Source organism: Lachnoanaerobaculum sp. (assembly GCF_057250505.1).
The window spans coordinates 1-47,823 of record NZ_DBHIEQ010000004.1 but is presented as its reverse complement, the minus strand read 5'-3'; the positions used below and the strand labels follow the sequence as shown (position 1 = coordinate 47,823).

At 36.4% G+C, this 47,823-nt stretch carries 48 protein-coding genes, 1 tRNA gene and 2 pseudogenes; 45 read left to right on the top strand and 6 right to left on the bottom strand.

The features are described 5' to 3' along the window. Positions 1–627 (top strand): hypothetical protein (locus ACO6FI_RS02910; protein ID WP_485456030.1); only part of this gene is annotated, 627 nt, incomplete at its 5' end. Between the two features lie 62 nt (positions 628–689). On the opposite strand, the gene ACO6FI_RS02905 is transcribed toward ACO6FI_RS02910, so the two are convergent. Together ACO6FI_RS02905 and ACO6FI_RS02900 are read right to left on the bottom strand one after the other, a co-directional pair. After that, on the bottom strand, positions 690–3,455 hold the full coding sequence (locus tag ACO6FI_RS02905; protein WP_485456029.1) for an AAA family ATPase: 2,766 nt from the start codon (positions 3,453–3,455) through the stop codon (positions 690–692). A 1-nt stretch (position 3,456) separates the two neighbouring features. Continuing rightward, positions 3,457–4,587, bottom strand: a complete 1,131-nt coding sequence (locus ACO6FI_RS02900) for an exonuclease SbcCD subunit D (RefSeq protein WP_485456028.1) — start codon at positions 4,585–4,587, stop codon at positions 3,457–3,459. A 173-nt stretch (positions 4,588–4,760) separates the two neighbouring features. On the opposite strand from ACO6FI_RS02900, the gene ACO6FI_RS02895 reads away from it, so the two are divergent. The 22 genes and pseudogenes from ACO6FI_RS02895 to ACO6FI_RS02790 all read left to right on the top strand — a co-directional run bounded on the left by ACO6FI_RS02895 (position 4,761) and on the right by ACO6FI_RS02790 (position 23,263). Beyond that, positions 4,761–5,147, top strand: coding sequence for an SdpI family protein (locus ACO6FI_RS02895; protein WP_124951151.1), 387 nt, complete (start codon positions 4,761–4,763; stop codon positions 5,145–5,147). 2 nt (positions 5,148–5,149) lie between these two features. Then, complete coding sequence (locus ACO6FI_RS02890; protein WP_485456027.1) at positions 5,150–5,644, top strand: NUDIX hydrolase; 495 nt, start codon at positions 5,150–5,152, stop codon at positions 5,642–5,644. A gap of 32 nt (positions 5,645–5,676) precedes the next feature. After that, positions 5,677–6,546, top strand: a complete 870-nt coding sequence (locus tag ACO6FI_RS02885) for a DMT family transporter (protein WP_485456026.1) — start codon at positions 5,677–5,679, stop codon at positions 6,544–6,546. A 1-nt stretch (position 6,547) separates the two neighbouring features. Further along, entirely contained in the window at positions 6,548–7,003 is a 456-nt protein-coding gene (locus tag ACO6FI_RS02880; RefSeq protein ID WP_485456025.1) for a DIP1984 family protein, read from the top strand. A 173-nt stretch (positions 7,004–7,176) separates the two neighbouring features. Next, positions 7,177–8,070 carry a tRNA modification radical SAM protein MnmL/YtqA gene (gene mnmL / locus ACO6FI_RS02875; RefSeq protein ID WP_485456024.1) on the top strand — a complete coding sequence of 298 codons (894 nt, stop codon included), beginning with the start codon at positions 7,177–7,179 and terminating at the stop codon, positions 8,068–8,070. A gap of 60 nt (positions 8,071–8,130) precedes the next feature. After that, entirely contained in the window at positions 8,131–10,332 is a 2,202-nt protein-coding gene (locus ACO6FI_RS02870; RefSeq protein WP_485456023.1) for an ATP-dependent helicase, read from the top strand. Positions 10,333–10,408: 76 nt separating this feature from the next. Then, positions 10,409–10,675 (top strand): DUF4366 domain-containing protein, encoded by a 267-nt coding sequence (locus ACO6FI_RS02865; RefSeq protein ID WP_040458151.1) that lies wholly within the window; start codon positions 10,409–10,411, stop codon positions 10,673–10,675. A 79-nt stretch (positions 10,676–10,754) separates the two neighbouring features. Next, positions 10,755–12,467, top strand: a complete 1,713-nt coding sequence (gene rlmD / locus ACO6FI_RS02860) for a 23S rRNA (uracil(1939)-C(5))-methyltransferase RlmD (RefSeq protein ID WP_485456022.1) — start codon at positions 10,755–10,757, stop codon at positions 12,465–12,467. 111 nt (positions 12,468–12,578) lie between these two features. Next, positions 12,579–13,019, top strand: coding sequence for a hypothetical protein (locus tag ACO6FI_RS02855; RefSeq protein WP_485456021.1), 441 nt, complete (start codon positions 12,579–12,581; stop codon positions 13,017–13,019). 1 nt (position 13,020) lies between these two features. Beyond that, the gene (locus tag ACO6FI_RS02850; RefSeq protein WP_485456020.1) at positions 13,021–13,602 is read left to right on the top strand and encodes a GNAT family N-acetyltransferase; all 582 of its coding nucleotides are present in this window, start codon (positions 13,021–13,023) and stop codon (positions 13,600–13,602) included. Continuing rightward, positions 13,599–14,393, top strand: a complete 795-nt coding sequence (locus ACO6FI_RS02845) for a GNAT family N-acetyltransferase (RefSeq protein WP_485456019.1) — start codon at positions 13,599–13,601, stop codon at positions 14,391–14,393. Before ACO6FI_RS02850 ends, ACO6FI_RS02845 begins: the two co-directional genes overlap by 4 nt. Next, positions 14,390–14,893, top strand: coding sequence for a GNAT family N-acetyltransferase (locus ACO6FI_RS02840; RefSeq protein WP_485456018.1), 504 nt, complete (start codon positions 14,390–14,392; stop codon positions 14,891–14,893). The genes ACO6FI_RS02845 and ACO6FI_RS02840 overlap by 4 nt, the downstream gene beginning before the upstream one ends. A gap of 406 nt (positions 14,894–15,299) precedes the next feature. Then, the gene (locus ACO6FI_RS02835; protein WP_485456017.1) at positions 15,300–15,581 is read left to right on the top strand and encodes an ArsR/SmtB family transcription factor; all 282 of its coding nucleotides are present in this window, start codon (positions 15,300–15,302) and stop codon (positions 15,579–15,581) included. A 98-nt stretch (positions 15,582–15,679) separates the two neighbouring features. Then, positions 15,680–16,102: an arsenite efflux transporter metallochaperone ArsD gene (arsD, locus tag ACO6FI_RS02830; protein WP_060930430.1), complete on the top strand. Its 423-nt coding sequence runs from the start codon at positions 15,680–15,682 to the stop codon at positions 16,100–16,102. Positions 16,103–16,111: 9 nt separating this feature from the next. Continuing rightward, complete coding sequence (gene arsA / locus ACO6FI_RS02825; RefSeq protein WP_485456016.1) at positions 16,112–17,842, top strand: arsenical pump-driving ATPase; 1,731 nt, start codon at positions 16,112–16,114, stop codon at positions 17,840–17,842. A 91-nt stretch (positions 17,843–17,933) separates the two neighbouring features. Beyond that, positions 17,934–18,974, top strand: coding sequence for an ACR3 family arsenite efflux transporter (gene arsB, locus ACO6FI_RS02820; protein ID WP_485456015.1), 1,041 nt, complete (start codon positions 17,934–17,936; stop codon positions 18,972–18,974). A 248-nt stretch (positions 18,975–19,222) separates the two neighbouring features. Then, positions 19,223–19,519 (top strand): annotated as a pseudogene (locus tag ACO6FI_RS02815) (hypothetical protein); the annotation flags it as partial. Next, positions 19,507–20,157 carry a hypothetical protein gene (locus tag ACO6FI_RS02810; RefSeq protein WP_485456014.1) on the top strand — a complete coding sequence of 217 codons (651 nt, stop codon included), beginning with the start codon at positions 19,507–19,509 and terminating at the stop codon, positions 20,155–20,157. The pseudogene ACO6FI_RS02815 and the gene ACO6FI_RS02810, both read left to right, overlap by 13 nt. A gap of 154 nt (positions 20,158–20,311) precedes the next feature. After that, positions 20,312–20,878, top strand: coding sequence for an SMI1/KNR4 family protein (locus ACO6FI_RS02805; RefSeq protein WP_485456013.1), 567 nt, complete (start codon positions 20,312–20,314; stop codon positions 20,876–20,878). A 65-nt stretch (positions 20,879–20,943) separates the two neighbouring features. After that, positions 20,944–21,267, top strand: coding sequence for a hypothetical protein (locus ACO6FI_RS02800; RefSeq protein WP_004613237.1), 324 nt, complete (start codon positions 20,944–20,946; stop codon positions 21,265–21,267). A 242-nt stretch (positions 21,268–21,509) separates the two neighbouring features. Next, positions 21,510–22,394 carry an acetamidase/formamidase family protein gene (locus ACO6FI_RS02795; protein WP_485456012.1) on the top strand — a complete coding sequence of 295 codons (885 nt, stop codon included), beginning with the start codon at positions 21,510–21,512 and terminating at the stop codon, positions 22,392–22,394. Between the two features lie 53 nt (positions 22,395–22,447). After that, entirely contained in the window at positions 22,448–23,263 is an 816-nt protein-coding gene (locus ACO6FI_RS02790; RefSeq protein WP_485456011.1) for a hypothetical protein, read from the top strand. Positions 23,264–23,305: 42 nt separating this feature from the next. On the opposite strand, the gene ACO6FI_RS02785 is transcribed toward ACO6FI_RS02790, so the two are convergent. Next, positions 23,306–24,001 (bottom strand): L,D-transpeptidase family protein, encoded by a 696-nt coding sequence (locus ACO6FI_RS02785; RefSeq protein WP_485456010.1) that lies wholly within the window; start codon positions 23,999–24,001, stop codon positions 23,306–23,308. A 168-nt stretch (positions 24,002–24,169) separates the two neighbouring features. On the opposite strand from ACO6FI_RS02785, the gene ACO6FI_RS02780 reads away from it, so the two are divergent. The 9 genes from ACO6FI_RS02780 (at position 24,170) to ACO6FI_RS02740 (ending at position 31,206) form a co-directional block, all read left to right on the top strand. After that, entirely contained in the window at positions 24,170–25,588 is a 1,419-nt protein-coding gene (locus tag ACO6FI_RS02780) for an alanine/glycine:cation symporter family protein (protein ID WP_485456009.1), read from the top strand. Positions 25,589–25,683: 95 nt separating this feature from the next. Next, positions 25,684–25,755, top strand: a tRNA-Arg gene (locus ACO6FI_RS02775). Positions 25,756–26,025: 270 nt separating this feature from the next. Then, a complete protein-coding gene (locus ACO6FI_RS02770) occupies positions 26,026–26,442 on the top strand; it encodes a YjdF family protein (RefSeq protein WP_485456008.1) in 417 nt (138 codons plus the stop codon). Positions 26,443–26,482: 40 nt separating this feature from the next. Next, positions 26,483–27,208: an NAD-dependent protein deacylase gene (locus tag ACO6FI_RS02765; RefSeq protein WP_485456007.1), complete on the top strand. Its 726-nt coding sequence runs from the start codon at positions 26,483–26,485 to the stop codon at positions 27,206–27,208. Between the two features lie 19 nt (positions 27,209–27,227). Further along, positions 27,228–28,217 (top strand): helix-turn-helix transcriptional regulator, encoded by a 990-nt coding sequence (locus ACO6FI_RS02760; RefSeq protein ID WP_485456006.1) that lies wholly within the window; start codon positions 27,228–27,230, stop codon positions 28,215–28,217. A 76-nt stretch (positions 28,218–28,293) separates the two neighbouring features. Further along, positions 28,294–28,608: an HIRAN domain-containing protein gene (locus tag ACO6FI_RS02755; protein ID WP_485456005.1), complete on the top strand. Its 315-nt coding sequence runs from the start codon at positions 28,294–28,296 to the stop codon at positions 28,606–28,608. A gap of 41 nt (positions 28,609–28,649) precedes the next feature. Beyond that, positions 28,650–28,868: a YccF domain-containing protein gene (locus tag ACO6FI_RS02750; RefSeq protein WP_485456004.1), complete on the top strand. Its 219-nt coding sequence runs from the start codon at positions 28,650–28,652 to the stop codon at positions 28,866–28,868. A gap of 135 nt (positions 28,869–29,003) precedes the next feature. Further along, the gene (locus ACO6FI_RS02745; protein ID WP_060930447.1) at positions 29,004–29,585 is read left to right on the top strand and encodes a TerD family protein; all 582 of its coding nucleotides are present in this window, start codon (positions 29,004–29,006) and stop codon (positions 29,583–29,585) included. A gap of 142 nt (positions 29,586–29,727) precedes the next feature. Next, positions 29,728–31,206 (top strand): DUF438 domain-containing protein, encoded by a 1,479-nt coding sequence (locus tag ACO6FI_RS02740; protein WP_485456003.1) that lies wholly within the window; start codon positions 29,728–29,730, stop codon positions 31,204–31,206. 36 nt (positions 31,207–31,242) lie between these two features. Here ACO6FI_RS02740 and ACO6FI_RS02735 read toward each other — a convergent pair whose 3' ends face one another. Continuing rightward, complete coding sequence (locus ACO6FI_RS02735; RefSeq protein ID WP_485456002.1) at positions 31,243–31,815, bottom strand: TetR/AcrR family transcriptional regulator; 573 nt, start codon at positions 31,813–31,815, stop codon at positions 31,243–31,245. A gap of 167 nt (positions 31,816–31,982) precedes the next feature. Here ACO6FI_RS02735 and ACO6FI_RS02730 point away from each other — a divergent pair, with 167 nt between their 5' ends. From ACO6FI_RS02730 to ACO6FI_RS02670, 13 genes and pseudogenes are all read left to right on the top strand, one after another. After that, entirely contained in the window at positions 31,983–34,145 is a 2,163-nt protein-coding gene (locus ACO6FI_RS02730; RefSeq protein ID WP_485456001.1) for a hypothetical protein, read from the top strand. A gap of 151 nt (positions 34,146–34,296) precedes the next feature. After that, positions 34,297–36,630, top strand: coding sequence for a hypothetical protein (locus ACO6FI_RS02725; RefSeq protein ID WP_485456000.1), 2,334 nt, complete (start codon positions 34,297–34,299; stop codon positions 36,628–36,630). 111 nt (positions 36,631–36,741) lie between these two features. Further along, positions 36,742–38,034, top strand: coding sequence for a UDP-N-acetylglucosamine 1-carboxyvinyltransferase (locus ACO6FI_RS02720; protein WP_060930452.1), 1,293 nt, complete (start codon positions 36,742–36,744; stop codon positions 38,032–38,034). Positions 38,035–38,212: 178 nt separating this feature from the next. Then, positions 38,213–38,362, top strand: a pseudogene (locus ACO6FI_RS02715) (transposase); the annotation flags it as partial. Between the two features lie 317 nt (positions 38,363–38,679). Further along, a complete protein-coding gene (locus ACO6FI_RS02710; RefSeq protein ID WP_485455999.1) occupies positions 38,680–40,233 on the top strand; it encodes a hypothetical protein in 1,554 nt (517 codons plus the stop codon). Positions 40,234–40,600: 367 nt separating this feature from the next. Beyond that, positions 40,601–41,092, top strand: coding sequence for a hypothetical protein (locus ACO6FI_RS02705; RefSeq protein ID WP_485455998.1), 492 nt, complete (start codon positions 40,601–40,603; stop codon positions 41,090–41,092). Between the two features lie 50 nt (positions 41,093–41,142). Continuing rightward, positions 41,143–41,343: a hypothetical protein gene (locus tag ACO6FI_RS02700; protein WP_485455997.1), complete on the top strand. Its 201-nt coding sequence runs from the start codon at positions 41,143–41,145 to the stop codon at positions 41,341–41,343. Between the two features lie 60 nt (positions 41,344–41,403). Further along, complete coding sequence (locus ACO6FI_RS02695; protein WP_485455996.1) at positions 41,404–42,168, top strand: NPCBM/NEW2 domain-containing protein; 765 nt, start codon at positions 41,404–41,406, stop codon at positions 42,166–42,168. A 253-nt stretch (positions 42,169–42,421) separates the two neighbouring features. Next, positions 42,422–43,120, top strand: a complete 699-nt coding sequence (locus tag ACO6FI_RS02690; protein WP_485455995.1) for a lantibiotic protection ABC transporter ATP-binding subunit — start codon at positions 42,422–42,424, stop codon at positions 43,118–43,120. After that, on the top strand, positions 43,117–43,875 hold the full coding sequence (locus ACO6FI_RS02685; RefSeq protein WP_485455994.1) for a lantibiotic immunity ABC transporter MutE/EpiE family permease subunit: 759 nt from the start codon (positions 43,117–43,119) through the stop codon (positions 43,873–43,875). Before ACO6FI_RS02690 ends, ACO6FI_RS02685 begins: the two co-directional genes overlap by 4 nt. Then, the gene (locus ACO6FI_RS02680) at positions 43,872–44,666 is read left to right on the top strand and encodes a lantibiotic immunity ABC transporter MutG family permease subunit (RefSeq protein ID WP_485455993.1); all 795 of its coding nucleotides are present in this window, start codon (positions 43,872–43,874) and stop codon (positions 44,664–44,666) included. The genes ACO6FI_RS02685 and ACO6FI_RS02680 overlap by 4 nt, the downstream gene beginning before the upstream one ends. A gap of 31 nt (positions 44,667–44,697) precedes the next feature. Then, a complete protein-coding gene (locus ACO6FI_RS02675) occupies positions 44,698–45,390 on the top strand; it encodes a response regulator transcription factor (RefSeq protein ID WP_485455992.1) in 693 nt (230 codons plus the stop codon). Next, complete coding sequence (locus tag ACO6FI_RS02670) at positions 45,387–46,829, top strand: sensor histidine kinase (protein WP_485455991.1); 1,443 nt, start codon at positions 45,387–45,389, stop codon at positions 46,827–46,829. The genes ACO6FI_RS02675 and ACO6FI_RS02670 overlap by 4 nt, the downstream gene beginning before the upstream one ends. A gap of 53 nt (positions 46,830–46,882) precedes the next feature. On the opposite strand, the gene ACO6FI_RS02665 is transcribed toward ACO6FI_RS02670, so the two are convergent. Beyond that, a complete protein-coding gene (locus tag ACO6FI_RS02665; protein WP_485455990.1) occupies positions 46,883–47,296 on the bottom strand; it encodes a helix-turn-helix transcriptional regulator in 414 nt (137 codons plus the stop codon). Further along, positions 47,229–47,522, bottom strand: coding sequence for a DUF6444 domain-containing protein (locus ACO6FI_RS02660; RefSeq protein WP_485455989.1), 294 nt, complete (start codon positions 47,520–47,522; stop codon positions 47,229–47,231). The genes ACO6FI_RS02665 and ACO6FI_RS02660 overlap by 68 nt, the downstream gene beginning before the upstream one ends. Positions 47,523–47,823: the final 301 nt, after the last annotated feature.

Genomic DNA, 47,823 nt, shown 5'->3' with positions numbered 1-47,823 from the left:
GCTTCAAAAGTAATTACCGTGGATGAAAATGATTTCATTAACCTTGATACTGAAAATGATCCGAAGCGAAACGAAGACGGAAAAATCGATATGAACGGACTGTTGCTCTTAAAACCTGAAGCTAAAGAAAGACTTTCTTCAGGTGCAGGAGGCAGAGCCTTTGGGGAAGAGGATAAATTATCAAACGATGGTGGACAGGATAATAATTCAGGTAAAAATTCTTATCCTGAAGTATTGCCTCAAACTGAAGTATCCGATAATAAGAATAAGTCGGAATCAGATGATAGTAGAGTCGTTATACCAAAGAACTCAAACAGCAAGGTGAAAAAGAGCAGATCGAGTTCATCAAGTAGCTCTTTTAAGGGCTCTAAGAAAGTATTTCATAATACTTTTACAGGATGGAAAACGGAAACCGTAAACGGTCACAATGTTTGGAAATATGTGGAAAACGGAAAGAATGTAACATCTCAGTGGGCATACATATTTAATCCTTATACAAATAGGAACGCATGGTTTAAGTTTGATAAAGACGGAGTTATGGAGACAGGATGGATTCATGAAAACGGAATAGACTATTACCTTAGTGAGATTTCAGACGGATCTTTGGGAGAGTGGATTAAAAAATAGTATATAAAGCTTTAAATTTTAAAAGGGCTGTAGTAATCGAAAATGACTGCTACAGCCTTTGTTTATGCTATTATTTCAGCCCTGCTTCCACCGGTCTTGTCCTTTTTAACAATAATTTGTTTGTCGATTTTTTGCTTGAGTTCACCCACATGGGAGATGATTCCGATAAGCTTATTGCTGCTTGCAAGTGAAGCAAGGGCATTCATTGCCTGAGCGAGCGAGTCTTCATCAAGTGAGCCGAATCCCTCATCGATAAACATGGTATCAAGCTGAATACCTCCGGCAGAGGATTGAATCTCATCGGAGAGTCCAAGCGCCAGAGCCAAAGAAGCTTTAAATGATTCACCGCCTGAGAGCGATTTTACACTTCTGGTAGTGCCGTTGTAGTGGTCTATTACATCAAGGTCAAGGCCGCTTTGCCCCATCTTACTTGCAGCTTCCTTTCTTCTTACAAGGTCGTACTGGCCGCCTGTCATTATCACAAGTCTTGCATTCGCTCTTGAGATAATTCTGTCAAAATAATGCATCTGGATATAGGTTTCAAGCATTATCTTGTCCTTTCCTGTAATGTTGCCGTTGGCCGTATCGGACAGAGACTTCACAATTGTATATTGTTTTTCAGCCTCTATAAGTTCATCAGATTTCAACTTGATATTTTTATAATTAGACTGATTGTTTACTATTCGACTGTGAATCTCTTCCTTGTATGCTCTAAGTCTGCGTATATTGCCTTCAAGCTCATTTAATTTGATTTTTTCATTGTCAAGGTTAATTTCTTCCTTACCCTCAAGTTGCTTTGAAACCTCTGCCTTGGTGGCGGTGGCTGAAGCAAGTTTTTCTTTACATTCATTAAGCCTTTTAGTGGCAAGCTCTATAGCTTTTTGAATCTGTAAAACGGTATCATTGTTACTTTTTATCTTGGCATCCGCCTCAAGCTTTGAGGGGAAAAGCAGCTTACCCTTTAAACTTTTAATTCTTTCTTCAATTGCTTTGTTCTCAGAGGTATAAGTGGTAACAGTATTTGATATGGTATTGATACTGTCTTGAAGTTCTTCAAGTCGCTTTGTTGACTGTGGCAAAATCTTTTCTATACTGTCTTTTCTTGAAATATTTTTGCTTAACTGCGCAATCTCACTGTTAATGCTCTTTATTTTGGCTTGAAGTTCACTGATATTTTCTTTTGCAATATCTGTGGCGCTGTTCATATTGATATCACCGAGCAGCTCCTTTATAGATGTGAGAGTGGCTTCCATCTTTTCATTTATAGCACCATTTAGTTTGCCGGCTACCTGACTTGCCATTTCCACTTCTTTATTAGCGGCTGAAAGCCTGTTTTGTAAAGCATCAAGCTCCTCTTTTGTAGGAACATCTACAGGTTTTGAGGCTTTTTTAGGATGTGATAGCGATCCGCATACGGGACATGGCATATTGTCTTCTAAGCTTTCCGCCAAAATACCTGCCTGTGCGTCAAGATACAGTTTGTGCCTCTCTTTGTAGGAAGCATCTAAGCTATCGACATTTGCCTGCTTTTCTTTGTAAATTTGTACAGCCTTTTTATACTCTTCATGATTTTTCTTTAAAGCTTCCATACTCTGAAGTAATTGTTGAAGTTTTGAAAGCCTGTCATTAAGACTGAGTATATTATTTTCAAGTATTATTTTTTGTTCGCCGCATTTTTCCAATGTCTTTGCCTCGGCAGATAAGCTTTCAATCTGTGACTTTAAGGTATCTATATCTGTCTTTGCCTTATTCAGAGTCAGATTATTTTTTTCTATAAGAGAAATATTTTTAGCCAAGGCTGCCTGTTTTTGACTCAGCTCGTCATACTCAGGTAACTGTGCCGATATGGTAGCGGAATCCTTTGTAAGTTTTTCAATTTCAACGGATCTTTTATTCTCTTCATCCAAAGCGGCGGCAAGTGTGATTTTTTCACTTGAAAGCTTTTCAAGCAGTGCTTGGGTTTGTTCAAGTAAAAGCTTTGCTCTTGATATACTTTCACCCTGTTGTATATTAAGCTTAATCGTATCGGCTTGTTTTTCAATATTTGAAATTTCAGAAGCTGTTTTTTCTTCGGATTGTGAGTCTTCAGCCAGCAGCTTTTCAAGTAATGATATACATTCATCTATAGGTAACTCATTATTTTTGGCTTTTGAAACCTGTACACAATGTAGTGAAGATTCGTCACAATTTATACCTGCAATATATTGTGTTATGCTTTGCCTTATCTGTAAGCAGTTGTTATCAAGAGATGAGGACTCCTGCTTTAACTTGTTTTGAAGATCCGAATACAGCTTGGTCTTGAAAATATGTCTGAATATTTCTATTCTATCCTTTGTGGGAGCAAGTAAAAGTTTTAAGAAATCACCCTGTGCAATCATTGCAATCTGACAGAACTGATTTTTATCAATTCCCATTATGTTTTTTATGGCTGTATCCACTTCTTTGGTCTTTGTAAGCACCTTTCCGTCAGGAAGAGTAAGCTCTACACCGGCTGTTTGTTTGGTGACACCGGATCCTCTTTGTGAAGCCCTTTCGTATTCGGGGTTTCTTTTGACGGTATATTCATTATCCTTATATTTGAAAGTGAGTTTTACAAAGGTAGGTGTTTCAAGGTCTGCATATTTTGAACGAAACATTGAAACTTCTCTGTTATTACCGCTCGGGTCACCGTACAGAGCATAGGTAATTGCATCAAATATGGTTGTTTTACCGGCTCCCGTATCACCTGTTATAAGGTAAAGTCCGCCTGTGCCGAGCTTGTCAAAGTCAAAATCCGTCTTGCCTGCGTAAGGACCGAAGGCTGAAAGTGTAAGTTTTAACGGTCTCATATTATTTCCATACTCCTTCTATAATATTTTCAAGGAAAACTCTCTGAGCATCACTTAAATGATTGCCGTTTTGAATTTCATAGAATGTATCAAAAAGTTCAAGCGGTGACATGGAGTCTACAGCATTTATAAGATTGATTTCGGAACTTTTTCTCGTCCTTTGATTGTCATAGTCAAGCTTCATAATGTTTTTATATATTACACGAAGTTTGGTTATAACATCAGGTATATCCTCCTCATCTGTCAATGCGATATGCGCATAGTCGGTTGGAAGAGTAGTGTTTTCATAGAAGCTTTTAAGCATCAGTTCATTGTAGCTTCCTTTTATCTCCACCATATCTCTAAGCGGTGTAAGAGGAATAAAGTCAAGCTTTATATCACCTTTTTCTTTTATATCAATAACTGTTATACTCTTTGTATCCTTTGACTCCGAAAAGGAGTACTTAAGAGGAGTGCCGCAGTATCTGATATATTCACTGCCGCAACTTTGGGAACGATGAATATGACCGAGTGCAACATAATCAAAGTCTTTAAAAATATCTGCATCCACATTGTCACTGCCGCCTACAGAAACATCCTCAGACTCCGTACGTGAAGAGCCTGTAACAAACTGATGTGTTATAAGTATATTTCTTTTAGTACTGTCAATATTCATATCTGTGATAACGGCATTCAGGGCATCCGTATATGTGGAAATAGAAGCATCAGGGAAAAATCTTCTTACATGAACAGGTTTGATAAAGGGTAACATATAAAAATTGATATCACCGCATTCATCATCTACAGATATCGGAAGAATTTTACCGTTATATACAGGTGAGAGATATATACCGCTTTTATCAAATAATCTGGAACCGAAGGCAATACGCTCCGCGGAGTCGTGATTGCCGCTGATTATAAATACATATAGATTTCTTTTTGACAGCTTATATAAGAAATCGTCAAAAAGCTCTACCGCTTCAGCAGGCGGAATAGGTTTGTCATATATATCCCCTGCGAGTATGATAACTTTCGGTTTTTGCTCATCTATGATATTTATTATTTCGTTGAGAATGTAGGTTTGATCTTCAATCATGGAAAATTCATTCACACGCTTCCCAAGATGAAGGTCTGACAGATGCATTATTTTCATAAATTTGCCCTTTCATTGTAAAAATCACGATTACTAACTTGTTTGTCCAAATTTTCTATTGAAAAATAAAAAGATTGGCACTTTAAGTCTAAAAGTATATATGCTAATATTATAGCATAACTGTGATTGTTAGTAAAAATTTTTGACAAACATCAAAACAGACTGGGGGCTTTATGAAGACTTGGATTTTTATGTTGTTGGTTGATTTGCTTATACCTGCCGTAATGGTATTTTTCGGACTTAGATTTGAAAAGAAAACACCGAAACCTGCAAGGAGTATGTTTTCGTTCGGTTATAGAACCGTAATGTCTATGAAGAGCAAGGAGACATGGGATTTTGCACATAAGACTGTAGGTAAGTTGTATGTTATTATGGGAATAATATTGGCGGTGTTGAGCATTGTTGTATTACTGTTTACAATAGGTAAAGACAAAGATACAATCGGATTTACAGGAATGATTATATGCTATGTTCAGATAGTGGGAATGCTTTTGCCATGTATACCTACTGAGCTGGCACTTAGAAGAAATTTTGATAAAAACGGAAAGAGAAAGAACTGATAATGAAAGAAGCCGCACTTTGCACACTGTGCTATATTGAAAGAGATGATAAATACTTGATGCTACATAGAGTGAGCAAGAAAAATGATATAAATAAAGATAAGTGGATCGGTGTCGGAGGTCATTTTAAAGATTTGGAAAGTCCTGAGGATTGTCTTATCAGAGAGGTAAGAGAAGAGACGGGATATGAGCTTTGTGACTTTGATTTTAGAGGAATTGTAACATTCGTGTGCGGAAAGTCCGGAGCGGAAGTAGTGGAATATATGCACCTTTATATCGGCAGGAATGTTGTCGGAGAGCCTATTGAATGTGATGAAGGTAAGCTTGTCTGGGTAGATAAAAAGGAAGTGTTTAATCTCAATCTGTGGGAGGGAGACAGAATCTTCCTAAGATTACTTAATGAGAGCAAGGACTTTTTCTCATTGAAGCTTGTATATGATGAGAATGAGCAACTTAAAAGCGCTGTATTAAACGGGAAGGCGATGAATATAGAGTAGTTTTGTATGTGTTTTAGAAGTAGGGGGAGTTTATGGAAAAGAAATTTCGTATAAGAGGCGAGATATATTTATTGTTGTCCGGATTTTTCTTCGGACTGCAGCCCTTTTTTGCAAAGATAATATATGCTCATGGTGGAGATGCATACAGTCTGCTGGTACTTAGGTTTTTTGTAAGCGGAATTGTATTTGCCATAATTTCTATGCTTATCGGTACAGGTATGAAACTTAGCAAGGATGAGTTTTTTTCCGTGCTGATTTTGTCCGTCCCTGAGACCGTTATGTGTATATTGCTGTTTGTATCATACGGCTATATATCGTCAGGACTTGCGTCTACACTGCATTTTTCATATCCGGCGGCGGTTATATTGCTTGAATTATTGATTTTTAGGAAGAAAATAAGTAAAATCAAGCTGTTATGTCTGATATTTTGCGCTATAGGTATAGGAGTATTTTATCAGCCTGACGGAAATATAAATATTCTCGGTATGGTGTTGGCGCTTGCCTCAGGTGTGGGGTATGCAATATATATTATAGTGCTGACTCATGGAAAATCTTCAAGAATACCTGTAGTTAAGATGTCTGCATGGCTTTCTTTTTTGGTAGCCGTAGAGATAGCTATTATAATGGTCGTTTTAGGCAAGGTAAGATTTGAGATGGATACTACGGCTGTTGCAATAAGTGTTTTTATGGCTGCTGTGATTTCAACATCGGCACTTTGTGCTTTTCAGGTAGGTGCGCCTATGTGCGGAGCGCAGACTGCAGCTCTGCTCAGTACAATTGAGCCGGTGAGCAGTATTTTACTTGGAGTAATATTCCTTGGCGAGAATATGAATATAAGGATTTTTATAGGTATATGCTTTATACTTTTATCAATAGTTATTCAAATAAAGGAGAAAAAATAATATGAGATTAGCGGTTGCATTACAGGAGAGAGCGGACCTGAATATTAAAATAGACGATTTAAAAGACAGACTTGAAAGAAATGTTCTGGTTCAGGAAGGCGAAGAGCCGACAGAAGAGCCTATGGTTTTGAAAAAAGAGCTGGATTCCTGTATTGAAAGATTGTCATATCTGATAGCGGCTATCAATAAAACAAATTGTGAGACATTTATTGACGGAAAGTCTGTTACTCAACTTCTCGCAAGAAAGGATGCTCTTTCAGTAAAGGTAAGTGCGTATAGAGATACCGTATATACAGGAAACAGTAATACTAACAGGGCGAGAGGTACCGAGATAAAGATAATGCCTGCAATAGATGTAAAGGCTTGGCAAAAAGAGACGGATCTTATTTCAAAAGAAATAAGACTTATAGATAATAAAATTCAGGAAACCAACTGGACTACTGAACTTATAGAATAATATTTTTTAGACGGTAGCATATTCAGGGCGAGTAAAAACTGCACTTTGCACACATATCGACCTTGGGCAAGTCAAATATCATGGTTATGCCCCGACAGTGTACAAATGTATTATTATAGATAACCGTTATTACCGATTACTGACTGTTTGTGTGAGGGAGGGAAGAGGGATTTATGAGAAGATTATCGGATTATTGTAAAGAAAAATTTGGAACAAAAGTGTACAGATTGGCACTGAGCAGCGGAGCCACCTGTCCCAACCGTGACGGAAAGGTTGGGGTGGGTGGCTGTAGTTTTTGCTCTGAAAAGGGGTCGGGTGAGTTTGCCATAGATGTTATGGATTTGGACTTGCAGATAGATAGAGCCAAGGCACTTATATCAAAAAAGTTTCCAAACTCGATAAATGCAGCCGACAGAAGGTATATCGCATATTTTCAATCATTTTCAAATACTTACGGTGACACAAAAAGACTCATCGGTTTGTTTGAATGTGTAATAAATAAGGATGAGGTGGTGGCACTTTCTGTTGCTACAAGACCTGATTGCTTCAGTGAAGATATGTTAAATTCTCTTGAGAGATTGAATAAAATCAAACCTGTTTGGATTGAACTGGGGCTACAGACAATAAATGAAAATACGGCAAGGGCTTTTAACAGAGGTTATACACTTGATGTATTTGAAAAGACATATAGCGAGCTGAAGAAAAGAAATTTTGAAGTTATTGTACATATGATTTTGGGGTTGCCCGGTGAGAGTGAAGAGGATATGTATGCAACGGTTAAGTATTTAAGTAAAAAGAATATAGACGGCATTAAAATACACGGACTTCATATTTTAAAAGGGACAAGACTTGCAAGCGAGTATGAAAAGCATCCCTTTAAGATAATGAGCCTTGAGGAGTATACAAGGGTTCTTATAAATTGCCTGAAGCTCTTACCTAAAAATACAGTTGTTCACAGAATGACAGGCGACGGAGATAAAAGAGTTTTGATTGAGCCGCAGTGGAGTGCGGATAAGAAAAGGGTGCTTAATTATATCAATAAGAAGATAAAAGAAGAACTTCTATAAGGCTTGCAAGAACATATGTTTTGGTCTACAATGAAGTAAAGAAAAGTTTTTAGAGGTACTATGTCTACTATATATGATAAATTAAATGATAAACAAAAGCAGGCTGTTTTTACTACAGAAGGACCGCTTTTGCTTTTGGCAGGTGCGGGTTCAGGTAAAACAGGTGTACTTATGCATAGAATTGCATATTTGATAAATGACAAGCATATAGATCCGTACAATATAATGGCGATAACCTTCACCAATAAGGCCGCCAAGGAGATGAAGGAGAGAATAACCAATCTCATCGGAGAAGACGGAAACTTTGTCTGGGTTATGACTTTTCACTCAAGCTGTGTAAGATTCCTTAGAAGATTTATAGATAAGATAGGGTTTGATAACAACTTCACTATATATGACAGTGACGATCAAAGAACTCTTATGAAAAAAATCTTTAAAGAAAATGATATCAACTCAAGAGTTTATAAGGAAAGAGCTGTACTGAATGCCATATCAAATTGTAAAAATGAGCTGATTTCACCGGTTGAGTATATGAAGTCAGCTACAGACAGCTATGAAAAAGGTGTGGCAAGGCTTTATGAGATATATCAAAGCACTTTAAAAAAGAATAATGCACTGGATTTTGACGATCTTATTTGTAGGAGTGTGGAGCTTTTCGAGAACTGTCCCGATGTACTTGATTATTATCAAAACAGATTCAGATATATTATGGTAGATGAGTATCAGGATACCAATACGGCGCAGTTCAGGCTTATATACCTTTTGGCACAGAAATACAAAAATATCTGTGTGGTAGGTGATGACGACCAGAGTATTTATAAGTTCAGAGGTGCAAATATTGAGAATATCCTAAGTTTTGAAGACAAGTTTGAGGGTGTGAAGGTTATTAAGCTTGAACAAAATTACAGATCCACAGGCAATATTTTGGATGCGGCAAATGCCGTTATAAAAAATAACAGAGGCAGAAAGGATAAGAGTCTTTGGACAGAGGGAGAGACAGGCGCAAATATAGAACTGCAACAGTTTGCAAATGCCAATGCCGAAGCGGATTTTATAATAAAGGATATAAGAGCCAAGGCAAATGACAATTTCAAAGATTTTGCGGTACTTTACAGGACCAATGCACAGTCCAGACTTTTGGAGGAGAGATGCGTTGCACTCGGAGTGCCTTATCAGCTTGTAGGGGGTGTAAACTTCTACCAAAGAAAAGAGATAAAGGATGTGCTTGCCTACCTTAAGACGATTGCAAACGGAAGCGACGATATTGCACTGCTTAGAATAATAAATGTGCCCAAGAGGGGAATAGGTGCGACCACCATTTCAAAGGTGGTTGATTATGCCAATGAAAACGGTATCAGTCTGTATGACGCTATGACTATCTGTGAAAATATCGGAATAGGTAAGTCGGCGGATAAAATCAAGAGCTTTATTGCAATGATTGAAGAATTCAGAGATAAGGTGGCTCAAAAGGCAAATATTGCAAATATGATTGAAGAACTCTTGGATAAAACAGGTTATATACAGAGTCTGTATGATGAGGGTGAAATCGAAGGAGAGAGCAGAAAAGAAAATATAGAAGAGCTTGTAAACAAGTCGGTTGACTATGAGGACGGTGAGCTTTCACTTTTCCTTGAAGAGGTATCTTTGGTGGCGGATATTGACAGAATGGATGAAAATGCCGACAGAATCACTCTTATGACTTTACACGGTGCAAAAGGACTTGAGTTTGATACTGTATACCTTGCAGGCATGGAAGAGGGGCTTTTTCCAAGTGCTATGAGTTCAAACTCAAGAGAGGACTTGGAGGAGGAGAGAAGACTTGCCTATGTAGGTATTACAAGGGCTAAGAAAAACTTGATTTTAACCTCAGCAAAGCAAAGAATGATAAACGGTGAGACAAGGTACTCTCTGCTTTCAAGATTTGTAAGTGAAATTCCAAGGGATTTACTTAATAAGCACGTGCTTGACAGTGAAAAAAAGTATACACAGAAAACTTATTCTTACGATGAAGCTCTGCCTTGGGAGAATAAGTCTAAACCTGATAATGTCAAAAACACTTTGAATTTCGGAAAGCAGTTTAAGGTGGAAAGACCTAAAAGCCTTGATTATAAGGTGGGAGATACTGTAAAGCATATAAAGTTCGGTATCGGTAAGGTGCTTGAAATAGTGGACGGAGAAAAGGACTTTGAAGTAAAGGTGAATTTTGAAAAATTCGGCATAAAAAAGATGTATGCGGGATTTGCCAAGTTGGCAAAAGTATGATAAAATTCTTTAATTGAGTGGTTAAGCTTTATGGCTGACTTGATAGTAAAATATATCTTTAAAGAGAGGTATGGTTATGGATAAATTTAATGATTTGAGTTCCAAGATGGAAGAATTGGTTAATGCTTCAAGACTTAATAGGCTGTTGACTAAGAAGGAAGAAGACGAGAAGAAGAAAAATACCATTATATGGGTTTTGGCTATTATCGGTGCTATTGCCGCTGTAGCAGGTATTGCATTTGCAGTATATAAGTTCTTCACACCGGATTATCTTGAAGATTTCGAAGATGACTTCGATGATGATTTTGACTATGACTTTGATGATGACGAAAAAGAAGATTAATTTTTAAATGTAGATGGCGACCTTTTGGTCGCCATATTTTGTAAGAGGATAAATATTTGTAATATCTTGTGAGGTGATGATGAAAAAAGGTGATATCTTAAGTGGACAGATTGTGGAAAGTAATTTTCCCGACAGTGCATATGCAGACTGTGAAGGCGAAAAAGTGCTTATAAAAAAGGGTATCCTGGGTCAGACCGTAGAGTTTGCAGTTACAAAAAAGAGAAAGGGAAAGCTTGAGGGCAGAGTCTTAAATGTGGTGGAAAAGTCTTGGCTTGAAGACAATGAAAACCCTTGTATACATTATGAAACTTGTGGCGGCTGTACATATCAGACATTAAGCTATGAAAATCAGCTTAAATTAAAGGATGAACAGCTGAGAGCACTTATGGAAGGTGCTACAGACAATGATTTTTTGTGGGAGGGAGTTATTCCGTCACCGAAGTATCTTGCATACAGAAATAAAATGGAGTTTTCATTCGGTGATGAGAAAAAAGACGGAGACCTTGCACTTGGAATGCACAAGAAAGGCAGCCACTATGATATAGTAAATGTGTTCGGATGTAAGATAGTGGACAGTGATTTTACAAAGTTGCTTGAGCTTACATTAAACTTTTTTAAAGAGAGAAATATATCTTATTTTCACAAAAATACTCATACAGGTTTTTTAAGACATTTACTTGTGAGAAGAAGTGAGTACAATAGTGAAATACTTATTTCGCTTGTTACTACAAGCAGCTTCGGCTTTGTTGAGGATCCTAATGTGTGTAAAGAAGCATCAGTACTTGGTGATGCCGAGATTGCGCTGATAAGAGAGTGGGCGGATTATATAAAGAGTGAGTGCGACAAGGGAATTTTAAATGGCAGTATCGGGGGTATTTTGCATACAAAGAATGATTCATATGCCGATGCCGTGTTAAATCAAGGTACAACTTTGCTTTACGGTAAGGACTATATTACAGAGAGGTTAAACGGACTTGACTTTAAGATAACTCCGTTCTCATTCTTCCAGACCAATTCCAAGGGTGCGGAAGTTTTATACAATGTTGCAGGAGGGTATCTTGGAGATACTGAAGGAAAGTCCGTATTTGATCTTTATTCAGGCACAGGAACCATTGCGCAGCTTTTGGCACCGAAGTCCGAAAAAGTCTACGGTGTTGAAATCGTTGAAGAGGCTGTAGAAGCCGCTATAGAAAATGCAAAGAAAAACGGCCTTGACAACTGTGAGTTTATAGCCGGTGATGTATTAAAGGTGGTGGATACCTTGGGTTTTAATCCGGATATTATAATACTCGATCCTCCAAGAGACGGAATACATCCGAAAGCATTGCCGAAGATACTCGAATTCGGTGCAAAGAAAATAGTGTACATATCCTGTAAGCCTACGTCATTTGTGCGAGACCTTAAGGTAATGGAAGCCGCAGGCTACAGAATGGAAAAATGTGTGGGAGTAGACATGTTCCCAAACACAGTTAATTGTGAGACTGTATGTCTTTTGTCCAAACTTTCTGAGGCAAAGAATCATATCAGTGTGAAGGTCGATATGGATGAGATGGATGTGACGGCAGCGGAAAGCAAGGCTACTTACCACGAGATTCAGGATTGGGTGCAGGAAAAGTACGGATTTCATGTTAGTCATTTGAATATTGCAAAGACCAAGCGGAAATGCGGGATTATAGAGCGGCAGAATTATAACCTGCCGAAGAGTGAGGAAAGCCGGTCGCCAGAAACGCCTGAGGAAAAGGAGGAAGCAATTATCGAGGCATTTAAGGCGTTTCAGATGATTAAACCGTGATATGTTGCCGGAACAATATGTCTTAGGAGAAGAAGTCCATATTTTCGAGCAAAAGATGCGGAGGATAGAAAAATGATAGATTTACAGACCGTTCAGGCTAAGGATCGAGACTTGCTTTGGAACATTAATCAGAAATATCTGTATGAGATGACATTGTATTATGATGATCCTATGGATGAAAACGGCAATTATCATTATGGTCATTTTGATGACTATTTTTTAGACCCGAGGCGGGCGGCGTATTTCATATACAATGATAATGTGCTGGTAGGGTTTTCGATGCTTTGCCCGTATTCAAATATAGGCCGGAATCCGGATTATACAATGGCAGAGTTTACGATATTCCCATCATTCCGGAGGAAACATTTTGCCTATGATGCAGCGAAAATGATTCTGGTAAGACATCCGGGGGAATGGGAGATTAAGTATAACGAGAAAAATAGCGGTGCGAAAAAGCTATGGAATATCGTGGCAGCACCATTCAAACCGGAAGTCCATCATCTGAATGAAGAAGAAACGGTGCTTTCGTTTAATGTCGTGGAGGTAGAATAATATGATATTACGGGAAGAAAAATACGAATTGGATGGAAAAGAAATATTGCTTCGCAGCGCAAACGAAAATGCTGATGATGCCAATATGCTGATCGACTATCTGAAAACTGTTACCGGAGAAACGAGATTTTTGATGTGTGAGTCGGATGAGGTTAAGTACACTACTGAAGGGGAGCTTAGTTTCATCAAGGAACACAATGAATCAGAAAATGGCTTGTTGATACTCGCGTTTGTAGATGGAGAGTATGCGGGAAACTGTTCCTTTGAAGGGAAAACAAGCAGCCGTAGAGCAAAACACCGTGCCGGGATAGGGATTGCATTATTTCAGAAATACACAGGCTTTGGATTGGGAAGACTGTTGTTGGAAATCTTACTCCGAAAAATAAAGGAGCAGGGGTATGGACAGGCTGAGTTGACTGTGGTAGAAGGAAATGACAGAGCTTATCATCTTTATGAAAGCCTGGGATTCAAAGAGTGCGGTCGTGTACCGAATGCAAATAAATATGATGATGGGACTTATAGCGATGACATACTTATGGTTCTATCTTTAAGGGATGAAGGACGAAACGAGAATTTGGCATGAAAACCATTGATTTTTATGCCAGCGATGACCAAAATCACTGGCTTTCCGAAATAAATAAGAGTGACTGGAGAGCAGGTAAATATCTGTATGAACTGCTTCGTGATCAGAAACTGAAGGAGCTGTGCGGTGAATCGACCAAAGCGCTCCTTCTTATTGATGGCGACAAATTGATTTCCTTCTGTACATACGCTGAACAGGATGATGTACGGGAGCCGTCACTGACACCTTGGGTCGGTTTTGTGTATACTTTTCCAGAGTATAGAGGAAAACGACGTGTTGGGAAATTGCTGGAATATGTTTATATGCTTGCAAAGAATGATAGACATAAGCATATCTACATCTCTACGGGCGAAACAGGGCTCTATGAGAAGTACGGATATCAATTCTGGAAGATCATGAAGGATGCCCACGGAGAAGATAGTCGTGTGTATAAAACGGATATTGTCTCAATGGATTACAGTGATGTACTTGGAACCACAGTGAGCGGAACGATTGACAGGCTACTGGGAAGTGCACATCCAAGACATCCGGAGATGATATATCCCATCAATTATGGCTATGTTGATGGAGTATTTGCCGAGGATGGGGCTGAGCAGGATGTGTATGTATTTGGGACGGATCAGCCACTGGAATCATATACTGGTAAGGTCATTGCTGTATATCATCGCCTGAATGATAACGAAGATAAGTGGATCGTTAGCTTAAGCGGAGAAACGATTCAGACAGAGGATATTCTGGAGGCCATCAGTTTTCAGGAACAGTATTTTATGGGAGAATTATACACACTATGATCGATATTTCTAAGCTTAGCAAGAGGTATTCGGTCCGCATTTTGGAAGAAGCGGATATAGAGATGCTTGTTGAGATTTGCAAGCAGAATACAGTTTTTTATGAGTATACCGAAGCACGACCAACCAAGGAGAATATTCTTGATGATATGAAGGCAACTCCGCCGGGAATAGATATGCAAGATAAATACTATTTTGGATTTTTTGATGGCCGGGAACTGGTAGCTATTATGGATCTGATAGATGGGTACCCTAAAGCGGAGATTGCGTATATTGGCTTTTTTATGATGAATCCGCAGTATCAGGTGAAGCAGATAGGAACTGCTATTATTGATGAGGTTATAGATTACTTACTAAGCACAGGAAAAACATCAGTTCGGCTTGCGATAGATAAAGGGAACCCGCAGTCCACGCATTTCTGGAAGAAGAATGGTTTTGATGTTCTCTCTGAAGCTGATGTGAATGGGTGGACAAAATGGGTCGCGGAAAGGAAACTGCCCTGACGAAGAGAGCACAGAATGTCGAGCCTTAATCCGTGCGGCTGATATACTGACAGTACAGTGAGCGAAGGGAGTGAGCAAGATGCAAGGCTAGATTGAAGGATTTCAGGAGGCGGTTGTTATGCTGTCACGACCGTAAGGGAAGTGAGAGCATTACAAACCACCCATGCAATAGCCGTCCGTGATTGTCAAGTGCAAAGCACGCAGACAGAACGGAAACGGCGAACTGCGGAGGCGGCAGCTTTGAGTAAGCCGTATTTTTTGTGAGAAAAATCAACTAAGTAGATACAAGTCAAAGATACCAAGATTATCCGGAAACATTTTTGATATCTCAGATAATAAGACTTGTCAAGGAGAACAATTAGTGATATGATCAACATATCAAAAAAAAATGATGTGAGGGGCTTTCATGAAGAGAGATTTAGTGAAAACTGCAAAGATATTTAAAGCCTTTTCAGTAGCGATTCGCCTAGAGATATTGGATTTATTGAAAAATGGGGAACTGTGTGCCTGTGTTTTACTGGAAAAACTGGATTTAACGCAATCGGGCTTGTCATACCATATGAAAATATTGATAGAGTCAGGAATTGTTACAGCAAGAGAAGAAGGCAAGTGGGTTCACTACACTATATCTGAACAAGGAAGACAAAAAATAATACAGATGTTTTTAGAATCTACTGCAAGAAATTAGTTACCCTTAAGGGTAACTAAAAAAATACTCTTCATATCAAAAAAACTTGATGTATCAATGAAATCTAATTTAACCAATTAAAGAAAGGGTGTAAAAAAATGAAAAGAATGTCAATTTATGAACCGGCCATGTGTTGTGATACAGGTGTTTGCGGAGTTAATGTGGATCCTGAACTCGTACGTATTTCAACAGTGATTAACAACTTGAAGAAAAATGGTATCACTATTGAAAGATACAATTTATCAAGTAAGCCAATGGCATTTGTCAATAATAACAAGGTAAAAGAGGCTTTGGATAAAAATGGAACCGATAGTCTTCCATTAATTCTTGTGGATGAGGATATAGTCATAGAGGGCAGATATCCAAAGAATGAAGAAATAATGGAACTTTTACAAATCTCTAAAGATTATCTTGAAAGTAGTAAGCAAAATGGCTGTTGTTCTTCAGGTGATGATTCTTGCTGTAGTGAAGATGAAGAACCGGATCAAGGGTGTTGTGGAAATAACAGCTCTTGTTGCTAAGGGGGAATTATGAAGGAATTTAATCTTGCGGATATTAAATTAACCAAGTATCTATTTTTCACAGGCAAGGGAGGTGTAGGTAAAACATCTACAGCTTGTGCAACAGCAGTGGCTTTAGCAGATGAAGGAAAGAAAGTGCTGCTGATTAGTACAGATCCTGCTTCAAATCTTCAAGATGTTTTTGAAACAGAATTAGACGGTAAAGCAAAGCCAATTAAAGGAGTAGATAATTTAGAAGTAATCAATCTGGATCCATTGGAAGCGGCACATAACTATAAAGAAAGTGTTGTAGCACCTTTTAGAGGTAAATTGCCTGATTCTGTTATTGAGAGTATGGAAGAACAGCTATCCGGATCTTGTACAGTAGAGATTGCTGCCTTTAATGAGTTTTCTAATTTCATTACAAATTCTAAGCTTAATACAGACTATAGCCATATTATATTTGATACAGCACCTACAGGTCATACCCTTAGAATGTTACAGCTTCCTTCTGCTTGGACTGATTTTATCAGTGAAAGTACCCATGGAGCATCCTGTTTAGGACAGCTTTCAGGATTAGAGTCTAAAAAAGAAACCTATAAAAAGGCAGTTGAAAATTTATCAGATAAGAGTTTAACAACTCTGGTATTAGTTACAAGGCCTGATAAAACACCACTTAATGAGGTAGCCAGAGCATCAAAGGAGCTATCTGAGATTGGAATAAAAAATCAAATATTAGTGATTAATGGTATCTTAGAAAATTATGATGATGACTTATCTGAAAGTATATTTAACAAACAAAAGTTAGCCCTTGAAAATATGCCGGATATCTTAACGGAGTTTGATACCTATACAATTGCTTTGAGATCATACAACATTACCGGAATCGACTCTATAAGGAATTTACTTAAGAAAGATCAAATAAATGAACAAAAAGTGGAAGTAGAAGGCAAAATCTTTAACTTAGATGATGTTGTTAGTGATCTTGTAAAAAATAATAGAAAAGTAATTTTTACTATGGGCAAGGGCGGTGTAGGAAAGACTACGATTGCATCTTCCGTTGCCCTCAAGCTAAGCAAACTTGGTAAAAAGGTACATCTGGCTACAACAGATCCCGCTGACCATATCAAATTTATGCTAGATAGTTCAAGTGGAATATCTATGAGTCATATTGATGAAAAAGAAGAATTAAAAAAATATCAAGATGAAATACTTGAAAATGCAAGAAAAACAATGAGCGAGGATGATGTAGCTTACATTGAGGAAGATTTAAGATCACCATGTACACAAGAAATAGCTGTATTTAGAGCTTTTGCAGAGCTCGTGGAAAAAGCAGACGATGAAATAGTGGTGATTGATACTGCTCCTACAGGTCATACCTTGTTGTTGTTAGACTCAACTTTAAGTTATCATCAAGAAGTTCAAAGAACACAAGGACAGATACCTGAATCTGTAAAAAACTTGTTACCCAGATTAAGGGGAGAGGAAACAGAAGTATTAATCGTTAGCTTGGCGGAGGCTACCCCGTTTTATGAGGCATCTCGATTAGAAGAAGATCTAACAAGGGCATCCATTCATACCAATTGGTGGATTGTTAATTCTTCCTTGTATAAAGCAAATCCCGGTAACAAGATGTTATCTGCTAAAGCAAATGAAGAAGTGAAATGGATTAACAAAATTTTAGATCATACCTCAGGAAAACTAGCCATCATTGAATGGACAAAAGAAGACCTTTGTGGTGATAAACTTTATCAGATATAAGAAGAAAAAATGATGAAGAGTTTATACAAAGCATTAAGGAGATGAAAAGTAAGGTTCATAAAATAATTGAGAATGTTGAGGCGATTTAGAAATGAAGAAAACAAATGGAATTGGTTTTTTTGAAAAAAACCTGACTTTTTGGGTATTGATTTGTATGGTAATAGGCATATTTATTGGGAAATATTTTCCTTCTATTCCGGAATGGTTAGGAAAATTTGAGTTCTATAACGTGTCTATTCCAACAACAATTTTACTTTGGATAATGATTTATCCAATGATGTTGAAAATTGATTTTAAGAGTATCAAAGATATAGGCAAAAATCCTAAAGGTCTATTTATTACATGGTTTGTGAATTGGATCATTAAGCCACTCAGCATGTATTTAATCTCTTCCTTATTTTTCATTATTATTTATAAGGGATTTATAAATAAGGAATTGGCATCAGAATATTTAGCCGGGGCGGTTTTACTCGGAGCTGCACCATGTACCGCAATGGTATTTGTATGGAGCAAGTTAACAAGAGGTGATAGTGCTTATACCTTAGTACAGGTAGCTAGTAACGACTTAATTATTTTGATTGCATATATACCGATTGTGAGCTTCTTATTAAAGGTTGGAAATATAAATATTCCATGGGGAACACTTTTATTGTCCATTGTATTATTTATTGTTGTTCCTCTTGTTTTAAGCATGGTAACTAGAAGTATAATCATTAAAAATAAAGGGGAGGACTACCTAAATAAAACCTTTATCCCTGCATTTGATAAATATACTATGATGGGATTATTGTTGACGTTGATTATAATATTTTCATTTCAAGGACAGAAGATATTGGATCAGCCACTAAATATTATCCTTATTGCAATTCCTTTGATCATTCAAACTTTGTTTATATTTGCAATAACATTTTTCATGGCATATTTAGCAAAGCTGCCATTTTCAATTGCAGCTCCCTGTGGTATGATTGGTGCATCTAACTTTTTTGAGCTGTCCGTTGCAGTTTCTATATCTTTATTTGGGTTATTATCAGGAGCAACGCTAACAACCGTAGTAGGTGTTCTGGTTGAGGTTCCTGTTATGTTAGCCTTGGTAAAGTTTGCCAATTCTATGGAAAATAAATTTAATCGTTGAATAGGACCTGAATCATAAACGTCATAGTCTACACATATTTCTCATGATTGGGCAGGGCACTATAGGTAAATCTGTTCCAAGACAGAAGAGAGATAAGTTAGAAGTTGTAGATAAGTTAGAAGTTGTAGATAAGTATAAGTATCGAGTTTTATTTTTGGGGAAAATGTGGAGGTAGGGTATAAATGGATAATGGATGGCTAAACCGGTCACAATTTTTGTTGGAGAGAACGGATTTGGAAAATCTACACTTAAAGGTTGTGGATACATTAGGTTTTAATCCTGATATTATAATACTCGATCCGCCAAGAGACGGAATACATCCTAAAGCACTGCCAAAGATACTTGAATCCGGTGCAGAGAAAATAGTGTACATATCCTGTAAGCCTACGTCATTTGTGCGAGACCTTAAGGTAATGGAAGCCGCAGGCTACAGAATGGAAAAATGCGTGGGAGTAGATATGTTCCCAAACACAGTTAACTGTGAGGCGGTTGTTATGCTGGACCGTAAGGAAGCGAGAATGGAGGAGATAATATGTCAAGAATAGTTAACGTTATGCGTAAATGTTCGGTTTGTGGTACAGTAAGTGAATATATGGCTTTGGCAAGTACCAATAATCTTGGTGGTGGACCTGATCTGGATTTGAGGCCTGCTGAAATGATGCGAAGCACTATGAATGTGTGGTTGCAGAGATGCCCTGGATGTGGATATGTTTCAGAAGATGTTTCAAATTTAAGCAGAGTGGATAGAGAATGGCTTAATTCTGATAAATATTGTAATTGTGAAGGAATACCATTTGTATCTGATCTCTCAAAAGAGTTTTATAAATATTACTTAATAAACATGTTTGATAATAATATAGAAGATGCATTTTTTGCAGTACTACATGCCGCATGGTCATGTGATGATGATGCAGATATAGTAAATGCAAAGCATTGTAGAGAGCTTGCTATAGAACTTGCAACAAGGTTGTTAGATAAAGGATACGAAAACGAAGACAGCCTGAAATTGACAAGAGCAGACTTAATGAGGAGAGCCGGTCAATTTGAAAAAATGATCAGTATGTATGAAACGGTAGAATTTGATGAAGAACTTTTGAATCAAATATTGAAATTCGAGATTGAAAAGGCTAGTAAGAAAGATAGCTCATGTTATCGTGTTGAAGATGTAGTAGGAAACTGTTAAGTAGAGTGTAGTTTCAATTTTTATGCAATGAGATAATGTAAAATAGTGAAAAAATAGTGTAAATTTAGTGGAAAAAGAGCTGTATAAATATTTGAATTATTTGAGGGGAAAATATATTGAGTTTATAGTCTAAACAGGATATAGGGTATCATATATGAAACTATTAACAATTGATGAGATAATATCTTCGATTCTTGATGAAACCAATGGACTTGATGAAGAGATAACTGACGGAATGATTCTCAAAGAAGAGAATATTCCATATTCAAGTCTTGATAAAGTAAAACAATTGTTGAAAATAGAATATTTAGATCAGGTATTCTCGGATTATATTTTAAAATATAACTGGGGTAATGTCGGTTTTTTAAGTTATCAATTTGGCAACAATGATGAGATTGGACTTGATTGGTTAATAAATAGAAATCTTGAATACAGTGATTATCATATTCTACAAAAAGAAGGAATTATTATTATTGCAAACGGAGATCCATATACTATTTTACTTGAATACAGCTCAGGAAAGATATATGCCTTTACAAGTGATATGAGTTATGAAGAAAAAATACAGATTGCTTTGAACTTTGAAGAACTGGTGAGAGCCATGGGAACAGGACAGTATGCACTTTGGAAGAATAATGAAAAAGAGTTCACTGAACTGATGAGTAGTATGGTGGAAGAAGATGGACTTGTGTTTTGGAAAGATTACGTGGGATTGTATTAGATAAATGCATAAACTGGAATTTATCAGAAAATGAGGAATAGTTGAAATGGAGGCGATATAATAACATGAAGATTGAAGGGAACCAGAAAGAACTGGATGCAATGGTAGAATTTCATAAGGGAAACCGTGTCGAGGGGCTGAGACTGCAAGAAGAATTTGCAGCGGAATTTCGTAAGGAGTATAAAGACAAAGATCACTGTCCTTGCCTGAAAGCCTGTCGTTATCACGGAAACTGTAAGGAATGTGTAGCAATCCACAGAGCGCATCAGGAACATGTTCCTAATTGTATGCGACCATTGATTAATAAAAAATTGAAATTGATGTCAGAATTAACAGAGCATACCTTGGCAAATGAAATAGAAGCTCCACATGAGATTTTAAGAAAATAGAATTTATATTATTGCGTAAAAATATAGGGATGTTTATGGTGAATATCCAAATATAGAAAGTCTACTAAAAGAGCTTAATATTTTAGTCAGTACATAAAGATATAGAGCATAATCAACTATACTTAAGTAAGAACTATATTTATTATAGAATTATGAAAAGATGGAAATATTACTAAAACAGGTTTTGCAGAAAGGAGAAGATTCACTATTCTGTAAAGGAGAATATAGGATCGAATTTTAATATGAAAATAATCGAAAACAATATGGTTTTTGCATTTGACGGAAAAAATAAATGTGTAGCGGAAGTTGAGGACGGTGAAACTCTGATTTTCCGTACACATGATTGCTTTGATAACCAGCTAAGTGAAGAAGGTTCATCAATCGGTAACCTGAATTGGGATTGTATCAATCCGGCTACAGGACCTGTTTATGTAAAAAATGCTCTTGCAGGGGATGTGCTTAAAGTTGAAATACTTGACATTAGACTCGAAAACCAAGGTGTGATGTGTGCGCTGCCTGATAACGGTGTATTGGGTTCTTTGGTAAAAGAAGAGTCTGTAAAGCGCTTGAAGGTGGAAGATAACAAGGTTTACTTTAATGAAAATATTGTATTTGATGTAAATCCTATGATAGGTGTAATAGGTGTAGCACCAAGGAGCGGAGCTATAAATTGCGGTACACCGGGAAATCATGGTGGAAATATGGATAATAAGAGGATTGCAAAAGGCGCGACTCTTTATTTCCCTGTATTTCATGACGGTGCAATATTTTCTTTAGGTGATGTACATGCGGCTATGGGAGACGGTGAAGTAATGGTCAGCGGTGTGGAAATTTCAGCTGATGTAACAGTGAGGCTCTCTGTAATAAAGGGTGTAAGTATTGAGACACCGATGCTTGAAAACGATGATATCTGCGGTGTGATCTATTCTCACGAAGAGATTGAAAAAGCTGTATTTCATGCGGTAAGAATCACAAATGAGATAATGCAAAAGAAACTTGGACTCTCATTTAATGATGCAGGTATGTTAATCAGTGCTGTCGGAGACTTGAGATTTTGTCAGGTGGTGGACCCTGAACGTACTGTTATGATGTGCATACCGAAAACTATATTAAGCAAGTTGTTTTAGATAAATATTATAAGAACTGCGGTTATCGCTTTAGACGGTTTGTGAGGAAAACTATGGCAATAGATGGGGTAAAGATAATAGACAGTGACGATGCCTATGATATTTATAATGATATTGTGGAGCGCTATAAAGACGGCACAGATGTAGATATTATCAAAAAAGATTGGCTGAATGAGGAGAGCAATTTTTGTACCGACGAGCTATATACGGAAATATATTGGACAAGCTTTGCCTATGCACTTTGGAAGATAGGAAGTACGGATGAGAATATAAAAAATAAAGCCTTAAAGATTATATCAAAGGGTGCAAGCGAGCTTTGGAACGAAATAGATGAAAAGGCTATGAAAAAAAGACAAAAAGCACTTGATAAGCTGGCTGACCAACTGCAAAGTGAGAATCAAAGGCCTGTTAAAAAATATAAGCCTGTAAAAGTAAGGAAGCCTTATTTTGAGCTTGGAGATGTTATATCAATAAGATTCGAGAATGAGTATGGAATGTGTTTTGTCTCAGACCTGGATGTAAGACCTCGAAAGATAGAATATCATTTTGCCTGTACAAGAAACTTACAAAAGTGTGAGCCTACAATGGATGATTTTTTAAACAGCCAAATCGCTTATAAAAAAATGAATGCCGAGATTGCACTTGAAACAGACAGATGGTTTAATCATAAGGATTTGGGCGAATTATTACCTCATTTAAAGAAAATCGGGAATGTAAAATTAAAGCCGTATGTTTTGGGTGTTTTGGCACCTGCAGGCACTCTGGAAGATTTCTTTGATGATATTACCACTGATCCGAGTATTTGGTGTTTTAGAATAATGGATACCAAGGAGCTTATAGAAGATGATATGTTATCAGGCCATGAATAATATCTTACAATAAAAAACGTACCTATTCGGTACGTCTTTTTATTAGTAGCTTGAAAGCTTATCTACATTTTGTATTATCACTATCTTTGTATTGGCATCTACGCCGTTTACAAGTTTTTTCATATAATCTTCAGGGATTCTGATACAACCTGCCGATGATGTATCATTGTCTGTCTTTGTACAGTGGATAAAGATAGCTGAGCCCTTACCCGGTACGGCTTCAGTGTTATAGTTCAGTGCCAAAGCGTAGTTGTAGAAAGGATAAGCCGCCTTAAGGTCCTCAGCTGAAGCCCAGTCTTTCTTTACCTTTGATGTATTTACCCAAGTGTTATAGTAGGCGCTGTTTGAGTCGTCTACCCAGTAGTCACCGTCGCCAATCTTTCTGTATTCAAGCAGGCTTCCCGGATTGTCCTTAAGTCCGAAGGCGAACATAGCGTTGAATACACCTTCAGGAGTCTTTTTATCTCCCTCACTCTTTTGGGTAGATATACCGTTGGTACCGGCGATGCCGTTGACATACCAGTTCTTTGTCCATTTTCCGTCGCTTGACTTTGTATAGTCGTTTACGGTTACCTTATTCTTATTGTTCTTATATCCGACAATAAGTATGATGTGATTTGCAGTTTTTGATACAGAAAGCTTTTCCACAGGTAAGGCGGCATAGGCACTTACACTTGTGCTTGCAAGCAGTGTGGACATCACAACAAATGCCGCACATATTTTTTTGATAAGTCTCATATTATTCCATTCTTTCTTAAAATTTAGTCTAATTATAATTTTATAATGCTTAAAGCGGCTTAGTCAACCGAAAAAGAAAAAATTAATATTTGTTTCAAAGAATGTAAAAAACAGATGCATATTTTACTGTATTGTGTTAACATACTAAAGTATAAGGAGAGGTAATATATGTTAAATACTATAACTGACTTTTTGGGAAAGGTTGACAATTTCGTTTGGGGCTTGCCGCTTATCATTTTGATTTTGGCAACAGGACTGTTTTTGACTGTAAGACTTAGAGGCTTGCAAATAAGAAGATTTCCTCTTGCAATCAGATATATGTTTTCTTCAGACGAGGAAGACGGAAGCGGTGAAGTATCAAGTTTTGCGGCGCTTTGTACGGCACTTTCGGCTACGATAGGAACCGGAAATATTGTAGGTGTCGCAACGGCAATAGTTTCAGGCGGTCCCGGAGCATTATTTTGGATGTGGATGGCTGCCATTGTAGGAACCGCAACAAAGTATGCGGAATGTCTGCTTGCGGTAAAGTACAGAGTTGTAGAAAAGGACGGACATATAATAGGCGGACCTTTTTACTATATTGAGAACGGAATGGGAAAGCAGTTTAGATGGCTTGCAAAGATTTTTGCTGTTTTCGGTATAATGGTCGGACTCTTCGGTATAGGTACTTTTACACAGATAAACGGTATTACAAGTGCTGTAGGCAATTTTTTTGATGCTGACAGTGTACATTATGTAAATCTGTTCGGAAGAGATTATTCTATTACAATTGTTATCTCAGGTATTATACTTACCGTATTTGTGGCACTTGTTTTGATCGGCGGATTAAAAAGGATATCAAATGTAGCGCAGGTTGTAGTTCCTTTTATGGCAATTGTATATGTTTTGGTGGTCCTTATTATACTTGGATTAAACATTACAAAGATACCTGCCGCATTGGTAGAGATAGTGGAGGGAGCATTCGGACTGAGAGCCTTTGGAGGAGGTATGTTCGGAGCCATGATTGTTGCTATGCAAAAGGGAATTGCAAGAGGTATTTTCTCAAATGAAGCCGGACTTGGAAGTGCGCCGATTGCAGCGGCTGCGGCACAGTCTAAGGAAGAAGTTCGTCAAGGGCTTATATCAATGCTTGGAACTTTTATAGATACTATTATTATATGTACAATGACAGGTCTTTCCATAGTTATCACAGGTGCATGGAATATGGGACTTGAAGGTGTAGCTGTCACTACAAAGGCATTTCAGATGGGATTGCCTTTCCCCGACAAAGTGGCGGCTTTTATACTTATGATATGTTTGGTGTTCTTTGCTTTTACCACTATTTTGGGTTGGGATTATTATTCAGAGAAATGTCTTGAATATATAATAGGAAATAAGCCTAAGGCAATTACCGCATACAGATGGATTTATATTGCCTGTATTTTTATCGGACCTTATATGACCGTTCAGGCGGTTTGGACTATAGCCGATATATGTAACGGACTTATGGCAATACCTAACCTTACAGCTTTGATTGCACTAAGCGGGGTAGTGGTCAGTGAGACGAATTCCTTCTTTGAAAGAGGTGTACATAAGCAACTTAAATAATTTTTAGCGGCGGCTAAAGGCTGCCGCAGGAAAAACAGCTTGAAAGAAGTGTATATTTGTTGTATACTTTTTACGTTGTGGAAATTCAAATAGCAGTTCTCTTAGTTAAATGGATATAACGATAGCCTCCTAAGCTGTAATTGTGGGTTCGATTCCCGCAGGGAACATTTTTGGCGGTAATGACTTGTGATAAATGCTTGTCATTATCGTTTTTGTTGTATATAAAAGTTTGATTTTTATTGAATAACTATTTATTATATGAGAGAATAATAGCGAACAGTCAAGTTTAATCTTGATTATAAAAGCAAAGATAAAAACGCAATGTACATTTATTGTGCTATAGCCGGTAGGTAGCCCGGCAGTCCTATAATTATATAGGGTAAGTAACCTGCCCCTCCGGGTTGTCCGTTCTTTGTAAAGAAATTGGAGGGATGGCGATGAATGATATAAATGTCAAATTAACTGTATTTTTTGAAAATCCGTTTTGGGTAGGTGTGTTTGAGCATGTTGAAAACAACTTTCTTGTTGTATCAAAAGTAACTTTCGGTGCAGAGCCTAAGGGCTATGAGGTATTAGACTACATAATAAAAAATTACTATAGTTTGGTATTCAGCCCTGCCGTTCACACAAAGATAAAGAAAAACAAAACAAATCCGAAGAAAGCTCAACGTGATGTAAGAAAGCAGATGCAAGTATCCGGTATAGGAACAAAGTCACAGCTTGCATTAAAATCGCAACATGAACAAAATAAGAAGGAAAGTAAGGTAAGAAGGCGAGAAGAAAAAGAGGCGGATGTGCTTAAGAGATTTTTATTAAAACAGTATAAGAAAAGAAAAAAACATAAGGGACATTAATATTAAGTACAAGTATTTGTAGGTGAAAGCGGGTGTTTATATGTATGAAGATGAGAAGACAAAGCTTCAAAAAATTATTGATGACAGTAACAATATAGTGTTTTTCGGTGGGGCAGGTGTGTCTACCGAAAGCGGTATTCCGGACTTTAGAAGTGCGGACGGACTCTACCATCAAAAGTATAAGTACTCTCCGGAACAGGTGGTAAGTCACAGCTTCTTTATGAAATATCCTGAAGTTTTTTATGAGTTTTATAAGGATAAAATGATGTGCCTTGATGCAAAGCCTAACGCCGCACATAATAAACTCGCGGAGCTTGAACATGCCGGAAAACTTAAGGCTGTGGTGACACAAAATATTGACGGATTACATCAGGCTGCAGGAAGCAAGATTGTGTATGAACTGCATGGAAGTATACATAGAAACTACTGTATGAAATGCGGCAAATTCTATGATGCAAAATATGTAAAGGATTCAAAGGGAATACCTTATTGCAACTGTGGCGGTATGATAAAGCCTGATGTGGTACTGTATGAAGAAGGACTTGACGGGAATGTAATAAACTCTGCGATAAGAGCTATAGCATCGACAGATACACTAATTATAGGAGGAACATCTTTGGTTGTATATCCGGCGGCAGGCTTCATTGACTATTTCAGAGGAAAACATCTTGTAGTAATCAATAAGTCGGATACCGCAAAGGCTGTGAATGCCGAGCTTTATGTGAATGCTCCTATCGGAGAGATAATGAGCGGGATAGAAGTATAATAAAGATAAAGGAGTCCTTATGGCAAGGGGGAGCAATCAAAAGTTCAAATTTACATACCTTATGAAGATAATGGCTGAAAAGACTGATGACGAGCACAGTCTGACTATGGCGCAGATACTTGATGAACTTGGCAGATATGGTGTAAGTGCCGAGAGAAAGAGTATCTATGAAGACTTTAAGGATATGGGTGAATTCGGCATTGAAATATTAAAAGAACAAAAAGGCAGAGAGACTTTTTACCATATAGCAGGCAGAGAGTTTGAGCTGGCGGAGGTCAAGCTTTTAATAGATGCTGTGCAGTCTGCCAAGTTTATTACACAAAAGAAGTCAAAGATACTTATTGCAAAGGTGAAAAACTTTGTCAGTGAGCATCAGGCAAAGCAGTTGCAGAGACAGATTTTTATAAATGACCGTGTAAAGACTATGAATGAGAGTGTATATTACAATGTGGACGATATACACACCGCAATCAATAAAAACAAAAAGATTAAATTCAAGTACTATAAATGGGATATTGATAAAAAACTGGTTGCAAGGCATGGCGGCAGTTTTTTTACAGTCAGTCCTTGGGCATTGCTTTGGGATGATGAGAACTACTATATGGTTGCCTTTGACGACTGGGACCGGAAAATAAAGCATTATCGTGTGGACAAGATGATGAACATTTGTATATGTGAAGAGGAAAGAGCCGGCAAAGAAGAGTTCAAAAACTTTGATATGGCAAAGTACTCGAAGGCAACATTCGGTATGTATCATGGAGACAAGAAAAAGGTATGTATCAGATTTGCAAATCATATGTGCGGAGTATTCATAGACAGATTCGGAAAAGATATACTCTTTATGAAAGTTGATGAAGGCTATAGCGAGTTGGTAGTGGATATTAATGTAAGCTTGCAGTTTTTCGGCTGGATTTTCAGCCTCGGAAAAGATGTGACTGTTATTTCACCTAAGGAAGTGGTGGATGAGATAAAGGAGTATACAAAGGAATTTTTGAAAAAATACGAGTAATATCTTCGAGGGTATTTTTAACGGACAGCTTAAATGGTATATTTTGGCTATAAAAAATATTCGATAGGAGAAGATTATGGGAAAGGTTTATATCACACTGACAGGAACAAGGCACTACTTCGGAGATGAATTTTTGGAAAGAGGTATGAAGCTTGTATTGGAGAAGGAGCCTGACAATGAGTTTGACAAAGAAGCAATAAAGGTGCTCTGTGAGGGCATAGGCAAGATAGGGTATGTGGCAAACAGTCCGTATACCGTACTTGGCGAGTCTATGAGTGCAGGCAGGCTGTATGATAAGATAGGTGAGAGTGCAACTGTGAAGGTGGTTTTTAAGACTGAGAAAGGTGTTATTTGTAAGGTTTCAAAGAAGTCTGTGATTGATTACATATAGACAGCGATTACATTTTAAATTGTTTATATGAAGGAGTTTTTATGAGTCTCTTGGGGAATATTTTGTGGCTGATTTTTGGAGGATTTTTAAGCGGTATTTCTTGGATAATTGCCGGATGTCTATGCTGTATTACCGTTATCGGTATACCTCTCGGGCTTCAATGTTTTAAGTTTGCAGGTTTGGCATTTTGTCCTTTCGGCAAGCAGTTTTTCAAACTTGCAAAGCTGTCACTTATGCCTTTCGGTGCTACTGTAATATAGTTACAACATTCTTAAATTATTATTGACTAATTGAAAAAAAGTTATATTTGATATATCATTGAAGCAAAGAAATTAGTGAAAATAATGTATTGTTGTATACAACAGACAACAACATTATATATTCAGGAGGTTAGTATGCCAATTAGTTTAAAAAAGGGACAAAAAGTAAGTCTTACAAAGGGTAATCCGGGTCTTAAGAATGTAGTAGTAGGTCTTGGATGGGACACAAACGCATATGATACAGGTTCGGATTTTGACCTTGATGCGGCAGCATTCTGTCTTACAGATTCAGGCAAGGTTTCAAGTCAGAATGATTTTGTATTCTTCGGTAATCTCAGTCACCCTTCAGGTGCTATAACTCACCTTGGAGATAATCTTACAGGTGCAGGCGACGGAGATGATGAGCAGATTAAGATTGATTTATCAAAAGTTCCGGCTGAGATTACAAAGATTGCATTTACAGTTACTATTTATGAGGCTGAGGCAAGAAGACAGAACTTCGGTCAGGTTTCAAACGCATTTGTCAGAATTTTTGATGAGAATACAGGTGAAGAGCTTTTAAGATATGACCTTGGAGAGGACTTCTCAATAGAGACAGCCGTAGTATTCGGAGAGCTGTACAAAAACGGTGACGAATGGAAGTTCAATGCTATAGGCAGTGGCTACCAGGGCGGACTTGCAGCACTTTGCAATATGTACGGCATTGATGCGGAATAAAAAATATTGATACATTTTAGGACCGAGCGCTTATGTGCCGGTCCTTTTTTATAAAAGTATTTTTTGTAACAAATAATACTGAAAAAAGTCTTCTATAATATTATAATTAGGGTACACTAACTTAGATAAGAAGGAGAAATGTATGAGTAAAATACTTGATTTAGATAAACCGGTTTATGAACTTGCAAAGGAGTATCCTGATTTTATAGATATATTTGCAAGTCTGGGATTTGCGGATATAAAAAATCCTGTTATGTTGAATTCTATGGGCAGAATTATTACAGTGAATAAGGGTTCCAAGATGAAAAAGATTCCGCTTGAGAAGATAAAGGAAGTCTTTGCAGAGCACGGATATGAGATAAAGGGAGACTCTAAGGAAAACGGAGCGGAAGATAAGCCCAAAGCAGCAAAAAAAAGTTCGGATTTGCCACAGGATGATGCAAGCAGTACCGAGCTTATAAAGAAGTATCTTTTAAGACTCTCAAACGGTGAATCACTTGAGTCCGTTCAAAAAGATTTTAAAGAAAAGTTTGAGTCTGTAGATGCAAGTGAAATAATGAAAGCCGAGCAGGAACTTATGGAGTCGGGAATGCCTTATCAGGAGGTACAAAAACTCTGTGACGTTCATTCGGCACTGTTTCACGGTTCTACTGAGAATGAGACAAGTGAGATAGAAAAGACATTGGACCTTGCAAGCGGTGCGGGGGCGGATACAAAGGAACTTGTAGAGACTGTGGGGCATCCGCTTAATACTTTCACAAAAGAGAATAAGAATCTTGAAAGTTATATAGATGAATTTGAAAAAAAGCTTGATAATGATGCTGTAGACAGAGAGCTTTTAAAAAAGATAAGGGAACTTTCAATACATTATGCAAAAAAGGGAGATCTTTTATACCCGCTTTTAAAGACGAAGTACAATGTCACAGGGCCTGCAACTGTAATGTGGTCTGTGGATGACGAGATAAGAGACGAGCTTGCAAGGCTGTCTGCAGTTGATAAAGAGGATGAGAAATGGGTAGAAGATATAAAAGCTGTACTTACAAGAGCTAAGGAGATGGTTTATAAGGAAGAAAATATATTATTTCCTATCTGTGCGGCCAATTTTACAGGTGAAGACTGGGTAAATATATACCTTGACAGCAAGGACTATGAAAATTGTTTGGGCGTAGTACCGGAAAGCTTTGAACTTGCAGAAAATCTGAAAAGAGAATTTGATGATATAGACGGTGAGATAGTTTTACCGGGCGGACATTTTAGTAAGGAGCAGCTTATTGCAATGCTAAATACCATGCCTTTTGAGATTACATTTGTAGATGATAAGGATATAAATCGCTTCTTTAATGAAAATGATGCACCTAAGGCTTTTAAAAGGCCGCTTATGGCTATTGACAGGGATGTATATTCATGTCATCCGCCGAAGATTGAACCTATGGTAAGAGAAATCATCGGCAGCTTCAAATCGGGAACACAGGATGAGGTATCTGTATGGTTGAAGAAAAACGACAAGGATATGCTTATAAAGTATATGGCGGTAAGAGATAAGAACGGGAAGTACCTTGGAACTATGGAGATAGTACAGGATATGGATTTTGCAAGAAAGCATTTTGAAGAAGAAGCATAAAAAATTGGGGCCTATGAATAATCATAAGCCCTTTTTCTATGCGATAATATTTGTAAGTCCGCTCTGTATAAAGGAGTTTGTAAGTACAGCCAGTTCGTGAGGTGACATCTCAAATTCGCTGTCAACCCATCTGACAAGTAGACCTACCGTTCCCGATATGATAAAATCGTAGTACAATTCAAAGTATGGCATATTCTTTTGCTTGATAAACGCTTTATACTTATTAAAAACACATACACGAAGTTTACTTCTCAGTTCACTTGAAAAGCTTGCTTCCAAATCCTCATGTAAAAATATCTTTGACATATCTTTGTTCTTATATATGAATAAAAACAGCGCCTCAATAAAAGGAACGAGATTGTCGGTATCCGGAGCTATAGTGGTAAGTATGCTTTCAAAATCCTTTAAAAGATCTCTTTGAATGTTGTCAAGCAGATCGTAAACATCCTTGTAGTGAAGATAAAAGGTTCCGCGGTTTATATCCGCCATCTGTGCCAATTCTTTAACTGTGATGTTTTGGACTTTCTTAGTCTCAAGCAAGGTGCTTAGACATTTTCTAAGCTGTGCTCTGGTTTTCCTTACTCGTCTGTCCAATGTTTGTTCGTTCATAATCCCTCCAAAATATATTGTACAATTAAATTTGATATTTATAAACAAATAATAAAATAACGTTGTTTAAAGTACTGATATCATTTAATTAACTATTGTACATAAATGTACTTAAAAGTATAATCACTTCCATAGAAAAAAGCAATAGTAAAATAGAGGCGGTTAGGATGAATAAGAAGAATATTAAAAGAAATATATTAAAGAAGACTAAAATGGGAGTTGCGGTTTCACAGATTGTCTTGATGACATCTTTGAATATGTTATCAGGTCTTGCCGGTACACCGCAGGTAACTGTTGATGAAACAGTGTATACAAACTTGGATTATTATGGAACAAGGAAAGATTTGAGTATTGTAAAGGGAGTCAGCTTAAACGGTTATACCGATTTCAGTGACTACGGAGATTACAGCAATGTTATAAATATGACTTCAGACAATGCACCGAAAATTGATGCAAATCAGGTGAGCTTTTCATCACTTGACAGTTCCAAGAAGCTTTACTATGAGGCCACACCGAAATCAAACGATTTGGAACTTCCTTGGAATTTTGACGTATCATATAAGTTAAACGGTGTACCTACAAAGGCTGAGAATTTGGCAGGTGCATCAGGTATGGTTGAGATAAATATAAATGCAAAGCCTGTAAAAACAAAGTCCGATTATTTAAACAACAATATGATTCTTATGCTTGGAACGGATGTGGATATGACAAAGAATCTAAGCGTGGAAGCTCCGGGAGCTCAGATACAGAGTCTCGGTAAGAATACGGTAGTTTTGTTTATGGCATTTCCCGGAGAGGAAAAAGATTTTACTATAAGAATAGGAAGTGACAGCTTTGAGAGTGCAGGCATTATGATGGCAATGGTTCCCGCAACTATGGATTCACTTGATAAGATAAAAGAAATAAATGATGCGAAGGATGATATAAAGGACTCTGTAAATGCGATATATAACAGTAGCAATGCACTTCTTGACGTGATGAATTCTATGGGAGGCGGACTTAAAGGCTTGAACGGAGGATTAAAGGAGCTTCAGTCGGCAAGGGCTACACTATATTCATACGGAGACAGCTTAACGGGACAGACCGATACGGCTATACAAAACCTTAATTCACTTGCAAATACGACCTCACAGATGGTGCCGCATCTTGTGACATCAAAGAATGCCCTGAACGACTTTAATAAAGATATAAATAAGATAGATAAGGGAGTAAGTGATTTAAAACCGGTGCTGTATGATTTGACGGACAGTATGGGAGAGGTAGACAGTTCTATAAGCCATATAGGCTACCTTTTGAATCAGGCAAAAACGGCTGAGGCGGCAGCAGCCATGAATGATTTGAGTAACAAGTTGATACTGTCAAAGAAAAAAGCGCAGCAGTTGCAGCAGATGATAGACGGAAGCGGAGTGCTTGCCACAGCATCAAACGCTGCAGGAAATATCAATATTTACTCTATGGACCAAAGCTTGAGACAACTCTACGGAGGACTTGTAGGTGCGAATATGATATCAAGTGCAAGCGGAAATACTGCCGAAAGCATGTATTACAGATCGCTTCAGAATGCAGTGGCTTCAACAAGCGCAATGTATCAGGGGATTGGAAAAATGCTTGGTGAAACAAATGAATATATAGATGCCGTAAATGCCGGTATTGCAAAGGACGGTGTAAATGCTGTAAAAAACATAAATGATTCGATACTTACAGTTAAGGATCTGGCCAACAATACCACCGATATGATTGATGACATACAGGTTACAACGCTCAATCTGACTGAGATTATTGATGATATGAACGCTCTTAACAAGACTGTAAATTCATATCATGACAGTACCTTGTCGGCTGTTGATACGGCAAACAACATAATAAACTCTGTAGATACCAATATAAATGTGGCAGCCGATACATTAAATACAATCAACAACATGTATAAAAACTCAAAGGATACTTTGAATACAGGAACAAAGGACAGCCTAAGTGCAAGTATGGAGATTGTAAATAAGTCATTGGATGCGCTGAATGTTACAGGTACTTTAAAGCAGTCAAATGATACTTTAAAGTCTGTTTGGGATGAAAAAGTTGACGAGCTTGAAAATGACAGTAATATTTTAAAGATTGATACGGAGGCTACAAAGACATCATTTACATCCGACAAAAATCCTGAGCCGAACTCCGTACAGGTTGTACTTAGAACACAGGAGATAAAAAAAGGTGACAGTGACACCGTAGTGGATTTGGAAAATGAAGATGACAATATGACACCTATAAAAAGAATCGGAAATATATTCAAGAAGCTTTTTGATTTTATAAGATCTTTTGTATCAGGTAAATAAGATTTGAGAAATGCCGTTTTAACGATTGAAAAATTGTTAGAACGGCATTTTTTTAATAAAAATTATTTTAAGTAGAGCTGAAAGTATAGTATAATGCATTTGTGATTGTAGCTTTTACAATCTTAGAGAATGATGATGAATAAGGATTTTTATGAAAACTAAAAAATTTAGATATATTATATTTGTGTTTGTTTTTCTGTTGGCGGTGACAGGATTTTTATTGTATTCATTTTTGAGAAAGAACAAAGGTAGTGCGGATACGGACGAGGTTGCAAAAAGCGATACCAATATACCGAGGCTTTACAATGTACTTGGAGATTATTATATAAACAAGATGTACGGTTACAGTGACGAGATGGATACAATGGCAAGTGATAATGTTTTATCACTTGTACTTGATGATTTCAGTATAAAGTTTAGGATTGTAGATGCAAATATTTCCGAAATAGAGGATTATGATTACAGTATCAGGACATTTGATACAAATGAACTTGTAGAAAGCGGTGATAAAAAGAAGGTGGACGGTGATATACTTGATTTGCACCTTTCAAGCTTGATGGAAGAGAATAAGGAATATTTTTTACAATTAAGATTGTATACAAAGACAAATACATTCAATTACTATACCAGAATAATCAGAAGCAATACGGATTTTGCAAAAAAGCTTATAGATATGGCAAATACATTTTCAAACAATAACTTTGACAGCAATAATGCCAGAGAAAATACGGTATATTTGGAGAGTGACGGTACAGGTAATGCAAGAGGGCTTGAGTATGTTACATTAAAGTCCGACTATGAGATGATGAGTTATAACGGTATGAAGCTTACTCCGTCAGAGAAGGAAGTGAAACTTGTAAATTACAACGGAAAGATAGGAGAGATACATTTTGGCTTCACTGCGGATGCCGACGGGAAAAGCTATAATATAGAAGAGAACTTTATTTGTAAGGTGGGCGCACAAAGACTGTATATGCTTGACTATACAAGAACTATGAATCAAAGACTCTCAAAGAATCTTGAGTATGCCAAAAAGCTTGATTTGGGTGTAGGAAATAAGGCTTCCAATATTATCTCAAATAAGAGCGGTGAAAAGATTGCATTCCTCGCAGACAACAAGTTGTTTTTATCGGATAATAAAGAAGGTAAGCTTGAGTTAGCTTATACGGCAGGTAATAATGACTGTATATTGCCGCTTAAGTTTGGAGACGGTCTGTATTTTTTAAGCTACGGATATAATGTTGATGATGCTCATATCGGTGATGTCGGTGTGAGTCTGTTAAAGTATTCAGAGGATAAAAAGGTTTCAAAACTGGCATTTGTAAAGGTTAATGTGGATGCGGCAAGCCTGAAAGAGTCTGTAAATGAACTGGCTTTTTTGAGTGACAGCGGTATGCTTTATCTTAAGCTTCTTGATAAGGTGGTAGGTCTGGATATAGGTTCCGGAAACTATGTTACGGTTGCTGAAAATCTTGAAAACGGAAAGTATTCAATATGTCAGGATAAGAGCCTGATTTCATGGAATGTCGGAGACGGCTTAAATATCTACAACTTTGTTACCGGAGAGAACAAGCAGCTTGACAATGAGAATGAGGTAATGTTGCCGATAGGATATATAGGCAGTGATTTGGTTGTGGCTATTGAAGCGCAGAATGTTTCAAGTACAATCAACGGAAAGTCTACAGGAAATATTTTTGAAAAGGTAAGTATATACAATAATCTTTTGGAGTTGCAAAAGGAGTATACTTATGACAACAGATATATCGACAATATAAATGTATCCGGAAGTCGTGTGCATATAGACCTTTATCAGTATGACGGCACAAACTTTACAAGAGCTGGAGAAGATACTATTATAAGTAATAAGTCTATAACAAATGACACCAGAGTATCATCATATACCGATAACTTCAGGTGTAAAAACTATGTTGTAGATACTACAAAGTATATAGAGAGTGAAGTTTCCTATGCAAAGGAACTTTCTGTAAACAGCAATAATGTATTGTACAATATAGAGTTGAACGGAGCGTATTTGCAGAAAATGTACTATGTATATATAAATTCCAAACTCGCAGGTATATATGATGAACCGACAAAGGCTATAGAGGATGCATACAATGATATGGGATTTGTCAGAAGAAACGGAATAATGGTATATGTGAGAGCTATGGTGGAGACTTCGGCGAATACAAATTTTGATGTGTCAAAGGCGGCCGATTATGTGAACTATTGGGAGAATGATAAGCTTACAAGATTCCAAGGTATCACACTTAAAGAAGCTATGTATTTTGTGACAATGAAGAAGCCGGTATTTACATTTACCGCAATAAATAATCCTGTAATTATAATTGCGTATGACTCTAAAACTGTCGCAGTATATGATATAAATACGGCAAGTGTACAGAAAATAGACATAAATGAGGCACAAAGTATATTCAATAATACGCAAAATGACTTTTCTTGTTTCTTTACCTTTAGAATGTAATGTGATAAAATTACTATCGTAATAAAAAAGAAAGAAACAGATTAAGATTTTTTGTAACTTATTGGTCAAAGTTTTTGAAAAAATTGTATTGTTTTATTATAGAGGAGAAAAATGGCTCAGTATATAATGAACGGCGGAAGCCCATTGGTAGGAGAAGTTGCTATAGGCGGTGCAAAGAATGCGGCGCTTGGTATCTTGGCAGCAGCCATAATGACAGATGAAGATGTTTACATAGATAATTTACCTGATGTGAAGGATATCAATGTAATGCTTGAGGCAATCAAGGCTATAGGTGCAAGTGTGGACAGACTTGACAGACATAGCGTGAAAATCAATGCATCAAGTGTGAAGGATGTTTTGGTAGATGATGAGTTTATAAGAAGAATCAGAGCGTCATACTATTTTATAGGTGCACTTTTGGGTAAATATAAGAGTGCAGAGGTGGCTCTTCCGGGAGGCTGTAACATCGGATCAAGGCCTATAGACCTTCATCTTAAGGGATTTAAGGCGTTGGGCGCCGAGATAGAGATTGAGTCAGGCAGAGTGAAGGCTCACGCCATAGATTTGGTGGCATCGGATATTTACCTTGATACCGTGTCTGTTGGTGCTACTATAAATATCATGATGGCGGCATCACTTGCGGAGGGTAAGACTGTTATAGAAAATGCAGCTAAGGAACCGCATATTGTTGATGTGGCTAATTTCCTCAACAGTATGGGCGCCGATATAAAGGGTGCAGGAACGGATGTTATAAGGATAAAAGGCGTAAAAGCTTTGCATGGCAGCAGATATTCTATAATTCCGGATCAGATAGAGGCGGGTACTTTTATGTGTGCAGCAGCCATCACAAAGGGAGATATTACAGTTAAGAATGTTATACCGAAGCATATGGAAGCCATAAGTGCAAAGCTTATGGAGATGGGATGTGAAGTTGTAGAGTTTGATGATGCGATAAGAGTTATTGCAAAGAACAATCAAAAGTCTACAAATATCAAGACATTGCCGTATCCGGGATTCCCTACAGATATGCAACCTCAGATAACTACCGCGCTGGCGCTTGCAAGTGGCAGCAGTCTTGTTGTTGAGAGCATTTTTGAAAACAGATTCAAATATGTGGATGAGTTGGCAAGAATGGGTACAAATATAAAAGTAGAGGGTAATACCGCTATGGTTATCGGTGTGAGCAAATTGAGGGGGGCAGCGCTAAAGGCTCCTGATTTGCGTGCAGGTGCGGCACTTGTATTGGCGGGGCTTGCTGCGGAAGGACAGACTACTGTAGACGATATTAAGTATATAAAAAGAGGTTATGAGGACTTTGAAGGCAAACTTGCATCACTTGGTGCCGATATAAAGGAAGTGGACAGTGAAGTTGAAGCCAGAAAGTTCAATATTAAGGTTGTATAAGAATGTTTTGCGGACGGTGTTACTGTCCGCAATTTTTTATATAACCCCTGATATGAGAGGATTTTGTGAACAATCATATGGAAAAAGATAAACTTTGATTTTTGCGGTTACAGTGAGGATGAAGTGTTATCAGGTTTAGGATACTTTATTGAAAGGATAATAAGGGATTTTGAGAGTCATGTATCAGGCCGTGCCTTGGCCTTATGAAAGACGTGTTGTCTGTAAAGTTGAAAAACCTGAAAACCAAATGACTTACATGTATACATTCATTGTTACAAACATGGAGTTATCCCCTGAATATCTAATCAAGTTCTATTGCAAAAGAGGACACTATCCAATATCAGCAAGCTATGTATACAGCTTGAATAGCAACTAATAATGAACCTTGGCAGCTTGATAACCACTTGTAAACTCTAACTAGGGGAAGTCTGCCTATTTTTTAGGTGTATTAAGTCAGTTATGGCGTCATAGATTAAGTTTAAAGATTTATAATACAGTTTTTAATGTAAATATTGTGCCATGAATAATTCGGGATTATTTATTGTATAAACATTAAGTTGATGATAAGATATATCTGTAAAGGGCTTTACAGCCTTTATTATGCATATTTATATCAGTTAGTTGTGATTTTAAGGAGTAAAAGAAATGCCTAGACGTATTTGCCAAGGAGATGTATTTAAATATATTAACGATGAACTTCATATTACACAATCAGTTCTGTGTGGTGTTATTGATAAAGTTAGACTTGGAAATATGGTGGAATCCAGAATAAGTGAGATTAAACGTGGTAAAAGAAGGGGCTACAGAGGGCTTGAAAACAAGGAAGAGGTATTCTTTAAAGATTGCTTTGCAGATAAAGATGAAGAACTTGGACTTCAAAAAGTAATGAGTTTTGTGAAAAGAGAAGAACTAGTGTTTCCGGGTTCAGATGGTTTGAAGGGCGATAATTACATGTCATATTCGTTGCGTATGCTAAAATACGGATTAGAAAATTGTGAATTACCCTCAAGTGATAAAAACATTATAGAAAATGAAGAAGTTATTATTTATTCTAATAATAAAGATAGTGAGATAGCAGATAATATTTTTGAGGATGTTCATTCAGTTGCACATACATATGAAGTACTCAATAAAGGCGGAACGTTATCAAAATATATTAAAGATATCAGAGAAAACTGGATATATATTTTTCTATACTTTATATGCTTGCTTTCTATTCCTATAGTAATGAATATATATAAATATTCGACAATTGAGCTGTTTCTATGGATGACGAGCTTACCTATATCCATTTTTTTTGCTCTGATTATAATTCTTGCGATTTCAAGATTACTATTTGGGCTTGTGGACACTACTATAGCTGTCTTTATTTATAAAAAAAACAATAAAGACTATAAAAAATTAAGCTATAAAGATATATATTTGATAGCAAAATATGGTGATACTGAAAGAGTTATAAAAGGTGGAGGAAGGTATGACCTTGGGATAAATCATATATGCTACTCTATTTTTTGTAATATAACAGGAGCTTTTTGTTCATTAACAATATATGGATTTTTAAAGACAATGAAAGGTTTTTCAAGTTTTGTGAGAACACATAATTTTACATTAATGTCTGATATAGGATTGACTTTTATTATGATAGTTGTGTTTGCACATAGTTTTTTGCTGTTTACAAGAGAACCTGTAAAGGAATTTAAGGATATGGAAGAAAATCCTGATACTATGAAAGGAAACAGGCTTAATGTAATCTTTAACAATTTACATATGATAGTAAATATGTATTTTTCAGCCATAGGAATTACACTGGCATTTATATACAGTTTCTCTATATATCCTGAAAAAAGTAATATGCCAGCACTATTTTGTTTTGTACTTATAAGTTTATATTTATATTTTTGGTTTTCTTCAACCTCTCCCTATGCCATGATTTTTAATGCCCAATGTGCCGGTTCTTTTTTATTTCTTGCTCCTTTTATGGCTACTGTAACTTCTTTATATACTATAATGTGCTTTAATTTCTCAAAATATTATGTATTAAGTGTGGCAGTGAATGCAGTAGGTATACTTATATGGCTTTTTTGTCTGTTGTATAAAGGAGAGATAAATGTAAGTGCAGTTATGAGAACCAATAAAGTTTATTTTTCACTGTATGCCGCATTGACAGTTTTATTTTATTTACTATGGGTTTGTATGTGAAGTTTAATTACGTTTGGTTTTATAGAGAGTAATATTTGAACTTGTATTATAATTATTGAAAAATTTAAAATGCCTTATAAACGAGGAAGGATGGTTTATAGGGTATTTTTTGTATTACATTTTTTAAAGTGTAAGTCTTGTAAATAAAGGGGTTACAGGTTTTACACTAAAATTACACATGTGAAATGTAAGAAAGTGGTATGGACCAATTAAGAAAAAATAAATAAAATCAGGTAAATGTGTTTTTTATATTATGTTGTGAGGAGGTTTAAGAGTTTACATTTACTGGCAGTTATAAATGACTGTTTATATATGCATGAACATGGAGAAGTTTGTAAGTGGGACATTGAATTAAGGAGGCTAAAAAATGAGTAATAATGATACTCTACAGATTATGGCAATTTTAATAGGAATTGTCATATTGGCGGCAGCTGTTTACTACGGCACAAGTAAGCACAAAGAGTTGGTGGAGAAAGGCGTTATAAGGGAACGTCCTGCAAATTTTGCACGTGAGGTGGAGATTTTCACAACCTCTTCAGATTTCAAAAAACTATGGAATGAATTAAATGGAATGACATACAACACGCAGGTTTCCTATGTACTTTCACAGAACTCCAACATAATAAAGTATAAGGGAGACGGTTGGGAAGGTGTACTGAAGGAAGAAAGTAAAAATGGAGAAAAATATTGTTATTGTTTTAATTTTACCCATTGGGAAACTCGTAATGGTATGAATTTGAGCGGCGTAGATATGAATACATTTCTAACATCCCTGGAAAAGGCGTTTTTACGTTTGGATCCTGAGGTCTTATTAGAAAAGAAGCTGCTTAAAGTGAAAACAAGTTATAAATTATTTTAAAGATATTATTGCAGTTACAATAGTTTCGAATAATATCGGAAAGGATTGATATGGAAAGTGTTTTGGGTATTGTAGTTTTATTAGTTATAGGATTTGTATGTTATGTGATTATGCACAGCCTTCGTAATGGCGCAAACGCTTTAACAGATAAAATCATTGAAAAAGTGGCGGAAAAAAAGGATCCTAACAGATATGATCAAAGTGAACCGGAAAAACTGGCGGATAAATTTAAGGATTCAAATGGACAGTAGCAGGTATATAGGAATTGGTTAAATTTTGTAATTTATATATTTTATTTTTTGGAGGTGTATATGTTAAAAAAAATTGTTGCGGTTTTATTTGGAGGATTAATCAGTTTATCAATATGTTTTCCAAGCTTTGCCGGATGGAAGTCAGATGGTAACGGTTGGTGGTTTGACAACGGTAATGGAACTTGGCCTGCCAGCTGCTGGCTGTGGATTGATGGAAATCAGGACGGTCAGGCGGAGTGCTATTATTTTCAGCAAAACGGTTATATTCTGACAAATGCAAAAAGTCCTGACGGTTATATGGTAGATGGCAACGGTGCTTGGGTTGTAGATGGAGTTGTTCAAAGAAGATCCACTATGGGAAGTAGGACCAATACTGTAAAACAGGGCAGCAATAAGGGAGATACTTCATCACAATCAAAGAAAAATAATGAAGATAAAGTTGCGTTATACGATCTTGAGCCTGTACAAATGGACAAATATTACTGTGATAAGAGTTCCAGTGAAAAAACAGTTCAGGGAAAATTGTTAAGCAATGTGTTTGAAATACATGACAAAGGTTATGTGGAGTATTATACAGGTGGGAAATATACTACTTTAACTATGACTATTGCACCTGAAGCAGATTATGAAGAGAATAGGAGTGGAATAGTACAAATAACAGGAGATGACAATGAAGTGTTAAATGAAAGTAAAGAGGTAAGCTATAAAACCACTCCATTTGAGCTTACAACAGATATTTCAGGTCAGGAATATGTACGTATAAAAGTTGTTGGGGATATATATTTTAGCAAAATACTTATTGATAATGCGGAGTTCCATAATTAAGCAGATAAAGTGAAAATATAGCTTTTATATCAATAGGTAGGCGTCAATACAAGTAAACATAGTTTAAAAAGTCATAGAACAGGAAATGAATATTCTTATTCTGTGATTTTTTATTTTTGCAACTATAAGGAATTATATCTGACCAAATATTTTATTCCATTTATTTTTAAATATCTCAAAATCTTATAATTTCTTTATTTTTATATATTAAGCTTTTAACTATAAACAAAGTTTGATATATAAGGAGAAGGTTATGAATGATTTTATTTTGGAAACGAAAGATTTATCAAAGAAATTTGGTAATCAGACAACTGTTGATAATATTTCACTGAAAATAAAATATAACAGTATCTACGGATTACTTGGACAAAATGGTGCAGGTAAGACAACAACATTAAAAATGATTGTGGAGTTGCTTAAGCCTACAAGTGGCGAAATTATTTTTGAAGGTAAAACTTTAAAACATGAACATCTTAAAAAAATGGGTTCACTTATTGAAAGTCCTGCATTATATGGGAATCTTACCGCTATGGAGAATCTCTTGGTACATACAAAGTTGATGGGCATAAAAAAGGAAAGAATTTATGAAGTTTTAGAGTTGGTTGATTTGGCTAATACAGGTAAAAAGCCTGCTTCACATTTTTCTATGGGCATGAAACAAAGACTTGGTATTGCGATAGCCCTCTTGGGTAGTCCGAAACTGTTGATTTTAGATGAACCTACCAACGGACTTGATCCGGTAGGAATTCAAAAATTGCGTGATTTTATCACATCACTTCCGCAAAAAAATATGACAGTGATTTTATCAAGCCATATTTTATCTGAAGTGGAACAGGTTGTTGATGATATAGGCATCATTGACAAAGGAAAACTTTTATTCCAGGGTAAGCCAAGTAAAAATATGAGCCTGGAAAAGTTTTATTTGGATGTTATAAAAGGAGAAAAAGAATGATAAATGCTATAAGTTCTGAACTTCTTAAGTATAAAAGAACATTTACAAGAAAAATAATTTTAAGTTTCCCTTTATTCTTTGCAATACAGGCGATGGCAGGTGTCAAATTGATGCCGAAAGATGTTGTCAGAAATTGGGACTTGGTAACTTCTATGGTTTTTAATATATGGACGGTAGTATTTTTGCCTTTTGGTATGGCATTATTCGCTTTTTTGGTTGACTCTCAAGAGAGAAAGTCGGGAAACTACCGTTCTTTACGTACACATCAGACTTCACCTATAAATATATGGGTAGGAAAGATAATAGTTATGGCATTTTATACACTGCTTTCATGTACTGTATTATCCTTTTCGATACTTATATCGGGAATTATTACAGCGAAAGGTCAAATTCCATATGTGCAGATTTTTGGAGCGTCTTTTGTTTCATGGTTGGTATCACTGGCATTGATACCTATTCAGCTGTTTATGGCAACATATAAAGGCTTATTTTTAAGCATGGCAGTGGGATTTATAGGGTTTATTGCAGGTATTGTATCAGCAGCAGGTTCACACTGGATTTTTATTCCCTGGGCTTGGGGAATTAGACTTATGTGTGCAACTATAGGTGTACATCCGAACGGAACTTTATTGGAACAGGGTTCAAATTTAAGAGATCCGTCCGTAATCCCTATAGGTATTGAAATTTCATTGTCAGTTTTTATAATAATCACAATAATTACTGCATTTTGGTTTAAAAGGAAGGAAGTAAGATGATTAAATTAATATTATCTGAATGGCTCAAGACAAAAAGGATTGCACTTAGATGGATTATTTTTTTGTTACCATTTTTGATGTCAGGTTGTATAATCGGATATATTGTTTTGCATGGAAGAGGCGATCACTTTGAAGCGGATAATTTTAAAACTTTTTTTGAAGTATGGGCTATATTCATTATGCCTATAGTTATAAGCATTTTTACAGGTCAGATTGTATATGAGGAAGAACTTGCAGGAAGTTTTAACGGGTTTTTAAGTGAAAGATTTAGAAGATACAGGCTTTATCTTGGCAAATTTTTTATAGTAAGTATTCTTTCTGCAATTACACTTATTTTAGGCACAGTGATATTTTGTACAGGAATGGCAATATTCTTTCCGGGTACAGTCCATACAGAGATATTTTTTATAGCCGGTGTGCTTCTTCTTTTACTGGGTGTGCTTCCTCTTATTGCAATACATCTGTGGATAAGTTTTTTATACGGTATCGGTTCGTCTATCGGTATGGGTATTATAGGTCTTTTGATGGCTGCAATGATTGGTGGAAGTGAACTTGGAAACAATATATGGCAATTTATACCATGGGCATTGCCTATAAGACTTGTAAAAGCTGTCGGACCTTATTTAGAATTTTCGGCAGACATGGTTAAGCCGCCACAGTTAATTTCTTCGGGATGGGCAACAACACAAATTTTAAGCGGTATGATATCTGTTATAATTTATTTGATTATCATACTGATTTGCAGTATAGTTTGGTTTGGCAGATGGGAAGGAAGAAAACATTATGAGTAGATATAAGATACAGGCTTAGGGAAGGTGTGATTTGAGTAAAATACTTATTATAGATGATGAAAAAGATCTTGTAATGCTACTTGCTGATGAATTAAAAGCCAAGGGACATGAAGTATTATCAGCTTATGACGGAGAAATGGGAATCAAACTTTCAAGAAATCAACCGGATTTGATAATACTTGATATTATGATGCCGAAAGCGGACGGATTTGAGGTATGTAATGCAATAAGGGATGATGTACTTTGCCCTATTATATTTTTAAGTGCCATGCAGTCTGAAGCAGATAAAATCAAAGGACTGAATATCGGCGGAGATGACTATATTGTCAAACCCTTCGGGCTGAAAGAATTGATGGCTAAGATAGAAGCTAATTTGAGAAGAGAAAAAAGGTCGCAGTATATAAATACAGAACATAAAAGAAATACATTATATTTTGGAAATCTTAGTATAAATATAAAAGAGTGTAGTGTTAAAATAGGTAGTAATGATTTGTGCTTGACCAGACTTGAGTACAATATTGTGGAATTTTTGGCATTACATACAGGGCAGATTTTTTCAAGGGAACAGATCTATGAAAAAATATGGGGATATGATTCTGATGGAGATTCCAGCACTGTAGTGGAACATATAAAAAAGATTCGTGCCAAATTTATAGAGGGAGGATCTGACACGGAGTATATTTCTACAGTATGGGGAATAGGCTACAAATGGAATAGGATTTGAGAAAGTTGAGATATGATGTGAAAGAACATTCGCTTGTAAAGAGTTTTAGAAGAACTTTTTTAATGATTTTAATTTCCGGTATTCTTGCAACACTGCTCACGTATATAATTGCAATATTGTTATATTTCGGGATTCAAGATATCGGTAAATATCCTGAAAATTTCTATGAAAAACAAATTCCAAAAATTGAAGCATATATTCGTGAAAAAAATATGGATTTGCTTTATGTAAAAGGAGAAAGCGGATTAAATAATATTATAAAAGGGAATGGAATAACATACCAGGTTTTAAGCAGTGACTGTGAGGTATTGTACGGAACATATAAAGACAGAGTAATTGCAGGAACGGGTGAACTTATTGATAAGCTTAATACAACATTTGTGTTAGAAGGAAAGTTTGCTTATGTTGTTCCGATTGAAAATGACACAAATATAGAAGGTGCTGTAATACTTTTGTATAAGCTTGGAAATCCATATAAAAATATCAGAATAATAATAGCAGTTATTGCCATGCTTTCACCATTTTTGTACTTTATCATTTTCACAAGACTGTTTTCAACATTATTGGTAAAGAAGATAAATCTTCCTCTACAGCTGTTGATAGAAGCTTCACAAAAGATAAAGGAAAAAGATTTGGATTTTGAGGTCAATTATCAGTCTGACAATGAGCTTGGAAAACTATGTACTGCTTTTATGGAAATGAAAGATGAACTTAAAAAGTCGCTTTTTGCTCAATGGAAAGCGGAACAGGAACGTATAGAGATGATTGAAGCACTGGCTCATGATTTGAAAACTCCATTGTCAATAATAATGTCATATTCAGAGGCTTTGATAGATGTCAACTCGATAGATGGTGAAAGGTTGAAAATATATCTTAATGTTATAAATGAGAATGCAAAAAAAAGCTCCAATCTTGTTATGCAGATGCAGTACACTTCGGATTTGGAAAATGCAGATATAAATTTAGTGTTAAGAAATGTGAATTTGACTGAGTTTTTGGAGAGAAAGATAAGTCAATATAGATTACAGGCAAAGCAAAAAGAAATTGATATTGTTTTAAACATAAATAATGACCTGGGGTGTTTGATATTGGACACTGACAGACTTGAGCGTATTTTAGACAATATATTTTCAAATAGTTTACAATACACTCCATATAAAGGCAGTATAAATTTTTTTATAAAAAAAGAAAATAATAAAATAGTGTATGAGATCTGTGATACAGGAAGCGGCTTCAGCCAAAAAGATATGGAGAAAGCATTTGACAGGTTTTATAGAGGTGATAAAGCCAGAAGCAGTGAAGGTGGCCATTCGGGACTGGGACTTTATATTGTAAAAAAATTGGTCGAACAACTTCATGGTTCTGTCATTATAAAAAACACAGTGTTTAAAGGTGCCGATATAATATTTTGGCATCCGGTTTATAGAGAATATAAGTAACTGTCTACAGCAAACGACAAAATAAAGAACTGAGTCGTTTGCTGTAATAAGGGTTATAAATTATACTTCAAACTTTCTTCACTTTGAGGATATCCGAATTTTGCTGTATATTTTTTGCTGAAGTAAAAGATATCAGAATAACCACATTCATTTGCCACATCCAGAATCTTTATATTACCCGGGCGAAGCAATCTTTGTGTCTTCTTAAGTCTATAATCAGCCAGGGACTGTTTTATAGTGTGCCCATATACTTTTTTAAATACAGTGTTTATATATGACGGATTTTTACCAAGCTTTTTTGCAATTTCTGTTACAGTATAATTACAGTCATAGAAATTACATTCTATATCGTCAAGAATTTGTTTACCGATGTCTTTAATTACTTCATGCTTAACCCTTTTACTGATTATCAATTCTTTTACATCTTTTCCTGAAATGATTTTTTCCCTGATGTCCTTTTTGTGCACATACAGAATTCTTACTCTTAGTTCGTGAATTATATTTGTTAGGTGCTTTTAATTTATCCGGTCCGTCAGATGAAGGGAGCTTTGAAGAGTTACTACTGTCATTACCAAGAATTCTCTTAATTTGTTCATTATCCTTACGTAGGATCTTATTTTCTTTCTGAAGTGTTCCACATGTTAAATGTGGCTGTTCCAGTTCTTGTTTTTGTGCTTTAACTGTAGCTCTCAATTTTTAATGTGTAGCCACTTCGTCAAAATGACTGTGGATAATCAATCATTAGAAAAATTTTAATAATGTGATGATATATGATACTTAAACCTAGATTATTCACGACAAAGCCGTAAAAGTGGCTGAAGGCATATAATTACTATAGTTTAACTGAATATTGCTATTCACTTATCAAGTGAATAAAAAAAGAGCATCCATTTGTGGTAAAATTAAGGTGCTTTAAACTTAACAAAATTACACAAAGGGGCCCTTTATGAGTATTGTAAACACCTTATCACTTGAAAGCAATAGAAAAATTAAA

Bases quoted from the DNA above. Each gene is read 5' to 3' on its own strand.
- ACO6FI_RS02690 (WP_485455995.1), top strand. From the start codon at position 42,422: ATGAATGATTTTATTTTGGAAACGAAAGATTTATCAAAGAAATTTGGT.
- arsD (WP_060930430.1), top strand. From the start codon at position 15,680: ATGAAAAGAATGTCAATTTATGAACCGGCCATGTGTTGTGATACAGGT.
- ACO6FI_RS02785 (WP_485456010.1), bottom strand. From the start codon at position 24,001: ATGAGACTTATCAAAAAAATATGTGCGGCATTTGTTGTGATGTCCACA.
- ACO6FI_RS02765 (WP_485456007.1), top strand. From the start codon at position 26,483: ATGTATGAAGATGAGAAGACAAAGCTTCAAAAAATTATTGATGACAGT.
- ACO6FI_RS02695 (WP_485455996.1), top strand. From the start codon at position 41,404: ATGTTAAAAAAAATTGTTGCGGTTTTATTTGGAGGATTAATCAGTTTA.
- ACO6FI_RS02740 (WP_485456003.1), top strand. From the start codon at position 29,728: ATGAGTAAAATACTTGATTTAGATAAACCGGTTTATGAACTTGCAAAG.
- ACO6FI_RS02845 (WP_485456019.1), top strand. From the start codon at position 13,599: ATGAAAACCATTGATTTTTATGCCAGCGATGACCAAAATCACTGGCTT.
- rlmD (WP_485456022.1), top strand. From the start codon at position 10,755: ATGAAAAAAGGTGATATCTTAAGTGGACAGATTGTGGAAAGTAATTTT.
- arsB (WP_485456015.1), top strand. From the start codon at position 17,934: ATGAAGAAAACAAATGGAATTGGTTTTTTTGAAAAAAACCTGACTTTT.
- ACO6FI_RS02880 (WP_485456025.1), top strand. From the start codon at position 6,548: ATGAGATTAGCGGTTGCATTACAGGAGAGAGCGGACCTGAATATTAAA.
- ACO6FI_RS02700 (WP_485455997.1), top strand. From the start codon at position 41,143: ATGGAAAGTGTTTTGGGTATTGTAGTTTTATTAGTTATAGGATTTGTA.
- ACO6FI_RS02800 (WP_004613237.1), top strand. From the start codon at position 20,944: ATGAAGATTGAAGGGAACCAGAAAGAACTGGATGCAATGGTAGAATTT.
- ACO6FI_RS02685 (WP_485455994.1), top strand. From the start codon at position 43,117: ATGATAAATGCTATAAGTTCTGAACTTCTTAAGTATAAAAGAACATTT.
- ACO6FI_RS02745 (WP_060930447.1), top strand. From the start codon at position 29,004: ATGCCAATTAGTTTAAAAAAGGGACAAAAAGTAAGTCTTACAAAGGGT.
- ACO6FI_RS02805 (WP_485456013.1), top strand. From the start codon at position 20,312: ATGAAACTATTAACAATTGATGAGATAATATCTTCGATTCTTGATGAA.
- ACO6FI_RS02710 (WP_485455999.1), top strand. From the start codon at position 38,680: ATGCCTAGACGTATTTGCCAAGGAGATGTATTTAAATATATTAACGAT.
- ACO6FI_RS02680 (WP_485455993.1), top strand. From the start codon at position 43,872: ATGATTAAATTAATATTATCTGAATGGCTCAAGACAAAAAGGATTGCA.
- ACO6FI_RS02865 (WP_040458151.1), top strand. From the start codon at position 10,409: ATGGATAAATTTAATGATTTGAGTTCCAAGATGGAAGAATTGGTTAAT.
- ACO6FI_RS02795 (WP_485456012.1), top strand. From the start codon at position 21,510: ATGAAAATAATCGAAAACAATATGGTTTTTGCATTTGACGGAAAAAAT.
- ACO6FI_RS02735 (WP_485456002.1), bottom strand. From the start codon at position 31,815: ATGAACGAACAAACATTGGACAGACGAGTAAGGAAAACCAGAGCACAG.
- mnmL (WP_485456024.1), top strand. From the start codon at position 7,177: ATGAGAAGATTATCGGATTATTGTAAAGAAAAATTTGGAACAAAAGTG.
- ACO6FI_RS02755 (WP_485456005.1), top strand. From the start codon at position 28,294: ATGGGAAAGGTTTATATCACACTGACAGGAACAAGGCACTACTTCGGA.
- ACO6FI_RS02725 (WP_485456000.1), top strand. From the start codon at position 34,297: ATGAAAACTAAAAAATTTAGATATATTATATTTGTGTTTGTTTTTCTG.
- ACO6FI_RS02850 (WP_485456020.1), top strand. From the start codon at position 13,021: ATGATATTACGGGAAGAAAAATACGAATTGGATGGAAAAGAAATATTG.
- ACO6FI_RS02895 (WP_124951151.1), top strand. From the start codon at position 4,761: ATGAAGACTTGGATTTTTATGTTGTTGGTTGATTTGCTTATACCTGCC.
- ACO6FI_RS02905 (WP_485456029.1), bottom strand. From the start codon at position 3,455: ATGAGACCGTTAAAACTTACACTTTCAGCCTTCGGTCCTTACGCAGGC.
- ACO6FI_RS02810 (WP_485456014.1), top strand. From the start codon at position 19,507: ATGTCAAGAATAGTTAACGTTATGCGTAAATGTTCGGTTTGTGGTACA.
- ACO6FI_RS02705 (WP_485455998.1), top strand. From the start codon at position 40,601: ATGAGTAATAATGATACTCTACAGATTATGGCAATTTTAATAGGAATT.
- ACO6FI_RS02760 (WP_485456006.1), top strand. From the start codon at position 27,228: ATGGCAAGGGGGAGCAATCAAAAGTTCAAATTTACATACCTTATGAAG.
- ACO6FI_RS02840 (WP_485456018.1), top strand. From the start codon at position 14,390: ATGATCGATATTTCTAAGCTTAGCAAGAGGTATTCGGTCCGCATTTTG.
- ACO6FI_RS02720 (WP_060930452.1), top strand. From the start codon at position 36,742: ATGGCTCAGTATATAATGAACGGCGGAAGCCCATTGGTAGGAGAAGTT.
- ACO6FI_RS02790 (WP_485456011.1), top strand. From the start codon at position 22,448: ATGGCAATAGATGGGGTAAAGATAATAGACAGTGACGATGCCTATGAT.
- ACO6FI_RS02900 (WP_485456028.1), bottom strand. From the start codon at position 4,587: ATGAAAATAATGCATCTGTCAGACCTTCATCTTGGGAAGCGTGTGAAT.
- ACO6FI_RS02780 (WP_485456009.1), top strand. From the start codon at position 24,170: ATGTTAAATACTATAACTGACTTTTTGGGAAAGGTTGACAATTTCGTT.
- ACO6FI_RS02890 (WP_485456027.1), top strand. From the start codon at position 5,150: ATGAAAGAAGCCGCACTTTGCACACTGTGCTATATTGAAAGAGATGAT.
- ACO6FI_RS02770 (WP_485456008.1), top strand. From the start codon at position 26,026: ATGAATGATATAAATGTCAAATTAACTGTATTTTTTGAAAATCCGTTT.
- ACO6FI_RS02885 (WP_485456026.1), top strand. From the start codon at position 5,677: ATGGAAAAGAAATTTCGTATAAGAGGCGAGATATATTTATTGTTGTCC.
- ACO6FI_RS02750 (WP_485456004.1), top strand. From the start codon at position 28,650: ATGAGTCTCTTGGGGAATATTTTGTGGCTGATTTTTGGAGGATTTTTA.
- arsA (WP_485456016.1), top strand. From the start codon at position 16,112: ATGAAGGAATTTAATCTTGCGGATATTAAATTAACCAAGTATCTATTT.
- ACO6FI_RS02730 (WP_485456001.1), top strand. From the start codon at position 31,983: ATGAATAAGAAGAATATTAAAAGAAATATATTAAAGAAGACTAAAATG.
- ACO6FI_RS02870 (WP_485456023.1), top strand. From the start codon at position 8,131: ATGTCTACTATATATGATAAATTAAATGATAAACAAAAGCAGGCTGTT.
- ACO6FI_RS02835 (WP_485456017.1), top strand. From the start codon at position 15,300: ATGAAGAGAGATTTAGTGAAAACTGCAAAGATATTTAAAGCCTTTTCA.